Below are 57,671 nucleotides of genomic sequence, written 5' to 3' on the forward strand. Positions count from 1 at the left end.
ACCGGCCGCCGCCGGATCACCCGGGCCGAGGTGGTGGACCTGCCGGCCGTCATGTGGTCCCGCGACAACGGCCCCGGGATGTTCGACCGGACCATCGCCCAGGTCTGGCCGCGCGGCGGCTTCCGGCTGGTCCGGCAGGAGCCCGACGACGAGCAGTTGCTGCGCGCGGTGGCGCAGGGCGACGTGATCGCGGCCGTGCCCGCCGGTCGCGCGCGGGCGCTGAAGGTGCCGGGGGTACGGCTGCGCCGGTTCACCTCGCCGACCCCCACGGTGGACGTCGGCCTCGCCTGGCCCCGCGACACCACCAACCCGGCCGTCCACGCCCTCGTGGCGCTCCTGGGCTGACCGTGCCGCCCCTTGTCGCCCCCCGTTCGCCGGGACCTTGGACAGTTGTCGTCCGTTGTGGACGATGGTTGTCCACGATTCGGAGTGAGCGCCGGATCGGACGAGGGGGAGGCGTCGATGAGCGAGGACCTGGGCGGGTTCGTGATCGGGTACGTGCCGGCGGGGGTCGACGGGGAGGTGTCCGACTTCGCCAGCGAGTGGGAGGGGGTGCGCTTCCGCACCCGGGTGTGGGAACGGCAGGTCGCGGAGGGCTGGCGGGTCGACCTGCGGGTGCACGTCCTGCGCGGGAGCCGGCTGGGCACGCTCGACGCGCTGCGCGACTTCCTCGCCGACTACCACGAGCGGGACGCCGCGGCGTGGCCGCTCACCGAGTTCACCGAGGGCGACGTGACCGGCCTCGTCGGCGGCGGCGAGGCGTTCCGGCTGGTCGAGCCCGGGGTGGCCGTCGACGTGCGCGCCGAGCCGGAGCGGGTGCCCGAGTCGGAGCTGCGGGCCGTGGCGGCGGGGGTCCGACCCGTTGCCGCCGCCCCGAGCCCGCCGCAGCCTGACCACCGTCCGTGAGGTGGCCGGCGACGTGTGCGCGACGCCGGCCCGAGGTCACCCTTCGTGATGCCCCCGCGACCCCGCCAGACTTCCCGCTGTCCCTTTGCTCTGCACCCGTATCCGCATCACGATGTCCTGGCTCGACACATAGAGCCGGGCGAGTCGGTGCGGGCTGGGTCGGCGGGTTACCGTGCGTGGCTGTCGCGTATCCGGGCGCAGAGCAAAGGGGTTGGCGCGGGGGTGTGGCCGCCGGGTGGCCGCGGTAGCGCAGCGTGACGCCCTGAGGTCGTCCCGCCCCGACGTCGTCGGCGTGGGCCGCCGCTCGTGGGTCGGTGGCCGGCGCCGACGACGAGGGCGTCCCCGGTCGGGTGGTCGTCAGCCGGGCGGGCGGGGTCAGCCGGGCAGGTCGGCCAGGCAGGCCAGCCAGAGCTGGTAGCCCGCAGGCGCGCTCCCGGCGGCCTCCCGGGTCAGCCGCAGCTCCTCCAGCGCCCGGTCGGCGTCACCGCGTTCCGCCGCCGCGCGGGCCAGGTCGAACCGGTCGGTGACGAAGACCGACAGCCGCCGGAGGTGGTCCGCTGCGGACGCGACCAGGGCCCGCAGCTCGTCGGCCGAGCGCTCGTCCGCGTCGCCCTGCCCGGCGGCGACGGGTACTCCCTCGGTGGGCAGCGTGGGGATCGCGTGGACGCTGTCGTCGTCCCGTTGCGGGGGATGGCCGTGGCGGATCGCGCCGAGCCCGGCCAGGGCCGTCAGGTCGCTGAGCGCCTGGTCGCCCAGGAGCGCGGCGACCCGGTCGAGGGTGTGCCCGACCTGGTCGGGGCTGCCCTCGGCGAGCTGGTCGTCGAGCTCGGTGGTCAGGCAGGTGAGCTGTTCGGACACGCCGGCCAGGCCCTCCGCCAGGAAGGCGATCTCGTCTTCGAGCCGCTCCAACACCTCGTCGGCGGTGCTGAGAAGGCTGTCCCGCATGGCTCTCCCGGTCGTGTCGGTCCACAGTGATCGCGAAGAATCTTGACCCATCAACGGATGAAGATCGTCGATAGTATCTGTGAACTTCTGTCGGATACCCGATACGTCCAGGGTGGGTGGATGTGGGCACTCCCTCATATCCTGTCGTGTTCACCGTCGACAATGGACGTGGAGAGTCGTGGATCCTCGACAGGTACGCCGCTTGGCGGAGCAATCCGCCAACTTCGGGTTCTTGAAGGACCATCCGCTGCTGGTCTGGTATGGGGCCGGCGCGGAGCTGTTGGTCTACGTCGACGCGCAGTCGGCGATGTTCAAGGCCCGCGCGTTCGGGGACGTCCTCGCTCGTGACCTGGTACGGCGCACCCAGGTCGCCCCGGTCAAGGACAGCTTCTTCCACCAGGTGCAGGCCCTGCACACCGCAGGCGCCCTCACCACGAAGGTGTACGCCGCCTTCGATCGTCTGCGGGACACGGGGAACAGGGCCGTCCACGATCACCTGGGCGAGGTCCGCGAGGCGCTGGAGCTGCTGCGTACCTGCTTCGAGCTGGGCGTCTGGTATCACCGGGCGTTGACCGACGACCGTACGCCGTTCGGCTTCGTGCCGCCCACCCCGCCATCGGCCCAGGTCTCCGCGTCGGTCGCCGAGGGACTACGGGCCGAGATCGAGCGGTACAAGCGGGAACTCGCCGAGACGAAGCTGCTGCTGGACGGGCAGCCGTCGCTGGCCCTGGCGCAGGCCGCCGCGGCTTCCGCCGCCGAGCAGGCCGTGCGGGACGCCGACGCCCGTCGCCCGCAGGCTGCTGCGCTGCTGGAAAGCCTGGAGCCGGCTGTCGAGGCGGCGCAGCAGGCGTTCGACAGCGCGAAGCCGGCGAAGGTGTCCGCAGCCAAGCGGGAGGACTTCATCAGCCGCGCCCGCCGCGCCTCCCACGAGCCGCTCAACGAGGTGCAGACCCGCGCCGAGATCGACCGCCAGCTCGCCGCCGCCGGCTGGTCGGTGCAGAACGAGAACCACCTCAACCTGTACGAGGCCACGGGCGTCGCCGTACGGGAGGTGACCCTGGCCACCGGCCGGGCCGACTACCTGCTCTACGTCGACCAGCGCCTCGTCGGGGTGATCGAGGCCAAGCGGGAGGGCACCGCGCCGCGCGGCGTCGAGGCGCAACTCGACCGGTATCTCACCGGGCTGACCCCCGAGCAGCAGTTCAGCGCCTGGCGGCGCGACGCGCCCCTGCCGTTCGGCTACGTCGCCACCGGCACCGAGACCACCTTCGTCAACGGGCTCGACCCGTTCCCGCGTACCCGGGAGGTGTTCGCCTTCCACCGGCCCGAGCCGCGCGCGCGGTGGATGCGGGAGGCGGACGACGAGCCGGCCGCGCCCACCCTGCGGGCCCGGCTGCGCCGGATGCCGGCGCTGGACCGGCTCGGCCTGCGCCCGGCGCAGGTCGACGCCGTCGACGGCCTGGAACGCTCCCTCGCCGAGGACCGGCCGCGCGCCCTGATCCAGATGGCCACCGGGGCCGGGAAGACGTTCACCGCCGTCACGGCCAGCTACCGGCTGCTCAAGCACGCCCGCGCCCGCCGCATCCTGTTCCTGGTCGACCGCAACAACCTCGGCAAGCAGACCCTGCGCGAGTACGCCGCCTACCAGACCCCCGACGACGGCCGGAAGTTCACCGAGCTGTACGCCGTCGACCGGCTATCCGGCGCGGGGATGCTCGACTCGTCCAACGTGGTGATCTCCACGATCCAGCGGCTGTACGGGGCGCTGCGCGGCGACGAGCTGCCCGACGTCGACGTCGACGACCGCGCGTACGACAGCTACGACCTGGACGCCCCGGCCGAGGTCGGCTACAACCCGCACCTGCCGCCGGAGACGTTCGACCTGATCGTGGTCGACGAGTGCCACCGCTCCATCTACGGCAAGTGGCGCGCGGTCATCGAATACTTCGACGCGTTCGTGGTCGGGCTGACCGCCACCCCGGTCAAGCAGACCCTCGGCTTCTTCGGCCAGAACCTCGTCTCGGAGTACACCTACGAGCAGGCCGTCGCCGACGGCGTCAACGTCGACTTCGACGTCTACCGCATCAGGACCGAGATCACCGAGGGCGGAGGCGACATCCCCGCCGGCATCGTCGTGCCGCTGCGCGACCGCCGCACCCGCGCCGAGCGCTACCAGGAGCTGGAGGACGACTTCACCTACGACGGGCGGCAGGTCGGCCGGTCCGTCATCGCCAAGGGGCAGCTCAAGCTGGTGCTGGAGACCTTCCGGGACCGCCTGTTCACCGAGATCTTCCCCGGCCGCTCCACCGTGCCCAAGACGCTGATCTTCGCCCGCGACGACAACCACGCCGAGGAGATCGTCGCCATGGTGCGGGTCGTCTTCGGCCGGGGCAACGACTTCGCCAAGAAGATCACCTACTCGTCGCGCCGGGACGGCGACAACCCCGACGCCCTCATCCAGGCGTTCCGCAACAGCCCGGAGCTGCGCGTCGCCGTCACCGTCGACATGATCGCCACCGGCACCGACGTGAAGCCCCTCGAGTGCGTGTTCTTCCTGCGCCCGGTGCGCAGCGCCACCTACTTCGAGCAGATGAAGGGGCGCGGGGCGCGCACCATCGACCCCGCCGACTTCCAGTCCGTCACCCCCGACGCCGAGGTCAAGGACCGGTTCGTCATCGTCGACGCGGTCGGCGTCACCGAGGCCGACCTGGACGAGGCGGTGCCGCTGCACCGGCACACCGAGCAGCAGATCTCGCTGCGCGACCTGCTGCGCAAGGCCGGCACGCTCACCGCCAACCCCGACGAGGTGGCCACCCTCGCCGCCCGGCTGTCCCGGCTCGACCGGCAGCTCACCGACGACGAGCGCGCGGAGCTGGCCGAGCTGGGCGGCCAGCCCCTCACCGGCATCGTCGCCGGCCTGGTCGAGGCCGTGGCCCCCGAACAGCTCAACCCGGCGACCCAGGCCGGGCCGGCGGCCGTACGCGATCTGCTGGCCGGCGCGCTGCGCCCGCTCGCCGCGAACCCGCAGCTGCGCGAACGCATCCTGGAGATCCGCCAGGCGCACGACATCACCATCGACGAGGTCAACTCCGACCGGCTCGTCTCCGCCGCCGGGGTGCCCGCCGCCGAACGCGCCCGGGTGACCGTGCGGAGCTGGCACGACTACCTGGAGCAGCACCGCGACGAGATCACCGCGTTGCAGGTGTTCTACGAGGGCAAGGGCCGGATCAGCTACGGCCAGCTCAAGGAGCTGGCCACGCGCATCGCCCGGCCGCCGCAGGCGTGGACGCCGGAGTCGCTGTGGAAGGCGTACGTCCTGCTCGGACGCACCTCGGAGCAGCCCGGCCCGCGCGGCGTGACGGACCTGGTGGCCCTGATCCGGTACGAACTGGGGCTCGACCAGGAACTACGTCCATATCGGACGTCCATAGAGGAGCGCTTCCGTGGGTGGCTGCTGCGGCAGCAACAGGCGGGGGCTACGTTCACTGCCGACCAGGTGTGGTGGCTGGAGAGGATCAAGGACGTGATAGCGGTCAGCGTGGAGATCACCGCCGACGACCTGGAGGGCGCGCCGTTCACGGAACGCGGCGGCATCGACGGGTACGCGAACGCATTCGGCGACCGCGCCGAACCGCTACTGGACGAACTCAACGGGGAGCTGTCCGCGTGACCGACCGTCCCGAGATCCCTCCGTCCTGGGCATGGGGCACGCTTGGCGATCTGGTGACTCGTATCGAGGCCGGCAAGTCGTTCACGTGCCAGCCGCGACCCGCACGTGATGATGAGTGGGGCGTGATCAAGGTCAGCGCGATGACCTGGGGCGAGTTCCGTGAACAGGAGAACAAGGCGCTTCCTGCTGATCGGGAGTTCGACCCGAGGTTCGAGATTCGGCCAGGCGACATCCTGGTGAGCCGCGCGAATACCGAGCAGTACGTAGGTGCACCCGTCCTGGTCCGTAAGTGCCGTCCCAGGCTGCTGCTCAGTGACAAGAGCCTACGGCTGATCCCCTCCCGTGAGATCGATCCTGGCTGGCTGCTCCAGGTTTTGTCTTCGCCGTCGATCAGGCGTCAGATTTCGGCCCGCGCCAGCGGCCAACAGGACTCGATGCGGAACATCTCGCAGCAGGCCCTGCTTTCTCTGCAACTGCCGGTCCCGCCCTTGGTCGAACAACGCCGCGTCGTTATCGCCGTGGAAGAGCAGATCTCTCGGCTTGTCGTTGGGGACGATCTGCTTGTCAAACAGTTGCTGCGCCTGCGCGGGCTGAAGAAGAGGTTGTTGGTTGAGTCTGTCCCGCTGAGTGGAAACGCTGGATGGCGGATCGTGACGGTGGCGGAGGCCGGTCGCGTTGACCTCGGCCGACAGCGACACCCGGACTGGCACACCGGACCACACATGCGCCCCTATCTGCGGGTAGCCAACGTGTTCGAGGATCGCATCGACACCACTGACGTGATGGAGATGGACTTTCCGCCGGCTGTCTTCGAGAAGTTCAGGCTTGAGCGGGGCGACATCCTCCTCAACGAGGGCCAGAGTCCGGAACTGCTCGGCCGTCCGGCGCTCTATCGCGGCATTCCCGAAGAGGTCGCGTTCACCAATAGCCTGCTCCGTTTCCGGGCCGGCCCCGGGGTCGATCCGGAGTGGGCGCTCCTGGTCTTCCGGCGTCACATGCACGCCGGGCGCTTCTCCCGCGAGGTCCGCATTACCACCAACATCGCGCACCTTTCCGCGTCCAGGTTCAAGTCCGTCGAGTTTCCGATACCCCCTCTCGCCGAGCAGCGGGAGATCGTCGCTCGTGTCTCCGAGCAGCTTGCCGGGGTGGATCGGCTGATCGAGGCGATCGAGCGGGCCCGGCGACAATCGGTGGCGCTACGGGCGTCGTTGCTCGCTGAGGCGTTTGCGGGGCGGTTGGTGGCGCAGGACCCGGATGACGAGCCCGCCTCCGAACTGCTCGCCCGGATCAGGGCCGAGCGGGCGGCCAGCATCCCGAAGCAGCGGACGCGCTCTCGACGTACCGCCAAGGAGCTGCCGGCTCCGGCGACCAGGGTGACCGGCGACGACTACCAGCAGGAGGCCTTGCCACTGTGAGCACTGTGGATTCGCGCCGCCTGGTGCAGAAGCTCTGGAACTACTGCGACGTGCTGCGCGACGACGGCGTCTCGACGATCGACTACGTGGAGCAGTTGACCTACCTGCTGTTCCTCAAGATGGCCGACGAGCGCGCCAACCGGAAGCTACGGCCGGAGCAGATCGTGCCGAGCGAGCTGAGCTGGCAGACCCTGCTCGACGCCGAGGGCGACGCGCTGGAGGTGCAGTACCGGCACATCCTCACCGGGCTGGCCCGGGAGGGCGGCACGCTCGGCACGATCTTCCGCAAGGCGCAGAACAAGATCCAGGACCCGGCGAAGCTCAAGCGGCTGATCGTGGACCTGATCGACAAGGAGAAGTGGTCGGGCACCGGCGTCGACGTCAAGGGCGACGCGTACGAGGAGCTGCTGGCCAAGGGGGCCGAGGACGCGAAGTCGGGCGCGGGGCAGTACTTCACCCCGCGTGCGCTGACCGCCGCCATGGTCGACTGCATGCTGCCCACCCCCGACGACACGATCACCGACCCGGCGTGCGGCACGGGCGGCTTCCTGCTCGCCGCGTTCGACCACATCCAGCGCCACCACGGCAGCTCCCTCACCCCGGACCAGCGGCGGCGGCTCGCCAACGGGGCGATCACCGGCACCGAGCTGGTCGACGGCACCGCCCGCCTCGCGGCGATGAGCATGCTGCTGCACGGCATCGGCACCCCGAACGGCCCGTCGCTGATCACCGTGGCCGACGCGCTCGGCCGAGAGCCGAGCCAGCGGGTCAGCCTGGTGCTCGCCAACCCGCCGTTCGGCCGCAGCTCGTCGATCCGGATGGTGGGGGAGGGCGGCAAGGCCAGCCGCGAGGAACGTGAGATCGAACGCGCCGACTTCTGGGCCACCACCGCCAACAAGCAACTCAACTTCGTGCAGCACATCGCCTCGCTGCTGGAGATCGACGGGCGGGCGGCGGTCGTGCTGCCCGACAACGTGCTGTTCGAGGGCGGCGCGGGCGAGGTCATCCGCCGCCGGCTGCTCAACCAGTATGACCTGCACACCATGCTGCGCCTGCCCACCGGCATCTTCTATGCCGGCGGGGTGAAGGCCAACGTGCTGTTCTTCGAGCGCAAGCGCGCCCGCGAACAGCCGTGGACCGAAAAGCTCTGGGTGTACGACTTCCGCACCAACCAGCATTTCACGCTCAAGCAGAACCCGCTGCGCCGCGAACACCTCCAGGACTTCGTGGACTGCTACCTGCCCGGCAAGGACCGGTCGGAGCGCGTCGAGACCGAGCGGTTTAAGGCTTTCGGGTACGACGAGCTGATCGCCCGCGACAAGGTCAACCTCGACATCACGTGGTTGAAGGACGCGTCCCTGGAGGATGCCGACGCGCTGCTGCCGCCCGAGGTGATCGCGCAGGAGATCGTCGAGGACCTCCAGGCGGCGCTGCGGGAGTTCGCCGCCATCGCCGAAGCCTTGGGAGCCCAAACGTCAGGGGCCGGCGATGAATGACGATATCGAGCTGATCAGTGACGGCGATGGGCTGGCGGTCATCGGGAACCCGAGGGCTGTCGAACTCTTTCTCGTCTCCGAGGGGCTGCCGGCGAGGGACCTCAAACTGCAACGGCTCGGGCCTGCCCTCAGCGCCGGAGCTGCGGTCGCCCAGGCAGCCTCCGAGGTTGCCGCCAACTCAGGCCGTTGGGTGAAGCTGACCAAGGAGTCTGCGGAGAAGGTCCAGAAGTTCGGGCTGATGCCGAGCAAGACCCCCGGCGTCAGTCATGCGATGGTGGGGCAGCCGGGCTCGATCAAGTCGTGGCTCCAGATCCAGAAGGCGCCTAAAGCGATTGCGGGTAACCCGGCGGTTCTGGCTGGCGCTGCGGGCATCATGGCTCAGCTCGCGATGCAGCAGACAATGGAGGAGATCACTGACTATCTCGCCAGGATCGAGGAGAAGGTCGACGATGTGCTGCGCGCCCAGAAGGACGCGGTGCTGGCCCGGATGATCGGAGTGGGTCTCGTCATCGAGGAGGTCATGACCGTCCGCGAGGCGAAGAATGGACGGGTCGACGAGGTCACGTGGTCGAAGGTGCAGGGCGCGCCGGCCACGATCGCGGAGACCCAGGCGTACGCGTTGCGTCAACTCGACGCACTCGCGGAGAAGCTGGAGCGGAAGACTGCAATTGGTGATCTCGCCAAGGCGGCCAAGGAGGTAGAGTCCACGGCGCGCGAGTGGCTCGCCGTGCTGGCCCGCTGCTTCCAGTTGCAGGACGCGGTCGCCGTGCTCGAACTCGATCGGGTGCTGGACGCGTCCCCGGGGGAGTTGGACGGGCACCGCCTCGGCCTGAAGGCTGCTCGGGAGGATCGGCTGGCGCTCATCTCACGGTGTACCGAGCGCCTGATGGCCCGCCTGGACGCGGCCGCCGGCAGGGCCAACACGAAGGTGCTGATGCATCCGTTCGACGCTCCGGCTGTGGTGCAGTCGAGCAGCCACGTCTCGGTCGCCATCGTCGACTTCCATGGGCGGCTCGGAATCGAGGGCGACCGACGGTCGCCGGAGGCGAGACGATGGGCGGACGCGGCCATGGAGGTGACGGACAAGGCGCTCGAGACGGGAGCAGAGGGCGTCGATGCCGCCAAGCGCCTCGGCAACGCGACCTTCGACCTGGCCAGGACGGCGACGGGCAAGCTCTCCAGCCTGATCACCGATCGAGCGTCCGGCCAGAGCGGGGGCGACGAGGGCTGAGCTGGCCGACCGTCGGCCCTGTGAACCACCACCGCAACCGTCATCATTGAGCCTCTTCCAAGCTGACGACCACGAGCGACGGCTGCCGTAAGAACGTCCGTACAGTCAAATCGATGATGGACACAGCATCGCAATATACGTGGTTGTCGGATTATCATGTGGCGGACCGGCGATCCGGTCCCGCGACTTAGCAAACTCTGAAGGGGCTCGAATGACGGCAATAGCCAACCGCCTGGATGGGGCGGTAGCTGACGTGGAAAACGCCAACATCGCACGGATCTACGATTACTATCTGGGAGGGCTCTACAACTTCGCCATCGACCGGCAGAAGGCGGAGCGCATCAAGCTGACGCTACCCAGCGTCGACCTGCTGGCTCGCGGTAACCGGGACTGGCTGCGCCGATCCGTGCGATATCTGGTGGCGCAGGGGGTGGAGCAGTTCATCGATATCGCGGCGGGTCTGCCGACTGCCAACAATACGCACGAGGTGGCGCACGCCCTCAACCCCCGCGCGCGGGTAATATATGTGGACAACGACCCGTCGGCTGTCATCCACGGCGAGGAAATTCTTGCGAAGGAGCCGCTCGTCGCCATGGCGGAAGCCGACGGGAGGCATCCTGAACAGGTATGGGCACACCCAGCAATCCGCGATTTGATCGATCTGTCTCAGCCGGTGGGGATCATCCTGGGTGGGCTGCTCGTGTTCGTTCCCGACGAGGATGATCCGAAGGGGCTCGTCGCGGCATACCGGGACGCCCTGGCGCCTGGCAGTTACCTCGCGATCTCCCACCTCACCGCCGACACGGTGGACGCGGAAACAAGAGGGCAGGTAGACCGAATGGTCGCCGCCTACCAGGCCGGGGTCGGCGCGACCCTCCACGTGCGGGACAAGGCGACGTTCGCGTCCTGGTTCGAAGGTATGGAACTGGTTGACCCGGGGGTGACCCTGATGGCGGACTGGCGTCCGGACCCGGGTCTGGACCTGGATGCCCAAACGCCGTCGCGGCAGCTCGGCTACGGCGCGATGGGCCGGATCGCCGGCTGATCCGTGACAACGCGCCCGCGTTCGGCATGCTCACAGGCCGGGTAGGCGGCTTTGCGGGATGGACCGCGCCGCCTACCCGGTCGGCGTCTGGGCCGGGCGGCTCCACGTTGCCCGGGCGGCCAGGTCGTCGCGTTCCTCTGAGGTTGAATCTGCGGGCGGACCTGGCCTTCGCGGATCTGCGGTGTGCCCGGACCGATGCCCATCAGCGGTTGCCCGACGAGGTGGCCCGGCCTGCGACGTGTGGTTGACTCCTGCCGGCCCGACACCCGTCACGCCAAGGCTCACTCCGGGGTGTCGTCCTCGGTGGGGCGCGGCTGGCGGTACTTCCTGATCCACTCTTCGACGTCCTCGGCCAGCCACACCTTCATGCCGCGCAACTCCTGGTAGGGCTTCGGGAAGGTGGGATACCGGGTGAGCTGCTGGAACCGCTGCCGCGACACGCCCAGGCGCTCTGCGATCTCGTAGGGCCCCATCAGGAGCACTGAGCCACGACCCATGCGCCGACGGTAGGGCGGTCGTCGCTGTCCGATCGGCAATAGCCATTTGACCGGTTGGCCTGCCGCAATGGTGGCCCTATGCCACGACGAGTGTCCTACAAGGAATACCTGCTCGCCACCGCCCTGACCCTGGTCTGTCGGCACAAGCCCGTGTGGTCGTGGGTTCGGTGGCGGTACGTCTGCGCGTGCGGCAACGAGATGCCCTGCCGGCACCGCCACCGCCTGCCGATCAGCCACCGGCACTGGCCGCACGGGCCGGAGCCCGAGGAGGGGGCGGGGGACCGGGTGGCGGACCGGTCCGGGGACGACGGTGCGGGCGGCGGTGCGGGTGGGAAGCCGTGAGCGTCGCGCGTGATGTCGCCGATGACTCAGCTCCCTATGCGCCGACAGAAGCCCTGCTGCGGGCGGGGACGCTGCTGCACGTGACCCGGGCGGCGAGCCCGCAGTTCGTCCAGCCGATCTTCTTTCGGCTGATCCGGGTGCACGCCGACTGGATCACCTACCACGGCTGGACCTGGCTCGACGGGTATCAGATGGACGTGCGGGGCGACGCGGTCGCGCGCCGGTCGATCTTCGTGCAGCCGGCCGGGCTGCGGGTGCTGGCTAACGTGCCGGCTCCGGCCGGCGGCGGGCGAGCAGGGAGAACGCGTTCGGCAGCCGCCCGGACCACGCCGCCGCCGTGATTCCGCCCGGCCGCCAGAACGGTTCGGGGTGTTCGGCCAGGTGGAGCAGCTCCAGGCCGGCGGCGAGCACCACGTTGACGATTTCCCCCAGGGTCCACTGGAATTCCACCGCCCCGTTTCCCGGGAACGTGTCGTTGACGAAGCAATCACCGAAATAGCTGCGGTCGGCCCGGATCCGGGGCTCGTCGGCGTCCCAGCTCCACAGGGCGGCCGCCGGGTGCGCCTCGTACACGAACAGGTGACCCGCCGGCCGCAGCAGCCGGGCGACGTCGCGCGCCCAGGCGGCCAGGTCCCGCATCCAGATCAGCGCGCCCTTGCCCGTGTAGACCAGGTCCGCGCAGCCGTCGCGCAGCGGAGCGCCGGGAAGTTCGGCCACCACGTACCGGCAGGCCAGCCCCAGTTCGGCGGCGCGCCGGCGGGAACAGCGACGTGCTCTCCCGCGCCTCGCGCAGCAGGTCGTCGTGCTCCCGGACGTACTTCCCGGCGGCGGTTTCCCAGGCGGCCCGGTTGCGTCGTACGGCGTCGTCCACGATGGGGAGTGTCGATGCCTGCCTCGAAAATGGCGAGCGGTTTTCACTTCCTGTGAATTCCATTGCCGCCCACCCTGACTGGAGTCATGAGCCATTGTCGGAATTCCGCTGGCGAGATCCACTGTGGACGGGTAATGTGCTGCGTCGTCGTCGACTCCTGTGCATGGGATCGGTGGCATTCGTCGTACCTGCGCAATTCCTCCGACGGTCGGCCGAGCCGCCGTCCGAAACGCCGTGCCCTTATCCGTTCCCATTCGCCACCCTCTCCCGGTGGCGGTTGAGTCGAGGAGCCGCCGTGCGCGACCCGGACCCTGACCCGCAGGTCAGACCTGCCGCAGCCGACACACCGGCCGATTCCGCAACGCCCGCCGATCCCGCGTCTACCGGCGGGGGCGAGGGCGCGTCCCGCCTCGCGCAGCGCTTCGCCGCCCGGCCCCCCGGATATCCGAGCGTGCTGGTCTGGCTGCGCGCCGGGGTGGTGCGCGACTGGCGCGGGGTGCTGGGCGCGTTCCTGGCCACCTGGTTCTACGTGCCCGCCGCGTTGTTCCTCGGGGTGGGCGGCGCGATCGTGTTCGGCGTGGCCGGCATCGTCAACGGGGGCGGCAACCTCGGCGAGGTGTTGCCGGAGCCGGTGCGGGACGCCCCGCTGGTCGGCTCGCTGCTCGACGCCTTCCTCGACCGCTCCGGTGGGGTCCTCGGCGGCTTCTTCGGCGTCGCGGTCGGGTTCCTGGCCGGGTCCCTGCTCGTGCTGGCGCTGCCGTGGCGTGAGGCGATCGACGAGCCGGCGAGCATCCTCACCGGGCTGGCCGGGATGATGGTCGCCGCCGTGCTGATCGGCGTGCTCTACACCCTCTACCGGCTCATGTGGGAGCCGCGCCTGCTGGCCATCTCGGGCGCGCGCCGGCTCAGCCGCCGCGAGGCCGAACGGCTCCGACCCGTCCTGTACGACTGCGCGCGCGCCCTCGGCCTGCCCACCGTGCCCCGGCTGCTCATCGAGGACGACCCGTTACTCACCAACGCCCGCGCGTACGCCCGGCACGTGGTCGTCACCACCGGCCTGCTCGACGAACCCGACGAGAACGTCGCGGCGCTGCTCAGCCACGAACTGGTGCACTGGCGCACCGGCGACGAGGTGACCAGCGCGTTCGTCCGTGGCGTGGCGCTGCCCCTGGTGCTGGTGCACGCCGTGCCGACGTGGCTGATGCGGACCTTCCCGCACCCGGCGACCAACTTCGTGGTGTTCGTCTTCTTCTGGCCCGTGCTGCTCACCATGAAGTACGTGGTGCTGCCGCTGCACTCTCGCGACGTGCGGGCCGCCGAGTACCGGGCCGACGCGGGCGCCGTGCTCGCCGGCCACGCCCAGGGCCTGCGGGACATGCTGGAGCGGCGCAGGTCGTTCGAGACCGGGCGCAGCGGCTGGGACGAGGCGGTCTGCGCCACGCACCCGGCGTCCGAGCTGCGGCTGGACCGGCTGGAGGCCCTCACCCCGGCGGCTGCCGACGGCGTCGTCGCCGCCCCGGTGACCGCCGAGGGCCTGTTCGGGCGGCCGGGGGCGGTCGCCTCCCCACGGGCGATGCTGGTCGCCGGCGCGCTGGCCCTGGCCTGCGCCTTCGGCGGCATCCTGCTCGGGGTGACGCAGTGGGCCCTGTTCCGCCCGGCGCAGGCCGTCGACGGCTACTTCTCGGCGCTGGCCGACCACGACGCCCGGGCGGCCCTGGAGCTGCTGACCCCCGCCGCGCGGTCGGCGGCCGGCGACGTCGACCGGCTCGCCGCGCTGGTCGAGGCGAAGGGCTACCAGCCGCCCGACGACGTCGAGGTGCTCTCGGTCGACCGGGACGGCGACGAGGCCACGGCGAAGGTGGAGTTCAGCCTCGCCGGCCAGCGGGTGCCGGCCGAGCTGTCGCTGCGCCGGCAGGAGTCGGCGACCCTGGGCCTGTTCCACGAGTGGCGACTTGCCGGCGGGCCGGTCACGTTGGGCGTCCCCGGTGGGCAGGTGGGCCTGACGGTCAACGGGGTGCCCGTCGAGACGCCCCCCGAGGGCTACATCCTCGCCCTGCTGCCCGGCGTCTACACGGTCGGCGGGCAGAGCACGGTGCTCGCGGAGACCCCGGCGCAGGCCGTCGCCGTCGTCCCCGGGATGGACAGCGCGGGTCAGGTGCGGCTGGAGCCGGTGCTGGCCCCGGGCGCGCGGGAGGCGGCCGAGGCGGAGGTGCGCCGGCACCTGGACGCCTGCGCGGCGCAGAAGGTGGCCGCCCCGGCGGGCTGCCCCTTCCGCTACTACAACGGCAGCGCGGTGAAGAAGATCGCCTGGAAGATCACCGAGTACCCGCGGATCGCGGTGGAGCTCACCGGCCCCGCCACGGCCCGGGTGTCGACCCCGTACGACGCGCAGGGGTCGGTGCTGGCGACCGGCACCACCGACGGCTACTTCGGGGCGACCCCGTTCAGCGACGACGACTCGTTCGGCGTCGACGGCGTCCTGTCGGTGGTCGACGGCAAGATCACGTTCCTGCCCAGCGGCGAGTGAAGGAGAGCCACCACGTGACGCAGACCTCGACGGGGACGTCGGCGGGGGCGCGGCAGCCGGTGCGGCTGGTGCTGACGCCGCGCGCCGCCCGGCCGCCCCGGGTGCCGCTGCTGACCTGGATCCACCAGCGCCCGGAGTTCCGCGCCGGGGTGCGCGACGCCGGGGGCGGCCGGTCCGGCGGGCGGCCCGGGTTCAGCGACGCGGTGATCATCGCGGTGGTGGCGCAGGCGCTGCTGCCGGGGCTGTTCCACCTGTTGCAGAGCTGGGTCGACCAGCAGCGCACCGAGGTGAGCGTCCGGGTGCAGGCGGGGGAGTCCGAGGTGGAGATCCAGGTCAACGGCCGCACGGACGCCACGAAGCTGATCGACCAGGCCACCCGGGCGCTCCGTCAGGCGGCCGGTGAGGTAGGCGCTGCCGAGTAGCACGATCATGTCGGGGAGGTGGCGGTATCCGGCCGCCGTGGATACCGCCATCTCGCCGACATGGATTCGATCATGAGCCCGGGTCGCCGGAATTCGCGCTGGGCGCGACATCCTGTTACTCGCGCGTAACTTCTCATTGACGTCGCTGGATCGCCAGCCCCATCATCTTTCCACGATCGATCGGAACGCCCCTCGCCTCCGCCCGGCCCGGCCGGGACACCCCCACCAGGAGGTGCAGCCATGCTGCTCCGAAAGATCCTCGCCGTCCTCGCCGCGTCCACCGCCACCGCCGCCGCCGTGCTGGCCGGACCCTCCCCGGCCGCAGCCCAGGCCGCCACACCCGCCAGCGCCGCCGCCCGGGCCGCCGCTGCCGCCAACCCCGTCATCGTCGTCGCCGGGCTCAGCACCCCCGCCCTCGGCTACGAGCCGCTCGCCGCCCGGCTGCGCGCCGACGGCTTCCGGGTGTCGATCTTCCAGCTCCCCGGCCTCGGCTTCGGCGACATCGCCGACTCCGCCCGGGCCTTCTCCGCGTACGTCGACCAGGTGCGCGCCACCACCGGAGCGGCCCGCGTCGACCTCGTCGCCCACTCCGAGGGCGGGCTGGTCTCCCGCTACCTCATCCGCAACCTCGGCGGCGGCACCAAGGTGGGCCGGTACGTCAGCCTCGGCACCCCGCACTACGGCACCTACGTCGCCGACATCGCGAAGTTCCTCGGCCTCGGCAGCTGCCTCGGCATCGTCGCCTGCCAGCAGATGGCCATCGGGTCGAGCTTCCTCACCGCCCTCAACGACGGCGACGACACCCCGGGCGACGTGCGCTGGACGGCCGTGCGCACCCTCCAGGACGAGCTGGTCCGGCCCGTCGACAACGCGACCCTCGCCGACGGGGCCACCAACGTGCTCATCCAGTCGTGGTGCCCGCTGCGGCTCGTCGGGCACCTCGGCCTCGTCCTCGACGGCACCACGTACACCGTCGTCCGGGGCGCGCTCACCGACTCCCCGGTGCGCCCCGACTGCTACGCGCTCTGACCCGCCGGCGTCGGGGGGCGTCCGACCACGACGGTGGGCTCAGGCGGCCTTCGCGAGGGCCGCGTACTCGTCGTCGGTGAGCTGCACCTGCGCGGCGGCCACGTTCTCCTCCAGGTGCGCCACCGACGACGTACCCGGGATGGGGAGCACGACCGGCGAGCGCCGCAACAGCCAGGCGAGCGCGAGCTGCGCGGGCGTCGCGCCGTGGTCGGTGGAGATCGCGTCCAGCGGGCCGCCCGGCTTCGCCAGGTTGCCGGTGGCGATCGGGAACCACGGGATGAACGCCAGGTCGTTGCGCTCGCAGTGGTCGAGCACGTCCTCGGCGCTGCGGTCGGCCAGGTTGTAGAGGTTCTGCACCGACACGATCGGCGTGATCTGGCGGGCCTGCTCGATCTGCGCGACGGTCACCTCGGACAGCCCGATGTGCCGGATCTTGCCCTCCTGCTTGAGCAGCGCCAGCTCGCCGAGCTGGTCGGCCAGCGGCACCTTCGCGTCGATGCGGTGCAGCTGGTAGAGCCCGATGGACTCCAGGCCCAGGTGGCGCAGGCTCAGCTCGCACTGCTGGCGCAGGTATTCCGGCCGGCCCACCGGCCGCCAGTCGCCCGGCCCGGAGCGGGTCAGCCCGGCCTTGGTCGCGATGACCAGGTCGTCGGCGTACGGGTGCAGCGCCTGCCGGATCAGCAGCTCGGAGACGAACGGCCCGTACGAGTCGGCGGTGTCGATGAACGTCACGCCCAGCTCGTACGCCCGGCGCAGCACCCGCACCGCCTCCGCCGGGTCCCTCGGGTCGCCCCACACGCCCGGCCCGGTGAGCTGCATCGCCCCGTAGCCGAGCCGGTCGACCTGGAGGTCGCCGCCGATCCGGTAGGTGCCGGAGGCCTTCGCGGGCTGCCTGCCAGCGTCGTCACCCATGAGTCGAACCCCAATCCTGTGCGTGTCGTCCGGTCGATTGTGCTCCCGTACCCCGCCCGCCCGGAGTCAGTCGGCCAGGATCAGGTCGGCCGCCCGCCAGGCCAGCGCCATCACCGGCGCGTTGAGGTACCCGGACACCAGCACCGGCAGCACCGAGGCGTCCACCACCCGCAGCGCGTCGACGCCGCGTACCCGCAGCCGTGCGTCGACGACGTGCTCGTCGGAGGGGCCCATGCCGCAGGTGCCGACGGCGTGGTAGCCGCAGTAGCCCAGCGCCAGCGCCGCCTCGACGATCTCCCGGTCGCCGCGTACGGCCGGGCCGGGCACCGTCTCGGCGGCGATCCGCCCGGCGATCGGCGCGGTGGCGAACAGCTCCCGCATCCGGCGGAACGCGTCCACGAGGACCCGCCGGTCGTGCGAGGTGGCGAAGTAGTTGGCCACGATCCGCGGCGGCGTGCCCGGGTCGGCCGAGGAGATGGCGAGGCTGCCCTCGCTGTCCGGCCGGGTGACCGTGCACAGCCCCATCATCCCCGCCTCGGTCTCCAGCTCCAGCGCGTGGCCCGGCCGGGGCGGGGCCGCCGAGAACGGCGCGATCAGCAACTGGGCGTCCGGGTGGTCGACCTGCGGCGTGGACCGGATGTGCGCCCCCACGTCGTGCACCGGCAGGCTCAGCGGGCCCCGCCGGGTCAGCGCGTACCGCAGCGTGGCCAGGCCCTGCCCGAGCAGGCTGCCCAGCATGTGGTTGTAACCGCCGTCGCCGATCAGCCGGAACTGCGCCGGCACCGACCGGTGCTCGCGCAGCCCGAGGCCCACCCGGGGTCGGTCGAGCAGCACGTCGACGCCGGCCCGGCGCAGCGTGTCGGCGGGCCCGATGCCCGACACCTGCAACAGTTGCGGGCTGGCGACCGCCCCGGCGGCGAGGACCACCTCCGCCGAGGCCGCGTAGTCGACGGTGCGACCGCCGCTGCCGGCCCGTACGCCGATCGCCCGGCCGCCGCGCACGAGGATCCGCCGCACGGCCGTGCCCACCGCGACGGTCAGGTTCGGCCGGTCCCGCACCGGGTGCAGGAACGCGTCGGCGGCGCTGACCCGGCGCCCGTCGCGGATGGTCGCCGTGACGTACCCGATCCGCTCGTCCTCGGTGGCGTTGAGGTCGTCGGACCGGTGCCAGCCCAGCGCCTGGCCGGCGGCGATCACGTCCTCGCAGAGCGCGTCGGTGCCGGTCGCCGACGACAGCCGCAGCGGCCCGCCGGCCCCGCGCGTGGGCGACGCGCCCAGCGGATGGTCCTCCAGCCGCCGGAAGATCGGCAGCATGGTGTCCCACCCCCAGCCCGGGTTGCCGAGGCGCTCCAGGCCGTCCCAGTCGAGGCGGTCGCCCCGGCCGTAGACCATGCCGTTGACGGAGCTGGACCCGCCGACCAGCCGGCCGCGCTGCCACACCTCCCGCCGCCCCGGTGCCGCCTCGGCCGGGTAGTGCCAGGCGGTGCGCCGGTCGTCCATCAGCCGGCTGAACGCCTTGGGGATGCGCACGAACGGGCTGCGGTCCCACCCGCCGGCCTCGACCAGCAGCACCCGGGTCGCCGGGTCCGCGCTGAGCCGGTGGGCCAGCACGCATCCGGCCGCGCCCGCGCCCACCACGACGTAGTCGAACTCCTCCACGCGATCCCTCACTCACCACCGGTTACGAGAATCCCTCAGAAGGTAGTGGTCTGGTCACCGAGGGGGAAAGGGGGCAGTTGCGCCGAGCGGCCCCGGCGGTGGGCCGGCGCGTGCGAGGCTGGCCGGGGCGGGTCCGCGGGCGGGGCGTGGGCCGGCAGCGCGGGAGGGGACGCCGTGACCGGGATGCCGCAGGTCGACTTCGCGCTCGACACGTACGAGTGCATCGTGCTCTACCCGGGCCCGTCCGGGCGGGCCCTGCCCGCCGAGACGGTCCAGCGGTTGCAGGCCGAGCACACCGAGCACATGCGCGCGTTGCAGCGGCGGGGGATCGTCCTGGTCGCCGGGTCGATCGACGGACCCGGACGCGAGCCCGACCCGCCGATCGGCTTCGGCCTGGCCCGCACCGGCTCCGTGGACGACGTGCGCAGCGTCATGGAGGCCGACCCGGCGGTGCAGGCGGGGCTCTACGCCGTCGACGTGATGACGTTCCTCTGCCCGGCCGGCTCGGTGGAGTTCCCCCTCGCCCGGACGCAGAGCTGAGCTGCGCCCTGGGACCGGCGCTGTCGCGATCGTGACGGCGGTCACCTGCCGCGCGCTGCTAGCGTCGGCCACGGCGGCGGGGAGCGTGCCCATGGGAGGTGACACCGGGCGGTAGGATTCCCGGCGCGCGGTCGCCGATGCCCGCCGACACACGACGACTCCGGACGATGATTCCGGTGCGGTTCCGCTCGCCACCCGCGCGGGCGTGACGCGTCGTCGGAAACTGTTCCGCAGTCCGAAAGGGGTCGGCCCGCAGACCGACCCGGAGGAGAGACTAGCCTGATGGGCGTGACACGCCGCGCGAAGATCGTCTGCACCCTTGGTCCCGCCACCTCGTCACCGGAGCGCATCCGGGGGCTCGTCGAAGCGGGCATGAACGTGGCGAGACTCAACTTCAGCCACGGCAGCCACGCGGACCACGAGGCGGTCTACCGACTCGTCCGCGAGGCCGCCGACGCCGCCGGCCGGCCGGTGGCCGTGCTCGCCGACCTCCAGGGCCCGAAGATCCGGCTCGGCCGGTTCGCCGACGGCCCGCACGAGTGGCGCACCGGCGACTCGGTCGTGATCACCGGGGACGACATCCTCGGCACGAAGGAGCGGGTCTCCTGCACCTACCGCAAGCTGCCGCAGGAGGTGAAGGCCGGCGACCGGCTGCTCATCGACGACGGTCGGGTGGCCGTCGAGGTCAGCGAGGTCGTCGGCAACGACATCCGCTGCCTGGTCACCGAGGGTGGCCCGGTCTCCAACAACAAGGGCGTCTCGCTGCCGAACGTGGCGGTCAGCGTCCCGGCCCTGTCGGACAAGGACGCCGAGGACCTGCGCTTCGCCCTCGGCCTGGGCGTCGACATGATCGCGTTGTCCTTCGTCCGCTCGGCAGAGGACATCAAGCTCGTCCACAACATCATGGACGAGGAGGGCGTCCGCCGCCCGGTGCTGGCCAAGGTCGAGAAGCCGGAGGCGGTCGACCACCTGGAGGCGATCGTCCTGGCCTTCGACGGCGTCATGGTCGCCCGCGGCGACCTCGGCGTCGAGCTGCCGCTGGACCAGGTCCCCCTGGTGCAGAAGCGCGCCGTGCAGCTGTGCCGGGAGAACGCCAAGCCGGTCATCGTGGCCACCCAGATGCTCGACTCCATGATCGAGAATTCGCGGCCGACCCGCGCCGAGGCGTCCGACGTGGCCAACGCGGTGCTCGACGGCGCGGACGCGGTGATGCTCTCGGGCGAGACCAGCGTCGGCAAGTACCCGGTGCTCACGGTCAGCACCATGGCCAAGATCATCACGACGACCGAGGCCGGCTCGATCGGGGTGCCCCGGCTCCAGCACGACCCGCGCACCCACGGCGGGGCGCTCACCGTCGCGGCGTCCTCGATCGCCCGGGCCATCGGCGCGAAGGCCCTCGTCGCCTTCTCGCAGACCGGCGACACCGTCAAGCGGCTCAGCCGGCTGCACTGCGACCTCCCGCTGTGGGCGTTCACCCCGGTGCCCGAGGTGCGCAGCCAGCTCGCCCTCTGCTGGGGCGTCGAGACGTTCCTGATGCCGTTCGTCGAGCACACCGACGACATGTTCCGCCAGGTCGACCAGGCGCTGCTCGGCCTCGACCGGGCCAACCCCGGCGACTACGTGGTCATCGTCGCCGGCAGCCCGCCGGGCACCCCCGGCTCCACCAACACCCTGCGCGTGCACCAGCTCGGCTCGCTGGTCGACGCGGCCTCCGCGCGGGCGTTGCAGTGACCGACGGGGCGACCGTCGGCCAGGCGGCCGTCGACCAGCTGCTGGAGGTCCTCGACCTCGAACACACCGGCGCGATGGCCTTCCGGGGGATGAGCCCCCCGGTCGGCCCGCAACGGGTGTACGGGGGTCAGGTCGCCGGTCAGGCCCTGGTCGCCGCCGGCCGCACGGTCGCCCCCGAACGGTTCGTCCACTCCCTGCACGGCTACTTCGTCCGCCCCGGCGACCCGGCCGAGCCGATCGCATACCAGGTGGAGAACGTCCGCGACGGCCGGTCGTTCTCCGTGCGCCGGTCGGTGGCGCTCCAGCACGACAAGCCGATCTTCTTCATGTCGGCGTCGTTCCAGCGGCACGAGGAGGAGGGGCTCGACCACCACGCCCCCACCCCGCCCGACGTGCCGGCCCCCGACGACGTGCCCACCATGAGCGACCGCCTCGCCCGCTACCCCGAGCGGCTCGGCATCTGGGGGCAGATCCCCCGCCCCATCGACGTGCGCTATGTCGGCGAGCCCGGCTGGGTCCGCCCCGGCGACCGCCCCGCCGACCCCCACCAGCGGGTGTGGATGCGCATCGACGGCAAGCTCCCCGACGACCCGCTGCTGCACGCCTGCGCCCTGACGTACGCCTCCGACCTGACTCTGCTGGACTCGGTGCTGTCGGTGCACGGCGAGGTCTGGGGCCCCGGCGGCGTGGTCGGCGCGAGCCTCGACCACGCCCTGTGGTTCCACCGGCCGTTCCGGGCCGACGAGTGGTTCCTCTACGACTGCTGGAGCCCGTCGGCCTCCGGCGCCCGAGGGCTGGCCACCGGCCGGATGTTCACCACCGACGGCCGGCACATCGCCAGCGCCGTGCAGGAGGGCCTGCTGCGCCGCGTCGGCGGCTGAGCAGAGCCGGCGGCTGACCGGGGAGGCCCCCGGCCACCGGTCAGAAGCTGCTGACGAGCTTCACGAACGCCTCGTCGATCGTCGCCGGGTCGGTGGCGTCGAACGCCTTGCCGGCGCTGGCCCCGGCGATCCGGTCCAGCGCGGCCAGGTCGGACTCCCGGTCGAACGCCACGCAGAAGACCTTCACCGGCCGGTCCGGGTCCAGCTCGATGTCGGCGAGCAGCCGGTCGAGGTCGTTGTCCTTCGGATACTCGTTCTTGCCGTCGGTGAGCACCACCACCGCGTTGATCCGGTCGGGGTCGTAGTCGGCGAGCAGCCGGCGGTGCGCGGCGCGGACCGTCGCGTACAACGCGGTGTTGCCGCCCACCCGCAGCCCGGTGAGCCGGCGCGCGAACGCGGCCCGGTCGTACGGGCCCAGCCGGACCTCCTCGCTGTACGGCTTCCCCGGCCGCTGCGGCGTCTCCGACGAGAACGACCACAGCGCCACCCGGTCGGCGGAGTTGAGCAGGCCGACGCCCCGGTCGACGGCGGTGGTGGCCACCTGGAACCGGGTGCGGCTGCCCACCTTGGCGTTCATCGAGCCGGAGGTGTCCACGGCGAGCAGGATGTTCGCCTTCTTGCGCAGCGTGCCCCAGCCGCGCAGGATCGCGTCGACCACCTCGGGCGCCGGCGGGTCGAAGTAGGTCAGCTGCCCGTCCGCGCCGCCCCGGACGGCGGCGACCAGCGCGTCCGACGCCCGCCGCTCGTGGTCGCGGAAGCCGAGGTCGGCGAAGCTGCGCTGCTGCGGGCCGGCTTGGAGGAAGGCCAGGAAGTCCTGGGCCGCCGCCTGCTGCGCCGCATCGGCCGAGGGCAGCACGACGTACGGGTGGTCGAGGTTGAACGTGCCCTCGCTGGGGTGCACCGCCACCAGCGGCACCCGCGGCTTCTGCCCCGGGGTGGGGCTGAGCTGCCCCTCGTTGTACTGGTAGACCAGCTCCTCCTGGACCACGACCGCGCTCATGTCCCGGGCCCGCGCGTCGCCGGCCCCGCCCGCAGCCGCCCCGCCCAGGTCCGCCTCGGCGAGGTCGCGCAGCAGGTCCACCGAGTCGTCGCTGTAGTGCGAGACGTTCGCCTCGATCCGGCGCACGAACTGGGTCACCGCGGGCTTCGCCAGGTCGGCCTTCGTCAGGTCGCTGGACCGCCGCACCGCCGCGTAGTAGGTGGCGATGGTGGCCGCCAGCCCCGACGTGGACAGGTTCGGGTTGTCCTTGCCGAAGGTGAACCGGCCCCACTCGGGCCGCCCGAAGGCCGCCCAGCCGGCGTCGCCGGAGAGCCCGAGGACGTCCGCCCAGCCGAGCCTGCCGCGCTGGCGCACCAGCTCGCCCTTCTCCAGGGGCATCGCGATGACCAGCGGGCTGTTGGCGATCGACGGGTACCGGCCGGGGGTCTGCGCCGCCCGGCCCGCCTGCTCGTCGAGCAGCCGCAGCCGGCCCGTCCACAGCGACGACGTTGGCAGCCACACCTGCGGGGCCGGGACGCCCGGCTGCCGGCCGGACCAGTTCCCCGCCGCCAGGGCCTCCATCGCCTTGCCCGAGTTGAGCCCGTGCACGGTCACCTCGGCGCAGCGCCCGCCGAAGCGCCGGTCGGCGGCGTTGTACCGGGCGGCGAGCTGGGCGACCAGGTCGGCCTTCTCCGTCGAGGAGTTCACCTCCAGCGCCACGCACCCGGAGCGGTCCGGGCCGGGGGTGGGCCGCACGATCACGTACGCCGCGGCGATGACCGCGAGCCCGGCGACGACGGCCACGGTGTACGGCAGCCACGGCCGGGCGGAACGCTGGCCGGCGGTCATCGGCTCCTCCAGGGGTGCGGGTCGGGCGGGGACATCGGCGTCGCGCCGGTGCCCTCCCGGGGCGGGGCGGCCGGCGGCAGCGCCGTGGCGAGCAGCAGGCGCACGCCGTAGACCACGACGAACGTGACCGCCCCGACGCCGGCGGCGGTGCCCACGGCGGTGGACGCGACGTACCCCACGGCGGCGCCGACCGCGCCGAGGAAGATCGCCGTCGAGACGCCCCACGCGTCGGTGGCCTCCCGGCGCAGCCGCCGCGGCCAGCGCTCGGGCCGCGCCCCGTGCGCCACCGGCGGGTACGTCGCCGCGGGCCCACCCGGCGGCTGGACCGGCTGCCACGCCGTCGGGGGCGGTGGTTGCCAGGCCGTCGGGGGTGGTGGCTGCCAGTCCGTCGGGGTGTGCGCCGCCGGCTGGCGGGGGACCGGCTGGGTGGCCGCCGCGTCGGTGCCCTGTTGCAGGGCCGCCCGGATCGGCACCGGCGCGCCGCCGCGCGGGCCGTGCCCCAGCAGCCGCAGCAGGACCTGGTCGGCCGGCGGCCGGGCCCGGTGGTCCTTGTCCAGGCACCGTTCGACCAGCTCCGCCAGCGGGCCGGAGAAGCCGGTCAGGTCCGGCGGGTCGTGCAGCACCCGGTGCATCACCGCCGCGACCGCCCCGGTGCCGAACGGCGGGTGGCCCGTGGCGGCGTACGCGATGGTGGCCGCCCAGGCGAACACGTCGCTGGCGGGGCCCACCTCGTCGTCGCGGAACCGCTCCGGCGCCATGTACGCGGCGGTGCCCATGACCCCGCCGGTCACCGTGCCGGTGACGTCGAGTGCCCGCGCGATGCCGAAGTCGATCACCCGGGGGCCGTCCGCGCCGAGGACCACGTTGTCCGGCTTGAGGTCGCAGTGCACCACGCCGGCCTGGTGGATCGCGGTGAGCGCGGTGGCGGTGCCCACGGCCAGCCGGTGCAGCACGTTGTCGGCGACCGGGCCCCGCTCGTGGACGTACCGGTGCAGGGTCGGGCCCTCGATGTACTCGCTCACCACGTACGGCGGGTCGTCGTCGACGTCGGCGAAGAGGATCTGCGCGGTGCAGAACGGCGCGACCCGGCGGGCGGCGTCGATCTCCTTGGCGAACCGGGCCCTGGCGCGCGGGTCGGGTGGCGCGGAGAGGGCGAGCATCTTGACGGCGACCAGCCGGCCCTGCCGGTCGCGGCCCAGGTAGACCACTCCCTGGCCGCCCGAGCCGAGCCGGCCGAGCAGCTCGTAGGGGCCGGCCCGGTCCGGGTCCCGTGGGCCGAGCGGAGTCGTCTCCGGCATCGCTGTGGCTGCCCCCATCGCCCCTGGCGGTTCCGACCGCGTGGTGCCTGGGCGGTCGGCGTCGATCCGTCGACACCGGTATGGTGCCACGCCCGCGCCAGCGTCGAGCCCGGCCGGTCGGTGGGCGGCCCGGCCCGTGGGACGGCCCCGGCGGGCCCGGTTCCCCCGTTCGGCTGAGGGCCGGCAGCCCGGCCGGTCGGGCGGGCGACTAACCTGACCGGCATGCGTCTCTCCGCCCGGGTCGACTACGCCCTCCGCGCGGCTGCCGAGCTGGCGGCGGTCGCCGACGGTGCGGGAGCCGCGCGGTCCCGCCCGGTGACCGCCGAGCAGATCGCCAAGTCCCAGGAGATCCCGCCCAAGTTCCTGGAGAGCATCCTGTTGCAGCTGCGCCGGGGCGGCATCGTGCACGCCCAGCGTGGCCCCGAGGGCGGCTACTGGCTGGCCCGGCCCGCCGCCGAGATCTCGCTCGCCGAGGTGATCCGGGTGATCGACGGGCCGCTGGCGCACGTGCGCGGGCAGCGCCCGGAGCAGCTCGGCTACCGGGGGGCCGCCCGCGCGTTGCAGGACGTGTGGATCGCCCTGCGGGCCAGCGAGCGGGAGATCCTCGAACTGGTCACCGTCGCCGACGTGGCCAACGGCACCCTGCCCGAGCGGGTCAGCGAACTGGCCGCCGACCCGGGCGCCTGGAGCTGACCGCAACCCCACCCGCCGCAAGCGTCCCGACATTTAACCGATAGGGACTTGACCCGAGGCCGTCTCGTGCCGCATTGTCGACCAAGTCGATAGGAGATGCCGAAAAGTCAGGGGGCGCTCGTGCGCAAGCTGTTGGTCCTCGCCCTGGTCGGGCTCGTCGCGCAACTGGTCGACGGCTCGCTCGGCATGGCCTACGGGCTGACCTCGTCGACCCTGCTGCTGGTGGCCGGGGTCGCCCCGGCCGCCGCGTCGGCGTCGGTGCACCTCGCCGAGATCGGCACCACGCTCGCCGCCGGGGTGGCCCACTGGCGGTTCGGCAACGTCGACTGGCGGGTGGTCGCCCGCATCGCGCTGCCCGGCGCGGTGGGCGCGTTCGCCGGCGCCACCTTCCTCAGCTCGATCTCCACCGAGGCCGCGGCGCCCTGGATGGCCGCGATCCTGTTCACCCTCGGCGCGTACCTGCTGGTGCGCTTCTCCCGGCCGCTGCGCGCCAGCCGCGCCGCCGGGCCGCTGCGCGCCCGCTTCCTCGGCCCGCTCGGCCTGGTCGCCGGCTTCGTCGACGCCACCGGCGGCGGCGGGTGGGGCCCGGTCGCCACCCCGGCGCTGCTGGTCTCCGGCCGGATGGAACCCCGCAAGGTCATCGGCTCGGTCGACACCTCCGAGTTCGTCGTCGCGGGCGCGGCCAGCGCCGGCTTCCTGATCGGCCTCGGCACCGAGGGCTTCCTGCTGCCGACCGTCGCCGCGCTGCTCATCGGCGGCCTCATCGCCGCACCGATCGCCGCCTGGCTGGTCCGCATCGTCCCCGCCCAGCTGCTCGGCGCCGTCATCGGCGGCGTCATCGTGCTCACCAACGCCCGCACCCTGGTGCGCGCCGGCGGGCTGCCCGGCGGCGCCCAGTGGACGGTCTACGCGTTGCTGGCCGCCGGCTGGGTCGCCGCCGTCGTGCTGGCCGTCCGCGCGCTGCGCCGCACCCGCCGCGCCCGCGCCACGGTCGAGGCGGCCCTCGCCGACCAGCCCGCCACGGCCCAGGTCGCCGGCTGACCGTACGCCGTGCCGGCGCGCGGCCGGTTGATCGACGCGATGTCGGCGACATGGCGGTGTCCGGCCCATCGGATGCCCCCATGTCGCCGACATCGCCGCGCCTGGCGTGAGCCGCGCCTGGCGTGAGCCGGGCGGGCGTGGGCCGGGGCAGGGGGGTCAGCGGCCGGCGGCCTCGCTGAGCAGCTCCCAGGCGTCGTCCACGTGGGCCTGCGTGGTCAGCGGCGAGCCGATCGCCAGGCGCAGGGTGAACCGGCCGGCGACCCGGGTGTGGGTGAGGAACACCCGGCCGGTGGCGTTGACCCGCTCCAGCAGCCCGGCGCTCGCCTCGTCGCCGGCGGCGAGGCGGAAACAGACCAGCGAGAACGGGTGCGGCGCGGCGAGGACGAACCGGTCGTCGGCGCGGACCCGGGCGGCGAACCGGTCGGCGAGCGCCACGTGCGAGCGGACGTGCGCCCGTAGCCCCTCCACCCCGTACCAGCGCAGCACGAACCACAGCTTCAGGGCGCGGAACCGGCGGCCCAGCGGCACCTGCCAGTCCCGGTAGTCGACGACCGCCCCGGAGTCACTCGCCGCGTTGCGCAGGAACTCCGGCAGCACCGTCAACGCCTCCACCAGCTCCGCCGAGTCGGCCACCCAGAACGCGTCGCAGTCGAAGCCGGTGAGCAGCCACTTGTGTGGGTCGAAGCAGTACGAGTCGGCGTACTCCAGGCCGGCGTGCGACCAGCGCAGCTCCGGGCAGACCGCCGCCGCGCCCGCGTACGCGGCGTCGACGTGCAGCCAGACGCCGTACTCCGCGCAGACCGCGCCGATCTGCGGCACGGGGTCGACGGCGGTGGTGGAGGTGGTGCCGATCGTGGCCACCACGATCGCCGGCACGTCGCCGGCCGCGAGGTCGGCCCGGATCGCCGCCCGCAGCGCGTCGGGGTCCATGGCGAGGGTCTGCGGGTCGGCGGCGACCACCCGCACCCCGTCGCCGCCCAGCCCGGCGATGCGGGCCGCCTTCTCGATCGACGAGTGCCCCTCGGTGGACGTGTACGCCCGGTAGCGGCGGTCGACGCCCACCTGTCGCCAGCGGCCCCCGCTGGCCCGGTGCAGCGCGGCGAGGGTGGCCACCAGCGTCGCCGACGACGCCGAGTCCTGGATCACCCCGCCGCCGGGACCGGTGGAGCGGAACCGCTCGGGCAGGCCGAGCAGCCCCGCCAGCCAGTCCAGCATCACCGTCTCCAGCTCGGTGCAGGCCGGCGCGGAGGCCCAGAGCATGCCCTGCACCCCGAGCCCCGAGCTGACCAGGTCGCCCAGGACGCTGGGGCCGGAGGTGTTGGCGGGGAAGTAGCCGAAGAAGCCCGGGTGCTGCCAGTGGGTCAACCGGGGCGTGACCAGCGCGTCCAGGTCGGCCAGCAGCGCGGCGACCGGCTCCCCGTGCGCGGTCGGCCCGGCCGGCAGCGCGGCGGCCAGCGCGCCGGGCGGGTCCTGCGAGGTCACCGGGCGCTGCCCGAGGGTGGCCCAGTAGTCCGCGATCCAGTCGACCACCGCGTGCCCGGCGCGGCGGAACTCCTCGGGGTCCATGTGCTCAGCCATCCGACGAGTCGACCAACTCAGCCGGGTGGGCGCAAGGGACCGGGACGTTGTTGCGGCGGGGAAAGCGGTGTCCTAGCATCCCAGGGGCGCGGAGCCGAACTATGGACGTCGATGCGATGTCCGATCACCGCCGCCAGCGCGGCGGACGCAACCCGGCGGCCAAGGGCAGGCCACCGGGGCCGACGCGTCGCCGCGCCCGCCCGACCTCCCCCGGAGGCATCCCCGTGCACCTGACCGCATCCCGCCGCACCCTCCTGGCCGCCGCCGTCGCGGCCACCACCCTCGCCGCCGGCGCCCTCGGCACCGTGGCCGCCTCGGCGGCCGCCGCCGGCTGCCGCGTCGACTACAAGATCAGCAGCCAGTGGGGCGGCGGCTTCGGCGCCGACGTCACCGTCACCAACCTCGGCGACCCGATCAACGGCTGGGCCCTCACCTGGTCCTACACCGCCGGCCAGCAGGTCACCCAGGCGTGGAACGCCACCGTCACCCAGTCCGGCGCCCAGGTCACCGCCCGCGACGCCGGCTACAACGCCGCGCTCGGCACCAACGGCACCGCGAACTTCGGCTTCAACGCCTCCTGGAACGACAGCAGCAACCCCGTACCGGCGAGCTTCGCCCTCAACGGCACGACCTGCACCGGCGGCACCACCCCCACCACCGCGCCCCCGACGAGCGCCCCGCCGACGACCCCGCCCCCGACGACGCCGCCACCCACCACCCCGCCGCCGACCACCCCGCCGCCCACGGACCCGCCCGCCGGGGCCAAGCAGCTGGAGAACCTCGACCGGGGGCTGATCAGCGTCCGCTCCGGCAGCGGCAACCTCGTCTCCTGGCGGCTGCTGGGCACCGAGACCTCCGGGGTGTCGTTCAACCTCTACCGCGGCTCCACCAAGGTCAACGCCAGCCCGATCACCGGCGCCACCAACTACCTCGACGCCGGGGCGGCGGCCGGCTCCGCGTACACCGTGCGGGCCGTCGTCGGCGGCACCGAGCAGGCGGCGTCCGCGCCGGCGCTCCAGTTCGCCAACGGCTACCTCGACGTGCCGTTGCAGGTCCCGCCGGGCGGCACCACCCCCACCGGGGAGGCGTACACCTACTCGGCCAACGACGCCAGCGTCGGCGACCTCGACGGCGACGGCGACTACGAGATCGTCCTCAAGTGGGACCCGTCCAACAGCAAGGACAACTCGCAGTCCGGCTACACCGGCAACGTCTACGTCGACGCGTACACCCTCACCGGCACCCGGCTGTGGCGCGTCGACCTCGGCCGCAACATCCGCGCCGGCGCCCACTACACCCAGTTCCAGGTGTACGACTACGACGGCGACGGCGACGCCGAGGTGGCCATGAAGACCGCCGACGGCACCCGCTCCGGCACCGGCCAGGTCATCGGCTCGTCGTCGGCCGACTACCGCAACTCCAGCGGCTACGTCCTGTCCGGCCCCGAGTTCCTCACCATGTTCGACGGCCGCACCGGCGCCGCGGTGTCCACCGTCAACTACGACCCGCCGCGCGGCACCGTCTCCTCCTGGGGCGACAGTTACGGCAACCGCGTCGACCGGTTCCTCGCCGCGACCGCGTACCTCGACGGCCAGCGCCCCTCGCTGATCATGGCCCGGGGCTACTACACCCGCGCCGTCATCGCCGCCTGGGACTTCCGCAACGGCGCCCTCACCAAGCGGTGGACGTTCGACTCCAACGCCTCCGGCAACTCCGCCGCCGCCGGGCAGGGCAACCACAACCTGTCCGTCGCCGACGTCGACGCCGACGGCCGGCAGGAGATCGTCTACGGGGCCGCCACCATCGACGACAACGGCCGCCTGCTGCACTCCACCAACAACGGCCACGGCGACGCCCTGCACGTCGGCGACCTCGACCCGAGCCGCTCCGGCCTGGAGGTCTTCAAGGTCGACGAGGACGGCAGCAAGCCCAGCTCCTACTTCGCCGACGCCCGCACCGGCCAGGTCATCTGGTCCACCCCCGCCTCCGGCGACAACGGCCGCGGCGTCTCCGGCGACATCTGGGCCGGCAGCCCCGGCGCCGAATCCTGGTCGTCGGCGGTGAGCTACCTGGCCAACACCAGGGGCCAGAACGTCGGCCGCAAGCCGTCCTCGGCGAACTTCCTCGCCTGGTGGGACGCCGACCCGGTGCGCGAGCTCCTCGACGGCACGAAGATCGACAAGTACGGCACCTCCGGCGACACCCGGCTGCTCACCGGCAGCGACGTCGCCTCCAACAACGGCACCAAGTCCACCCCGGCGCTCTCCGGCGACATCCTCGGCGACTGGCGGGAAGAGGTGATCTGGCGCACCGGCGACAGCCGCGCCCTGCGCATCTACAGCACCCCGACCCAGACCAGCACCCGGATCTACACCCTCATGCACGACCCGCAGTACCGCGCCGCGATCGCCTGGCAGAACACGGCCTACAACCAGCCGCCGCACCCGGGCTTCTTCATCGGAGACGGCATGGGGACCCCGCCCACGCCCAACATCTACCTGCGCTGACCGCGCCTAGGTAAGGTGGCAGGCACCGGGCCGCAGCCGCGGAATCCGCACAGCTCCGGCCCGGTGCACCACACCGCAGCACCCCCGACCCGTCCCGACCGGGGAGTGCCGTACCACCACCGGAACCAAAGTTACGCGGCGACCGCAACGCACCGGTGACGCCGGTATGAAGATCGTGTTTCGGGCGTTTCCAACCGGGTTCACCCCCGCCGGTCCACCGGGTTCACCCCTGCCGGCGCAACCCGCCCGCCACCTTCTCGGCGACCAGTTCGAACGAGCGCACCCGGTCCGCGCCGTCGTACACCATCGACGTCAGCATCAACTCGTCCGCGCCGGTCCGCGCCAGCAACTCCGTCAACTGCCGGCCCACCGTCTCCGGCGAGCCCATCGCCTGCCCCTCCCGCCGCTGCACGACGAACTCCCGCTCCGCCGCCGTGTACGGGTACGCCGCCGCCTCCTCCGGCGACGCCAGCGGCTGCGGCCGCCCCGAGCGCAGCTTCAGGAACGCCAGCGCCGACGGCCCCGCCAGCCACTGCGCCCGCTCGTCGGTCTCCGCGCAGATCGCGTTCACCGCCACCATCGCGTACGGCTCCGACAGCCACCGCGACGGCCGGAAATGCTGCCGGTACAACGCCAACGCCGGCAGCGTGTGCTGCGCGCTGAAGTGGTGCGCGAACGAGAACGGCAACCCCAGCAGCCCCGCGAGCTGCGCGCTGAACCCGCTGGAACCCAGCAGCCACACCTGCGGCTGCTCGCCCCGCCCCGGCGTCGCCACGATCGGCCCCGCGTGCTCGCCGGTGAAGTAGCCCATCAGGTCCGCCAGCTCCCGGGGGAACCCCTCGGCCGACAGCCCCTCCATCGTCCGGCGCAACGCCAGCGCCGTCACCTGGTCGGTCCCCGGCGCCCGGCCGATGCCCAGGTCGATCCGCCCCGGGTGCAGCGCCTCCAGCGTGCCGAACTGCTCGGCCACCACCAGCGGCGCGTGGTTGGGCAGCATCACCCCGCCCGAGCCCAGCCGGATCGTGCTCGTGTGCGCGGCCAGGTGCGCGATCAGCACCGCCGGCGCGGAACTCGCGATCGCCGGCATGTTGTGGTGCTCGGCCACCCAGAACCGCCGGTAGCCCAGCTCCTCGGCCCGCCGGGCCAGGTCGGTGGTGTGCCGCAGGGCCTCGCCGGCCGTGGAGCCGGCCGCGACCGGGGCAACGTCAAGGACTGACAGGGGTACGTCGATCACGCGAGGAACCAACCCCGGCGTCACCCGGTTTGTTCCCGCCACCCCCGTCGCCCGGTAGGTCCCCGCCCGCCCCGGCGCCCGGAACCCGCCCACCCGCCCCGGCCCGCAGCAGCCCGAGCACGAGCAGGCCCGCGCCGATCCCCACCCCGGCCGCCACCGCGAAGCTCGCCCGCACCCCGCCCACCGCCGCCGCCCGCGTCGCCCCCGCCAGCAGCTCCCGCCCCTCCGGCGGCACCGCCCCCAGCAGGCCCGACACGCGCCCGCCGGCGACGGCGTGCGCGACTCCCGCCGCGTCGGCGACCCCCCGCGCCTGCAGGACGCCCCGCGCCCCCGCCGCGAAGACGCTGCCCAGCGCGGCGATGCCGAAGGCGAACCCGAGCTGCCGGCAGGTGTTCACCGCGCCGGCCGCCATCCCGCCCCGCGCCGCCGGCACCAGCGACATCGCCACCGCGCCCAGCGCCGGCGTCGCCAGCCCCACCCCCACGCCGATCACCGCCCCGCCCGGCACCAGCGCCGGCCAGCCCGCAGCCCCGCGCACCAGCACCGCCGTCACCGCGCTGCCCACCCCCACGCACAACAGCCCGCCACCGATCACCAGGCCCGGACGCCGGCCGTGCAGCGCCCGCCCCGACACCGCCGACACCACGAACGCCACCACCGACATCGGCAGCCCGGTCAGGCCCGCGCCGACCGGCCCCAGCCCCAGCACCGACTGCAACCAGATCATCGAGTACGCCAACGGCGCGAACGCCGCGAACGTCAACAGCAGCCCCGCCAGCAGCACCGCCACGAACGCCCGGTCCCGCAGCAACGCCAGGTCGAACATCGGCTGCCGGACCCGCCACTCCACCACGGCAAACCCCGCCAGCAGCACCGCCGCCGCGCCCGCCGCCGCCCACACCACGGCATCCGACCAGCCCGCCTCGGCCGCGCGGATCAGCGCGTACGTCGCGCAGCCCGCCGCCACGGCGAACACCACCACCCCGCCGACGTCCACCCGCCCACCCACCGCCGGACGGCCCGCCGGGAGCGTCCGCGCCCCCAGCCCGAGCGCCACCGCGCTGACCGGCAGGTTCACGAAGAAGATCCAGTGCCACGACACGCCCTCGGTGAGCAGCCCGCCCAGCACCGGCCCCACCGCCGCCGACGCCCCCGACACCGCCCCCCACACCCCGTACGCGGCACCCCGGTCCCGGCCCGCGTACGCCCCGTCCAACAGCGCGAACGTCGTGGCGAACATGGCCGCCGCGCCGAGGCCCTGCGCCGCCCGCGCCGCGACCAGCCCCTGCGCGCCGGGCGCGAGCCCGCACGCCAGCGACGACAGCGCGAAGACCACCACCCCCGCCAGGTACGTCACCCGGTGCCCCACCCGGTCGGCCACCGCCCCCGCCCCGAGCACCAGCGCGGCGAGGGCCAGCGCGTACGCGTCGACCACCCACTGCACCGCACCGAACGACGCGTCCAGGTCCCGCACCATGTCCGGCAGCGCGACCGTCACCACCGTCACGTCGACCAGCAGCATGAACGTGCCCAGGCAGACCGCCGTCAGGGGAAACCATCTGCGCATGCCGACACCCGCGTCTCTCCCGGCCCCGCGCGACCGCCGGTGGGCCGGTGCGCCTCACCCCGTACAACGCGGCTGGCCCGGTGGCGTCACCGGCCCGCCGGCCTGTTGCCGCATCGACGTGCCCGACTGTTGCCGCGCCGGTTCGCCGGCCCGCCCCGGCCGGTCCCGTCCTCAGCCCGTGCCGCGCACCTGCTCGAAGATCAGGCTCGTCTGGGTGTGCTGCACCGCCGGATCCACCGCCAGATGATCGAGCACGAAGTCCCGCAACGCGTCCCCGGACGCGGCCCGCACGTGCAGCACGTAGTCCTCCGCGCCCGCCACGTGGAACACTGACACCACCCCCGGCAGCCGCACCGAGCGGGCCCGGAACGCGTCCACCGCCGCCCGCTCGTGCGCCGTCAACCGCACCGACACCAGCGCCTGCAACGGCAGGCCCACCGCCGCCGGATCCACCTCCGCGTGGAACCCCCGGATCGCCCCGCACTCCCGCAACGCCCTCGTGCGCGTCAGGCAGGTCGACGCCGCCACCCCCACCCGCTCGGCGAGGGCGTTGTTCGGCAGCCGGCCGTCCGCCGCCAGCTCGGTCAGGATCGCGCGGTCGACGTCGTCCAGGGCGGCGAAGGGCCGCACATCATTCGGTGCAAGGGGCATCCACCCATCCTGCTCCGAATCTCCGCGTAACTGAAGCCTCACTCGCAGAATCTTCTGCGGTTCTCTTGCCCGACATCACTGCGATGTTCGACGCTTCCCGCCATGAGCAGCACCGTGGACACCAGATCCGTCGACACCGCCGCCGTGCACGCCGGCCGCGCCGACCTCACCGCCCTCGGCGTCCACGCCCCACCCATCGACCTGTCCACCACCAACCCCCTGCCGTCGGTCACCGACGGCGGCGAAGCCTACGAAACCCTCGCCACCGGCGGCACCCTCCCGCCCGGCGGCAGCGCCGTCTACCAGCGGCTCTGGAACCCCACCGTCGCCCGCTTCGAAACCGCCCTCGCCGAACTCGAAGACACCCCCGCCGCCGTCGCCTTCGCCAGCGGCATGGCCGCCCTCACCGCCACCCTGCTCGCCGCCACCGGCGACGGCAACCGCCACGTCGTCGCGGTCCGCCCCCTCTACGGCGGCACCGACCACGTCCTCGCCACCGGCCTGCTCGGCACCGACGTCACCTGGGCCCGCCCCGACCAGGTCGCCGCCGCGATCCGCCCCGACACCGCCCTCGTCGTCGTCGAGACCCCCGCCAACCCCACCCTCGACCTCGTCGACATCGCCGCCCTCGCCGCCGCAGCCGGCGGCACCCCGCTGCTCGTCGACAACACCGTCGCCACCCCCGTGCTCCAGCGACCCGCCCGGCACGGCGCCGCCCTCGTCCTGCACAGCGCCACCAAGAGCATCGGCGGCCACGGCGACGTCCTCGCCGGCGTCGTCGCCTGCGACGAGGACTGGGCCGTCCGGCTGCGCCAGGTCCGCGCCCTCACCGGCGCGATCCTGCACCCCCTCGGCGCGTACCTGCTGCACCGCGGCCTGCAGACCCTGCCCCTGCGCGTCCGCGCCCAGTCCGCCGGGGCCGAGAAACTCGCCGCCTGGCTCGCCCGCCACCCCGCCGTCGACCGCGTGCACCACCCCGGCCTCGACGACCCCGCCGGGCTCGTCGGCCGGCAGATGACCGGCACCGGCAGCCTGCTCGCCTTCGAGGTACGCGGCGGCGCGCCCGCCGCCGCCACCGTCGCCGCCGCCTGCCGGCTGATCACCCACGCCGTCTCCCTCGGCGGCGTCGACACCCTCGTTCAGCACCCCGCCTCGCTCACCCACCGGCCCGTCACCGGCGACGCCCGACCCGCCGGCGGGCTGCTGCGCCTCTCCGTCGGCCTAGAGGACCCGGAGGACCTGCGGGCAGACCTGGAACAGGCGCTCGCCGCGCTCGGCTGACCGTCGCCCGCCGCCCTCGCCCGCACGCCCGCCCCGGCCGCCCGTCCCCGCACGCCCGCCCCGGCCGCCCGTCCCCGCACGCCCGCCCCGGCCGGCCGTGGACCGGCCCCGTCGTCCCGCCCCGGCGGCCCGACCGTCGTCCCGCCCCGTCAGGACTTCGGGCCGACGTGCCGGTCCAGCACCGCGACCGCGTCGCGGCGGGCCACCGACAGCGAGTTGGGGCGGTTCATCCGCCAGGCGACGCCGAGCAGGCCCAGCGCCCACTGGCAGAGCCCCATGATGTCGGCCGACTCGTTGCTGAACAGGTAGCGCGGGTAGACGTAGCCCCTGCCGCGCACGGTCACCCGGTTGGCCACCCGGCAGCCGTCGGAGTGGAACAGGCCGCGCGCGAAGTCGCCGGGGCGGGCGGCGACGATCTCGCGTTGCCAGCCGGCCAGGACGATCGGCCGCTCGTGTTTCTTGCCCGGCCCGTGCTGCGGTAGCAGACAGGGCCAGTGCAGGCCGTAGCTCTGGACCGCGACGCAGCCCTGCTTCCGGACCCGCTGCACGCTGTTGGCAAGGACCGCCCTCATGGCGGTCTCGCAGGCGTCGATCAGCCCGGGCCAGGATGTCGTGCAGTAGACGCGCAGCACCGGGATCCGTGCGGTGGTGACGAGGTGGCCGTCGCCGAGATAGAGGCCGAGGAGGTAGGCGTAGGCACCCGGATCTGTCGGATTGTCGACGCCGGGGCGGCAGCGGAAACATCGCAGTGCACTGGCCTGCTGCCTGCTCTCGGGTCGGTCCCTGCACCAGTGGCGGACCGTCGTGTACGGCAGCCCGACACTGCGGGCGGCCTCGGCGATGCTCCAGCCGGACAGGTGGAGCGCGCGAACGCGGGCGCGGATCTCAGGCGGATACACCCGCCCATCTTCGAACGCCTGTACGACAGATTCTGTGCCCTCGGTGGGATTCGAACCCACACTGTATGCAGTTTGAGTGCATTGCCTGCTGCCGGTTGGGCTACGAGGGCCTTCCATGATTCGGCCCTGACAGACTACCCACTACGCTAGGGACGGCGACACCCGGCACGGCGGGTGTCGGGCGCAGACTGGTGGGAGTGGCTCGTGGCCGAGACGCAGACGGATGCCGAGCGCAGGCGGGTGTTGATCGCCGAGGACGAGGCGCTCATCCGGCTCGACCTGGCCGAGATGCTCGTCGAGGAGGGCTACGAGGTCGTCGGGGAGGCCGGCGACGGCGAGACGGCCGTCCGGCTCGCCGAGGAGCTGAAGCCCGATCTGGTGATCCTCGACATCAAGATGCCGATCATGGACGGGCTGGCCGCCGCCGAGCGGATCGCCGGCGCCCGGATCGCCCCGGTGATCATCCTGACCGCGTTCAGCCAGCGGGACCTCGTGGAGCGGGCGCGGGCGGCCGGCGCGATGGCGTACCTCGTGAAGCCCTTCCAGAAGAGCGACCTGGTGCCGGCCGTGGAGATCGCCCTGTCGCGCTACTCGGAGATCGCCGCGCTGGAGGCCGAGGTTGCGGGCCTGACCGACCGACTGGAGATCCGCAAGACGGTGGAGCGCGCCAAGGGTGCGCTGATGACGACGTACGGCATGACGGAGCCGCAGGCGTTCAAGTGGATCCAGCGCACGGCGATGGACCACCGGATGACCATGAAGGAGGTCGCCGAGCGGATCCTCGCCGAGACGGCCGGCGGCGAGGTGGCACAGCCGGCCTCCTGAGGCCCCTGATTCTTGGACGGTTGCCGCTCGCCGAGAGCGGCAACCGTCCAAGATCGCGGCCCGCGCGGGCGTTCCCCTGCGGCGCGGGGTCCCCGGCGCTCCGGTTGATCGATACGATCGGATGCATGCCTCGTCACCGCCCGCGTCGGGCGTCGGGACCGTTGCGGGCGCTGCGCGGTGTGCTCGGCGTGGTCGCCGGCCTCGCGGTGCTGCTGGCGGGCTGCCGGTCGTCCGAGCGTGCCGCGCCCGAGCCGGGGGGTGCCACGCCGGCCCCGGGGAGTGCCGCGCCCGACCCGAGTTCCCTGCGCCCCGACTGGCGGGCGCTGACCCTGCCGACGCCGCTGGGGGCCCCGGGCCGGCTGCTGTTGCGGGACGCGGCGGCGTGCGGCGGGCGCTGGTTCGTGGTGGGGGCGGTCGCCGACGCGGCGGGCGTGACCCGGCCGGCGGCGTGGTCCAGCCCGGCGCCGGCGTCGTCCCCGGCGGCACCGCCCTCGGCTGCGTCGACCGCGCCGGGCGGCGCCGGGTTCGCGTGGTCGCCGCTGCGGCTGACGCCGCGCACGGCGTACGGCGCGGAGAACGTGCTCACGGCGGTCGGCTGCCGCGACGGCCGGCTCGCGGCGGTGGGTGCGAAGAGCGGCGGGGTGCACGGCAATCCCCGGATCAGCACGTGGCGGCAGCTCACCGACGGCTCTGTGGTGGAGGTGCCGGCCGAGTTCGAGGTGTTCGGCGGACCCGACGCGGTGAACGTGGGGCGGATCGCGGGCGGCCCGGCGGGGTGGGTGATCGCCGGCAACCGGGGCACCGGCGCGGCGGCCTGGTCGTCGGCCGACGCGGGGGAGTTCCGCCTGGTCAGCGGCGTGCCCGAGTTGGCGTCGGACGCGGCGGGGCGCACGTGGGCGGCGGACGTGACGGCGACGGCGTCGGGGTGGGTGCTGGTGGGGTCGGTGCGTGCCCCGGGGCGGCCGGGCGGTGACCCGGCGGTGTGGACCTCGCCGGACGGTCTCGGCTGGCGGCGGCAGGTCTTCCCGGCCGGGGACGCGCCGGGCGATCTCCAGCGGGTGGTCCGGGCGGGGGAGCGGCTGGTCGCGGTGGGCCGACGCGGCGATGCCCTGGCGGCGTGGGTGCGGGACGCGGCGGCCGTCGGCGACCCGTCCGGTGCGGCGGCCGGCGGTGGGCAGCCGGTCGGGCCGAGCGGCGCGGGAAGCGCCACGGCGGGCCCGGGTGCGGCGGGGCCGAACGCGGCGGGGTGGCGACCGGGCGGGGCGTTGGGGCCGGCGGCGGCGGGCGGGTCGGTGCAGGTGGCGGGCCTGGCGGCGGTCGACGGCGGGGTGCTGGCGGTGGCGGTGGCCGCCGCGGGCTCCTCGGCGTGGTTCTCCGCGGACGGTGGCGGTTGGGCGCCGGTGCGGCTGCCGGTGGCGCTGGCGGCGGCGCCGGACCGGTCGGTCGCGGTGGCCGGGGCGGGTGGGGAGGTGTTGCTGCTGGTGGACGGCGGTGCCGAGGGGGCCCGGTTGTGGTCGGCGCGGCTGCCGGGCGGGCCCGGCTGAGCGTGCCACCGGTGTGTTACCGCCCGGTGTCGGATGTCCGATTTCGCCCCTGCCCCGCGGTGTGTGTTACAGCACTCCGGCGGATCTGGCCACTCAACGTAACGGTTAGGTCAACCCCGCTTTCTAGGTCTTACGGCGTGCCCTGCCTGTGGGATAACGTCCCGGCCCAGACCGGGTACGCGGTCGGTTCGTCCACCCCCCGCAAGGTCCAATTTCCAAGTCGCGGCGGGTGGTTCGGGCCTTCGGACTGAGGAGGGTACGAGCCGTGAGGCAGAAGCTCGCACGGGTGCTGGGTGGCGTGGCCATCAGCGCGCTCGTTATCAGTGGCGCGGCCGCGTGTAAGGCCGACAGTGGCACGGAGGGTGGCAGCGGCGACAAGGCGGCCTGCGACCTCAAGATCGGCTTCTTCGGCCCGCTGACCGGCGACGCCGCGGGTCTCGGTATCCACATGCGCAATGGCACGAAGCTGGCGATCGACCAGTACAACAAGGACAACGCGGACTGCAAGGTCAACCTCGCGGAGTACGACTCGCAGGGCGACCCGGCCAAGGCCCCGGCGCTGGCCCAGCAGGCGGTGGGCGACACCAAGGTCGTCGGCATCGTCGGCCCGGCGTTCTCCGGCGAGTCCGAGGTGGCCGACCCGATCTTCGACGAGGCCGGTCTGCCGATCATCACCCCGTCGGCGACCCGCCCGAGCCTGAGCACCAAGAACTGGAAGATCTTCCACCGGGGCGTCGGCAACGACACCTCGCAGGGCCCGGCCGCCGGCCGCTACATCAAGAACGTGCTGAAGGCCGAGAAGGTCTACGTCGTCGACGACCAGTCGGCGTACGGCGCGGGCCTGGTGGACGAGGTCAAGAAGGTCCTCGGCACGGTCGCGGGCGAGGACAAGGTCCAGGTCAAGCAGACCAACTTCTCCGCGGTCGTCACCAAGATCGTCGGCAGCGGCGCGACGGTGCTGTTCTTCGGTGGCTACTACACCGAGGCGGGTCTGCTGCTCAAGCAGCTCAAGGGCGCCGGCTGGAAGGGCACGATGGTCGCCGGCGACGGCGTCAACGACGCCAACTTCATCAAGGTCGCCGGCCAGCAGGTCGCCGAGGGCACCGTCCTGACCTGCCCCTGCGCCCCGGCCACCGCGGCCAAGGGCAGCTTCGTGGCCGACTACAAGGCGGCCTTCGAGAACGCCGAGCCGGGCACCTACGCCGACGTGTCGTACGACATCACGAAGATCTTCCTTGAGGGCATCAAGGCCGGTAAGTCCACCCGCGCCGACCTGCTCGCCTTCGTGAAGTCCTACAACAAGGCGGGCACCGCCACCGGTGTGACGTACAAGTTCGAGTCCAACGGCGAGTTGGACCCGGCCCAGGTGCTGGTCTGGGCGTTCAAGGTCAACGCGGGCCAGGTCGTCCCGGACATCGAGATCCCGAAGGCCTGACCGGTTCGCCGGTCCCGCCAGGGACACAGACGATGCGGCCGGGAGTGGTTCCTCCCGGCCGCATCGTTTGACCGCACAGTTGGAGCCCCCACTTGAACTTCGATGAACTGTTCGGGAACTTCCCGGCCCTGACCATCACCGGGCTGGAACAGGGCGCGATCTACGCGCTCGTCGCCCTCGGGTACACCCTCGTCTACGGCGTTCTCCGCCTGATCAACTTTGCCCACTCCGAGGTCTTCATGGTCGGTACGTTCACCGCCCTGTGGACCTGGGAGGCTCTCGGCTACGACCAGAACTCCCCCTCGCCCGCCCTCGGCCCGCTGATTCTCGCGCTGGTGGCCGGCCTGGTCGTGGCTGCGGTCGCCTCGGCGGCGACCGCGGTGACCGTGGAACTGGTCGCCTACCGGCCGCTGCGCCGGCGCAACGCGCCGCCGCTGGCCTTCCTCATCACCGCGATCGGCGCCTCGTTCGTGCTCGCCGAGTCCTTCGGCATCGGCACCTCCCGGGCGCCGTTCGGCATGCCCGTGCTGATCCCCTCGGAGACGGCCTTCACCGTGTTCGGCGCGGCCGTCACCAACATCCAGCTGCTCATCCTCGGCGTCACGCTGGTGATGATGGTCGGCCTGGACCAGTTCGTGAACCGCAGCCGGCTGGGCCGCGGCATCCGGGCCGTGGCCCAGGACGCGGACACGGCCGCCCTGATGGGCGTGAACAAGAACCGGGTGATCCTGCTGGTCTTCGTGCTCGGCGGCCTGATGGCCGGCGTCGCGGCGCTGCTGTGGAACGTCCGCTACGGCTACACGAAGTTCAACGTGGGCTTCCTGATCGGGCTCAAGGCGTTCGCGGCGGCGGTGCTCGGCGGCATCGGCAACCTGCGCGGCGCGCTGCTCGGCGGCCTGCTGCTCGGGGTGGCGGAGAACTACGCCGCCGGCCTGTTCGGTGGAGACTGGAAGGACTTCACCGGCTTCGTGCTGCTGATCGTGCTGCTGATGTTCCGGCCCACCGGCCTGCTCGGCGAATCTCTCGGGAGGGCGCGCGCATGACCGCCACCGTGGACAAGGGCCGCGCCCCGGCCCTCAAGGGCCGCTGGGCGGCGATGCCGAAGCAGGTCCGCTGGGCCGCGATCGCGGCGCTGATCGTCCTGCTCTACATCCTGCCGAACCGGTGGTTCTACGAGTACCTCGGCTTCCCCATCGGCAGCGAGTACTTCGCCTTCTACACCACCCGCTCGGACTTCGCGGGCGTGCTGTTCGACACCGCCGTGTTCGTGCTGCTGGCCGTCGGGCTCAACGTGGTGGTCGGCTTCGCCGGCCTGCTCGACCTGGGCTACTTCGGCTTCTACGCGCTCGGCGCGTACACGGTGGCGTTGCTGACCTCGCCGGAGAGCCGGCTGGGGACGAACTGGCCGTGGTTGGCGGCGGTGCCGGTCGCGGTCATGGTCGCGATGGTCTCCGGCGTCATCCTCGGCGGCCCGACGCTGCGGCTGCGCGGCGACTACCTGGCCATCGTGACCCTCGGCTTCGCCGAGATGATCCGGCTCTACGCCGCCCGCAACGAGGGCGTGCTGCAGGGCCAGCGGGGCATCCCGGCGATCCCGCACCCGCCGGGCACCGGCTCGGACGGCAAGCCGCTGTTCGGGGTGGTCGACGCGCGCCCCTACTACTGGCTGCTGCTGACGCTGATCCTGCTGGTGATCGTGCTGGTGCGGAACCTGGCCAACAGCCGGGTCGGCCGGGCCTGGGTGGCCACCCGCGAGGACGAGGATGCCGCCGAGGTCATGGGCGTGCCGACGTTCAAGTACAAGCTGTGGGCGTTCGCGATCGGGGCGGCGGTGGCCGGTCTCACCGGCGCGGTCTTCGCCGGCAAGCAGACGTTCATCAACTCGGACCAGTTCGTGCTGGAGAGTTCCATCCTGGTGCTCGCGGCGGTCATCCTGGGCGGCGCGGGCAACATCAAGGGCGCGATCGTCGGCGGCGCGGTCACCTGGTACCTGCCGGAGTGGCTGCGCGGCGTCGGCGACCTGGTCGGGGTGGAGTTCGACGCGGCCGAATACCGCATCCTCGTGTTCGGGGTGGTCATCATCGTCATGATGATCTTCCGTCCGCAGGGCATCGTGCCCAACCGACGGCGGGCGGCGGAGTTCGCCGACCGGCGGCAGGAGGCGGTTCCGCAGGAGAAGGTGCCCAGTGAGTGATCCGCAGATGAAGAGCGACCGCGACGCGAGCAGCGACCGCGACATCACCGCCGACGGCCGCAGCACGGTCGGCGTGCCACCGGAGCCCGGCTCCGGCGCGCCGACGGCGGCCACCCCGGCCGGGCCCGACGCGGCGGGGCGGGAACCGCTGCTGGAGGTCGACGACGTCACGCTGCGCTTCGGCGGCGTCGTCGCCCTCGACAAGGTCAACTTCACCCTCTACAAGGGGGAGATCCTCGGCCTGATCGGCCCGAACGGCGCCGGCAAGACGACCTGTTTCAACGCGATGACGGGCGTCTACCGGCCCACCGAGGGCGAGATCCGGTTCAAGGGGCAGCGCACCAACGGCAAGCGGCGGTCGTGGATCACCAAGGCCGGCATCGCCCGGACGTTCCAGAACATCCGGCTCTTCCCCGAGATGACGGCGCTGGAGAACGTGATGGTGGGCGCGGACGTCCACCACAAGACCAGCGTCATCTCGGCCATGCTGCGGCTGCCGCGGCACTTCCGGGAGGAGCGGGAGGGCCGGGAGAAGGCGCGCGAGCTGCTGCGGTTCGTCGGCATCGAGCGACGCGCGAACGACCTGGCCCGCAACCTGTCGTACGGCGAGCAGCGCCGCCTGGAGATCGCCCGCGCGCTGGCCACCGACCCCGCCCTGCTCTGCCTGGACGAGCCGGCCGCCGGCTTCACCCCGGCGGAGAAGGAGGAGCTGCTCGGCCTGATCCGCGAGATCCGGGACAAGGGCACGACCGTGCTGCTGATCGAGCACGACATGCGGCTGGTGATGGGCGTGACCGACCGGATCGTCGTGCTGGAGTTCGGCAAGAAGATCGCCGAGGGGCTGCCGGCCGAGGTCCGGGACGACCCGAAGGTGATCGCCGCGTACCTGGGGGTGCCGACCGATGCTGCTTGAGATCAAGGACCTGACCCTGCTCTACGGGCGCATCCAGGCCCTGCACGGGATCAGCCTGGTGGTCAACGAGGGCGAGGTGGTCGCGCTCATCGGCGCCAACGGGGCGGGCAAGACCACCACGATGCGGGCGATCTCCGGGCTGCGCCCGGTGGCCCAGGGCTCGATCGTCTTCGACGGCACCGACGTCACCCGGATGCGGGCCGACCTGCGGGTGACCCGGGGCATCGGGCAGGCGCCGGAGGGCCGGGGCGTGTTCCCGGGCATGACGGTGCTGGAGAACCTGGAGATGGGGGCGTACACCCGCCGGGACAAGGCGGAGATCGCCAAGGACATGGCCATGGTGCTGGACCTGTTCCCCCGGCTGGCCGAGCGGCGCAAGCAGGCCGGCGGCACCCTCTCCGGCGGCGAACAGCAGATGCTCGCCGTGGGGCGGGCGCTGATGGCCCGGCCCCGGCTGCTGTTGCTCGACGAGCCGTCGATGGGTCTCGCGCCGAAGCTGATCCAGCAGATCTTCGAGATCATCACCCGGATCAACGAGCAGGGCACCACGATCCTGCTGGTGGAGCAGAACGCCCAGCAGGCGCTGTCCCGCGCCCACCGGGGCTACGTGCTGGAGACCGGCCGGATCGTCAAGGAGGGCACCGGCCAGGAGCTGCTGCACGACCCGGCGGTCAAGGAGGCGTACCTCGGCGTGGCCTGAGCCCGCGACGTCAGACGGCGACCGGCCGGCGGTGCTCCCGCCGGCCGGTCGCCGTGCCCTCCGGGCTAGCTGATGTAGAGCCGGAGGATGTAGCCGCGCTCACCGCACCGGTCGTAGGCCACGACCTTGGGCAGGCTGGTCGCCGTGTCGCCGGCCTCGGCGCTGGCGCACGACCAGACGCCGAGGTAGCAGTAGTAGCTGTCGTAGATGCCGGCGACGTAGCTGGCGCCCGCGGCCTTGCACGCGGCCTCGCTGCTGTAGAGGCCCTCGGTGATCCAGCCGCCGGCCTGGGCCGGCGTGGCCGCCGCAGCGATCCCGCCGGCGGCCACGAGCGCCGGCACGGCGACGCGCGTGATCAACTTGTGCATGGTCGAACCCCCGTTCAAGACATGGATGTCGATACCCTAGCCAAGGAGTCCCGATCCCGATGCCCCGGCCGGCGGCCGTGGCGGGCGTGGGTTGTCAGCCGTACGGGCTAGAGTCGCTGCCGTGACAGCTACGACGCCGCGCCTGCTCCTCGTCGACGGACACTCCATGGCATACCGGGCGTTCTTCGCCCTGCCGGTGGAGAACTTCTCCACCACGACGGGGCAGCCGACAAACGCCGTCTACGGCTTCACCTCGATGCTGATCAACGTGCTGCGCGACGAGCAGCCCACCCACATCGTCGTGGCCTTCGACGTCTCCCGCCAGTCCTTCCGCACGGAGAAGTACGCGGAGTACAAGGCGGGCCGCAGCGAGACCCCGGCCGACTTCAAGGGCCAGGTCAGCCTCGTCAAGGAGGTCCTCGCGGCGCTGCGCATCCCGGTGGTGGAGAAGGAGGGCTACGAGGCCGACGACGTCATCGCCACCCTCGCCTGCCAGGCCCGCGACCAGGGCATGTCGGTGCTGATCTCCAGCGGCGACCGGGACGCCTTCCAGCTCGTCGACGACCACATCACCGTGCTCTACCCGCGCAAGGGCGTCTCCGACCTGGCCCGGATGGACGCCGCCGCCATCGAGGCGAAGTACGGCGTGGGCCCGCAGCGCTACCGCGACCTGGCGGCGCTGGTCGGCGAGACCAGCGACAACCTGCCCGGCGTGCCGGGGGTCGGCCCGAAGACCGCCGCCAAGTGGATCAACCTCTACGGCGGTCTCGACGGTGTGGTGGCCCGCGCCGACGAGATCAAGGGCAAGGCCGGCGACAGCCTGCGCGAGCGGCTCGCCGACGTGATCCGCAACTACGAGATCAACTGCCTGGTCTCCGACCTGGAGCTGCCGGTCCGCCCCGAGGACGCCCGCTGGGCCGGCTGGGACCGCGAGGCCGTGCACCAGGTCTTCGACACCCTGGAGTTCCGCATCCTGCGCGACCGCCTCTACCAGTACCTGGAGGCCGTCGAGCCGGAGGCCGAGGCAGGGTTTGACCTGGCCGCCGAGCGGCTCACCGAGCCCGGGGCGGTGGTCGCCTGGCTGGACGCGCACGCCCCCGCCGGCACCCAGGTCGGCGTGGCGGTGAAGACCCCGGCCAAGCCGACCGCCCCCCGCGAGCGCTACGAGCCGCAGCTCGACGCCCTGGCCCTCGCGCTGGCCACCGGCCCGGCGGCGTGGCTCGACCCGACGGCGCTGGCCGAGGCCGACGAGCGGGCCCTCGCGGCCTGGCTGGCCGACCCGGCCCGGCCGAAGGTGCTGCACGACAGCAAGCACGCCCGGCTGGCGTTCGCCGCCCGGGGCTGGTCCCTGGCCGGCGTCGCCCGGGACACCGAGCTGGCCGCCTACCTGGCCCGCCCCGACCAGCGCTCCTACGACCTGACCGACCTGGCGCTGCGCTACCTGCACCGCGAGCTGCGGGTCGACGCCCCCGAGACCGGGCAGCTCACCTTCGAGGGCCTCGGCGACGACGGCGAGGCCGAGCAGAACCTGATGCTCCAGGCCCGGGCCACCCTCGACCTGGCCGACGCGATCGACGCCGAGCTGTCCCGCGACGGCGAGCAGTCCGCCCGGCTGATGGCGGAGGTGGAGCTGCCGCTGTCGGACGTGCTCGCCGCGATGCAGCGGGTCGGCATCGCCGCCGACCTGGACTACCTGCACGAGCTGGAGGCCCACTTCGCGGGCGAGGTGAAGTCCGCCGCGCAGGGCGCGTACGCCGCCGTCGGGCGGGAGTTCAACCTGGGCTCGCCCAAGCAGCTCCAGGAGCTGCTCTTCGGCGAGCTGGGGCTGCCCAAGACCAAGAAGATCAAGACCGGCTACACCACCGACGCCGACGCCCTGCAGTGGCTCTACGCGCAGAACCCGCTGCCCGTGCTGGAGCACCTGCTGCGCCACCGGGACGTGGCGAAGCTGAAGACGACCGTCGACGGCCTGCTCAAGTCGGTCTCCGAGGACGGCCGCATCCACACCACGTTCAAGCAGACCGTGGCGGCCACCGGCCGGCTCTCCTCCACCGACCCCAACCTGCAGAACATCCCGATCCGCACCGAGGAGGGCCGGCGGATCCGCCGCGCGTTCGTCGTGGGGGAGGGCTTCGAGTGCCTGCTCACCGCCGACTACAGCCAGATCGAGATGCGGATCATGGCGCACCTGTCGTCGGATGCCAAGCTGATCGAGGCGTTCAACTCGGGCCACGACTTCCACGCCGCCACCGCCTCGTCGGTGTTCGGGGTGCCCGTCGGCGAGGTCACCGCCGACCAGCGGCGTAAGATCAAGGCGATGAACTACGGCCTGGCGTACGGGCTGAGCGCGTTCGGCCTGTCCCAGCAGCTCGGCATCACGGCCGAGGAGGCGCGCGGGCTGATGGACAACTACTTCGCCGGGTTCGGCGGGGTCCGCGACTACCTCCAGGAGGTGGTGGCCCGGGCCCGGCACGACGGCTACACCTCCACCATCCTGGGCCGCCGCCGCTACCTTCCCGACCTGGTCAGCGACAACCGGCAGCGGCGGGACATGGCCGAGCGGATGGCCCTCAACGCCCCCATCCAGGGCTCGGCGGCCGACATCATCAAGGTCGCCATGCTGCGCGTCGACGCCGGCCTGCGGGAGGCCGGCCTGCGCTCGCGGATGCTGCTCCAGGTGCACGACGAGCTGGTCTTCGAGGTCGCCCCCGGCGAACGCGACGCCCTCGAGGCGCTGGTGCGCGGCCAGATGGGCGGGGCGTACCCGCTGTCGGTGCCGCTGGAGGTCTCCGTCGGCGAGGGCCGGGACTGGAACAGCGCCGACCACTGACCGGCGTCGGGTCCGGTCGGCGCCGCCTACCGAGGCGGTCGGGCGCGGGCCCGCACCTGCGGGCGGGTCGTGGCGGCCGTGGGCGCGGCCCGCTCACCGGAGCGGGTCGTGACCCCAGTTCATCAGCGACCAGCGCCACTTCGTGTCCCGCACGTCGCCTGCGGGGCGCTGCGCCAGGTGCCGGTGCACGTAGCCGACGACCTTGCGCATGTGCCGGTAGTCGGCCTCCGTCAGCTCGGCGCGCTTGCGGCGCAGCAGCTCGACGATCCGCCGGCCGGACGAGTGTCCCACCGACTCGCCGCCGGCCGTGCCCTTCTTCCGCCAGCCGACGTGCTTCGACTCGTCGCTCTCCAGCCACGCCGACAGCTCGCCGGGCCGCATGTTGACCGCCTCGGTGAACTCCCGGTACGTCTCCCCGTGCCGGTCCCCCTCAGTCCCGCTCACGGCGCAGCACCTCCGGCCGGTGGGCGACGTCCCGCCCCGAGTCGTCGTTGCGGATGCGGTACTGCGGCTGCTCGGGGGACGCGTTCACGGCGCGCCCCCGCACGTGCGTGCGTTCGGTGAGCTTCTCCCGGACGACCCCGTACGCCCGGCCGCTGTGGCTGGCCCAGGACACGTGGTCGCCCGCGCGGAATTCCCTCTGCTCGGCCATGCTGCCTGGCTACCCGGGGCGGGTGCGGCGAAACGGGCCGGGTCAGCCGGTGAGCTCGGCGACCGGCAGCTTGATCTCGAACGGCTCGGCCAGCGCGATCAGCTCCGCGCTGTCGGCGACCAGCTCGTACTGCCGCTCGCCGCCGAGGCTGAGCCGGTCGCTGAGCCGGTACGCGTACACGTGCACCGGGTCCTGCTCGATGCGCCAGTAGAACGGGATGCCGGCGGCGGCGTACTCGGCGGGCTTGGCGAAGCGGTCGATCCGCCGGGTGCCGGGGGACACCACCTCCACCGCGAGCACCACGTCCTCGGGCTGGAGCAGGGACCGGTCGGCGCGCACGTCGGCGCGGCGCAGCAGCACGTCCGGCTGCCGGGTGTTCTTCGCGTCGAGCGCGACCCCGACGGCCTGCGTGACCCGTAGGTGCTCGGGGGCGTGCTGCAGGAACCATCGGGCGAGGAACAGGGAGATGTCCTGGTGGCCCAGAGTGGGGGAGGGTGTCACTCGGAGGACTCCGTCGACGAGCTCGACGCGAGGGGCGTCGTCCGGCAGGTGGGGCAGGTCTTCCAGCGTGTAGTCGGCACGCTGTTGCCGGATCGGGTCCGGGCACCAGGGGCCAGGTGGTGTCAGGATCGGCTCGGCGCTCACCCGGTCAGCGTAACGCCGCCCACCGGCCGGGACGTCGCACCGACGGTGCGATCCGCCGGCCGGTGGGCGGCTCGACGCGTCGGCTGCCCCGGGCTCAGCCCGCCGGCTTCTCGGCGACGAAGATGGCGGTGCCGGGGAAGAGCCGGCCGCGCAGCGGGCTCCACTGGCCCCAGATCCCCTCGTGCCCCTCGGGCCACTCCGGCTCCACCAGGTCCACCAGCCGGAACCCCGCACCGACCAGCTCCCGGATCCGGTCGCCGAGGGTGCGGTGCTGCTCCACGTACGTCGCCGCGCCCGTGCCGTCCTGCTCCACGTACGGGGAACGGTCGAAGTACGAGTGCACCGCGGTGAGCCCGCCCTGCCCCGGGTCGTCCAGGAAGATCCACCGCATCGGGTGGGTCACCGAGAACACCCAGCGCCCCCCGGGGCGCAGCACCCGGAACACCTCGCGCATCACCGCCGCCGAGTCGGCCACGAACGGGATCGCCCCGAAGGCCGTGAACGCGGTCTCGAACGCCGCGTCGGCGAAGGGCAATGCGAGCGCGTCGGCCTGCACCAGCGGGACCCGTACGCCGCTGCGCCCGGCGGCATCCGTCGCGTGCCGCAGCATGCCGGCGGAGAGGTCCAGGGCGACCGGGTGGGCCCCCTGGGTGGCCAGCCACCGGGCGGCGGCGGCCGCCCCCGCGCCCACCTCCAGCACCCGGCGCCCGGCGAGGTCGCCGAGCAGCCGCGCGTCGGCCTCGCGCAGCCCCTCGGGGCACCAGACGAAGTCCACGTCGCCGAGGAACGCGCCGTGCTCGGCCTGGTAGTCGTCGGCGTCGGAGTCCCACCAGCCGCGGCTGGCCCGCCGGGCGTCGGCGTCGGTCACCGGCCGCCGCAGCACCCCCGGCACCGCGTCGGGCTCCGCGCTCACGGGGAGATTGGCCAGGTCGTCGGTCACCGCGGCAGTCTAGTGGCGACCCCGGCCGTCGGCCCGGCCCGGCGTTTGGCGCGGCGTGGGGCGGGCCCGGCGCGGTGCCCGGTGGGGCGGGGCAGACGGCGGAGAGGCGAGGTCCCTCGCCCGTAAACCGCCGTTTCGGGCACGAAAGGTGCAGTCCGTCGCGAAAGCGGGCTGGATCACTTCTCCCGGGGCTTGCACGCTGTGGTAATGCGCACGGTAGGCTAGACGATGCGCTCGCGGGTCGCGTGCCTCGGCAGGGAGAAGGCGCGCGGTCGCGGAGTTCCAGACGGAGCCACATCAGGACCTCACTAGTGATCTTCGGTGTGCCCGGCGACGGATCCGCTGGCGCGAACAGGTCACCGCGACACCAGCCTGCTGTGACAACCCATCCGACCGGAGCAACCGCCCACATGACGAGCAGCATCGAGGCCCCCTCGAGCGCCACCCGGGTCACCCACGACGATCTCGGTTCCGAGGAGGCTTTCCTCGCCGCGATCGACGAGACCATCAAGTACTTCAACGACGGCGACATTGTCGAAGGCACCGTCGTCAAGGTCGATCGGGACGAGGTCCTGCTCGACATCGGCTACAAGACCGAGGGTGTCATCCCCTCTCGGGAGTTGTCGATCAAGCACGACGTGGACCCCGCCGAGGTCGTCTCGGTCGGTGACCACATCGAGGCCCTGGTCCTCCAGAAGGAGGACAAGGAGGGTCGTCTGATCCTCTCCAAGAAGCGGGCGCAGTACGAGCGGGCCTGGGGCACGATCGAGAAGATCAAGGACGAGGACGGCGTCGTCCGCGGCTCGGTCATCGAGGTGGTCAAGGGTGGTCTCATCCTCGACATCGGGCTGCGGGGCTTCCTGCCCGCGTCCCTGGTCGAGATGCGGCGGGTGCGTGACCTGCAGCCGTACGTCGGCCGCGAGCTCGAGGCCAAGATCATCGAGCTGGACAAGAACCGCAACAACGTGGTCCTGTCCCGCCGGGCCTGGCTGGAGCAGACGCAGTCCGAGGTGCGCACCGAGTTCCTCAACAAGCTGCAGAAGGGCCAGGTCCGCAAGGGCGTCGTGTCCTCGATCGTCAACTTCGGCGCGTTCGTCGACCTGGGTGGCGTGGACGGCCTGGTGCACGTCTCCGAGCTGTCCTGGAAGCACATCGACCACCCGTCCGAGGTCGTCGAGGTCGGCCAGGAGGTCGAGGTCGAGGTCCTGGACGTCGACCTGGACCGCGAGCGGGTCTCGCTGTCGCTGAAGGCGACCCAGGAAGACCCGTGGCGGCAGTTCGCCCGCACCCACGCGATCCAGCAGATCGTGCCGGGTAAGGTCACCAAGCTGGTGCCGTTCGGCGCCTTCGTCCGGGTGGACGACGGCATCGAGGGCCTGGTCCACATCTCCGAGCTGGCCGAGCGCCACGTGGAGATCCCGGAGCAGGTCGTCCAGGTCGGCTCCGAGGTCATGGTCAAGGTCATCGACATCGACCTGGAGCGCCGCCGGATCTCGCTGTCGCTCAAGCAGGCCAACGAGGGCTTCGTCGAGGGCGAGGAGCACTTCGACCCGACCCTCTACGGCATGGCCGCGACGTACGACGCCGAGGGCAACTACATCTACCCGGAGGGCTTCGACCCGGAGACGGGCGAGTGGCTCGAGGGGTACGACAAGCAGCGCGAGACCTGGGAGAACCAGTACGCCGAGGCCCGTCAGCGCTGGGAGGCCCACACCAAGCAGGTGCAGACCTCCCGGGCCGCCGACGCCGAGGCCGCTGCCAACCCGGCTCCGGCCGTGTCGACCGGCGGCACCACCACCTCGACCAGCACGGCCCCGAGCCGGCAGGCCGAGGAGCCGGCCGGCACCCTGGCCACCGACGAGGCGCTCGCCGCGCTGCGGGAGAAGCTCGCCGGCGGCAAGTGACCCCGTGACGACTCCCCGCCGGGTGCGTGCGACGACGCATCCGAGCCGGAGCCGCCGCTGACGACGACGGGCCCTGTCCCCGCGATCCGGTTTCCACCGGGCCGCAGGGGCGGGGCCCGTCGTCGTTCCGGCCCGCACTTCCCGCGCCCCGTCTTCCGCCCTCCCTTCGCCGCGCGACCCTCCGCCCTTCGCGCCCTCCCCTCTCCGCCTTCCGCCTACCCGCCCGCCTGCCCGCCTTGTCTGGCTGGCCGGCTCTTGGCCGCCCGCGCCCTCTGCCACCCTGCCACCCAGCCCAGCCCTGCCGCCCGGCAAGATCGTGCTCGATCATGGATCGAGTGGCCTCGTTCCCGGCCGGAGCCCACTCGATCCACGATCGAGTGCTGACGCCGACCAGAAGAGAAGCTGACGAGAAGCGACGCCGACCAGAGGCGGCGCTGTTCGGAGGCGGCGATGGCCGGCCAGCGTCCGAGCGCGCCAATGCCCGCTCGGTCCAGGGTCCGCCCGGCCGGCCCAGCGTCCGGGCGGGCGGTCCAGGGTCCGACCGACCGGCTTAGCGCCCGGGCGGGCGGTCCAGGGTCCGAGCGGGGCGGGAGTCGGCCCCGTTGGTCCGTCGCCGGCCGGTTTGGCGGTGCGGGTGCCGATCCGGTTGACTGTTGCGGTGCTGATGGTGGGACTGACCGGCGGGATCGGCTCCGGCAAGAGCGCCGTCGCGGCGAGGCTGGCCGCGCTCGGCGCGGTGGTGATCGACTCCGACCGGATCGCCCGCGAGGTGGTCGCCCCGGGCAGCGAGGGGCTCAGGGAGATCGTTGCCGCCTTCGGCGACCGCGTCGTCGGCCCCGACGGGGCCCTGGACCGGGCCGCGTTGGGTGGGCTGGTCTTCGCCGACCAGGCGGCCCGCCGCCGGCTGGAGGCGATCACCCACCCCCGGGTCCGCGCGCGGACCGCCGAGCTGGCCGCCGCGGCGGCACCCGACGCCGTCGTGGTCAACGACGTGCCGCTCCTGGTCGAGGTCGGGCTCGCACCGACGTACCACCTGGTGGCCGTGGTGCAGACGGAGGTCGCCGTCCGGTTGGGCCGGTTGGCACGGGACCGGGGGATGAGCCGGGCGGAGGCCGAGCGGCGGATCGCCGCGCAGGCCGACGACGCCCGCCGGGATGCGGTCGCGGACGTGGTGCTGCACAACGACGGCACCCTCGACGAGCTGCACGCCGAGGTGGACGGGCTGTGGCGGGACCGGCTGCTGCCCTACGAGGAGAACGTCCGGCTCCGCCGGGTGGCCGAACCCGACGAGACCGCCCTGACCGGCCCCGATCCGACCTGGCCCCAGCAGTATGCCCGGCTGGCCGCCCGGCTGCGGCACGTGCTCGCCCCGGCCGATCCGCGGCTCGACCACGTCGGCTCGACGGCCGTCGCCGGCATCGCCGCCCGGGACGTCATCGACATCCAGGTGACCGTGCCGAGCCTCGCGGAGGCGGACGGCGTCCTCGCCGAGCGCCTCGCCGCGGCCGGCTTCCCGCGCATGCCCGGCCAGTGGTGGGACAGCCCCCGCCCGGCGGGCAGCGACCGGTGGGAGAAGCGGCTGCACGGCAGCGCCGACCCCGGCCGCCCGGTGCGCCTGCACCTGCGGCCGGAGGGCTCGCCCGGCTGGCGGTACGCGCTGCTGATGCGCGACCACCTGCGCGCCGACCCTGACCGGCGGGCCGCGTACCTGACGCTCAAGGGTGACCTGGCGGCCAGCGCGCCGGACGGCGGCTCCCCCAACACCACGGCCCGGGATCCGTGGTTCGACGAGGAGCACCACCGCGCCGAGGAGTGGGCCGCCCGCACCGGCTGGCGGCCCTGAGCCGGCTGCCGGCGTCGCCGCTCCGCCCGGCCTGGCCGGTCCGGCGGCGTCAGCGCGGGGCGCGCGGTTTCGCCGACGGCGTGGCCACCGGCGGCAGCGCCGGCACCGGGCCCGGCGCCAGGTCGAGCTGGGCGTACGTGCCGAGCCTGGTGCGCAGCTCCAGCCGGCGCAGCAGCCCGGACCGGTCGATCCAGCAGCGCAGCGTGCCGCGCTCCGCGTCCACCTCGATCACGTCGACCGCCCGGTCGGCGAGGCGGTCCCCGCGGATCCGGGTCGCCGGGCGGGCGGTCGGCTCCGTCGCCGCGCCGACGCGCAGCGCGGCGGCCAGCAGCAGGTCGACGTCGTCCGCGTCGGGTGGGCGGTGGTGCCAGGCGTACCCGGTGCGCGGCGGTGGCAGCGGCGGCGGGGCGGCCGGGTCGCCGGTCGCCGGGGCCGACCAGACCCCGGCGGCGTCGTAGCGGCGTAGCGTCCGGCCGGGCCACGCGCCGGTGCCGCCGACCGACAGGTACGCCGCCTGCGCCGTCCAGCTGAGCCAGCCGGTGCCGGCCACGGCCCGGCCCGGGGCGACGGGCGCGGTGAGCGTGGCGGCGGCACCGCCCTGGGCCCGCATCCGGGTCGCCAACCGGGCCAGCCGGTCCTCCTCGGGGCCGGTGAGCGCCCGGGGCAGCCCCGCGCGGCCACCGAGCGCGGCCACCGGCCACAGCACCGGCCGGTTGGCCCGCTGCAACTCCAGCGTCACCGGTGCGCCGTCCCGCAGGCGTCCCTCCAGCCGGTGCAGCCGGGCGTCCCGGTCGACCCACCAGCGGGCGGCCCCGTCGAGCAGCGGCCCGGCTGGCGGGACCGCGGTCGGCAGGCTGATCGTGGGCGCGGACCAGGTGCCGGCCGGCGCCGCCGTGCCCGGGGCCGACGCGCTCGCCCCCGACCTGGCCGGCCTCGGCGCCGCCGGCGCACCCGGTGCCGCCCCCTCCGGCGTCGACCTGCGCGGCCCCGGTTCGCGCGGCGTCGACCCGGGCGGCCCGGCGGGATCTTCCGGGCCTGCCGCGGCGGGCCGGCCGGTCGGGGTGCTCCGGCTCGCCGTGCCGCCGGGGCGGGCCCCGCCGCTCGGCCCCGCAGGGGCCGGAAGCGCTCTGCCGACGGCGTCGCCGGGCAGGCGGGACCGGAACACGTCCACCGGCAGCCCGCCGGCCTCGGCCGGGGCCAGCCACCGGGCGTCGTCGGCCGGGAAGTGCCCGGCCCGCTCGGGTCGGGGCGCGGCGAGCGCGAAGAGCAGGGCGACCGCGGGACGCAGGGACCGGGCGGCGGCCGCGTCGCCCACCCGCCAGCCGTCGGTCGGCGGCACCAGCGGCGGATACGCAGGGGCGGGCACCGCGGTCGGGTCGGGCCGGGTCAGCAGCAGCTCGGGGGTCGCCTGGAGGAGCCCCCGGTCCGGGCCGGCGCCGGGCCCGCCCACGTCCAGGTAGGCCAGCGGGCGGGACCAGTCGACCCAGCCCACGACGTCGGTGCGGGCGCCGGCCTCGCCGAGGGTCAGGCGCACGCCGGCGCGTACGTCCCGGTGGTTGGTGACCCGCACGGCCGCGAGGCGCTCCGCCTCCGCCGGCGTCAGCGGCCGGGACGGCTCCGGTGCCGCCGGCACCCAGGTGAGCAGTCCGACGACCAGGCCCGCCGCCGCAGCGGCGGCGACCACGCCCAGCGCGACCACGGCGGCGCGCCGGCGCCCGCCCCCGCTGCCGCCTCCGTCCCGGCCCGCGCCGCCGCGTCCGCCGCCCGGCCGGGCGCGGTGCGCTGCGGGCCCCCGGTCGCCGCGCCGACCACGGGCGGGGGCGACCACGAGGGGGAGCGTCGCCGTGGGCCGGGCCGGGCCCTCGGCAAGCGGGTGCGTCGGCCGGATCGGCCGGGCGGGGCGGGGTGTCGGCCCGGGGGAGTTCTCCACGCGAGGATGAACGTGTGGCGTGCGGGACAGGTGACGCGCGCCTCGGGCGGCTGGGGGCGCTCGCGGCGGCCGGTCTGCGCCTGTGCGCGACCACGTCGGGTGCGCACGCCGGTGATGTCCGGGTGCTGCGACCCCTGTGCCGGGGGCGTGTCGACCGTCGAGGGCCGAGCCGCCGGCCCGGACGGCCGCCGCGAGCGGCCTACGGCCATACCCTAGCGCGGTGAAATCCGCCACACAATGCGAATATCGAAGCCGATCACGGACCGACGGTAGTCGTCCCGCCTTGTCGGACCCCGGGCGTACGGTGGGGTCATGGCGCTCGACATTCCCCGGCTCGACGGCCGTTTCCAGGTCGTCAGCGAGTTCCAGCCGGCCGGCGACCAGCCGGCCGCCATCGACGACCTGGAGCGCCGGGTGCGGCGCGGCGACCGCAACACCGTGCTGCTCGGCGCGACCGGCACGGGCAAGAGCGCCACCACGGCCTGGCTCGTCGAGCGGTTGCAGCGGCCCACCCTGGTGCTGGCGCCCAACAAGACGCTCTGCGCGCAGCTGGCGAAGGAGTTCGGCGAGCTGCTGCCGCACAACGCGGTGGAATACTTCGTCTCCTACTACGACTACTACCAGCCCGAGGCCTACATCCCGCAGACCGACACCTACATCGAAAAGGACTCCTCGATCAACGAGGAGGTCGAGCGGCTGCGGCACTCGGCGACCATGTCGCTGCTGACCCGCCGGGACGTGGTGGTGGTGGCCACCGTCTCGGCGATCTACGGTCTGGGCACCCCGGAGGAATACCTCGACCGCGCCGTCCGGGTCGCCGTCGGGCAGGAGCTCGACCGCGACCAGTTGCTGCGCCGCCTCGTCGACATCCAGTACACCCGCAACGACATGGCGTTCCAGCGGGGCACGTTCCGGGTCCGCGGCGACACGCTGGAGATCATCCCGGCGTACGAGGAGCTCGCCGTGCGGGTGGAGCTGTTCGGCGACGAGGTGGAGAAGCTCTACTACCTCAACCCGCTCACCGGCGACGTGGTCCGCGAGGTCGACAGCCTGATGATCTTCCCGGCCACCCACTACGCCGCCGGGCCGGAGCGGATGGAGCGGGCCACCCGCGACATCGAGGCGGAGCTGGCCGAGCGCCTCGCCGAGCTGGAGCGGCAGGGCAAGCTGCTGGAGGCCCAGCGGCTGCGGATGCGCACCACCTACGACCTGGAGATGATGCGGCAGGTCGGGTTCTGCTCCGGCATCGAGAACTACTCGATGCACATCGACGGCCGGCTGCCCGGCAGCCCGCCGCACTGCCTGCTCGACTACTTCCCCGACGACTTCCTCACCGTCATCGACGAGTCGCACGTGACGATCCCGCAAATCGGCGGCATGTACGAGGGCGACGCCTCCCGCAAGCGGATGCTCATCGACCACGGCTTCCGGCTGCCCAGCGCCGCCGACAACCGGCCGCTGCGGTTCGACGAGTTCCTGGAGCGGGTGGGCCAGCTGGTCTTCCTCTCCGCCACCCCCGGCTCCTGGGAGCTGGAGCAGGCCCAGGGCGAGTTCGTCGAGCAGGTGATCCGCCCCACGGGCCTGATCGACCCCGAGGTGGTGGTGAAGCCCACCAAGGGGCAGATCGACGACCTGATGCACGAGATCAAGCTGCGCACCGAGCGCGACGAGCGGGTCCTGGTCACCACGCTGACCAAGAAGATGGCCGAGGACCTCTCCGACTACCTGCTCGAGAACGGCATCCGGGTGCGGTATCTGCACTCCGAGGTCGACACGCTGCGCCGGGTCGAGCTGCTGCGCGAGCTGCGCAAGGGCGAGTACGACGTGCTGGTGGGCATCAACCTGCTCCGCGAGGGTCTGGACCTGCCCGAGGTGTCCCTCGTGGCGATCCTGGACGCCGACAAGGAGGGCTTCCTGCGCAGCGGCCGGTCGCTGATCCAGACCATCGGCCGGGCGGCCCGCAACGTCTCCGGTCAGGTGCACATGTATGCCGACAAGATCACCCCGTCGATGGCGGAGGCGATCGACGAGACCAACCGGCGCCGGGCCAAGCAGGTGGCCCACAACGAGGCGCACGGGATCAGCCCCGAGCCGCTGCGCAAGAAGATCCACGACATTCTCGACGACATCTACCGGGAGGCGGAGGACACCGAGAGTTCCCGGGTCGGTGGCGCGGCGCGGCAGCTGTCGCGGGGCAAGGCACCGGTCAAGGAGACCCGCAGCCGCAGCCGGGCCGGCGCGGCCGGTCCGTC

48 protein-coding genes and 1 tRNA gene (2 of these 49 cut by a window edge) are annotated in these 57,671 nt (G+C 73.0%); 30 read left to right on the top strand and 19 right to left on the bottom strand.

Features of this window, described 5'->3' with window-relative positions; genetic code table 11:
- Together TK50_RS24195 and TK50_RS24200 are read left to right on the top strand one after the other, a co-directional pair.
- Nucleotides 1-345, top strand: the 3' end of a protein-coding gene (locus tag TK50_RS24195; protein ID WP_043967402.1) for a LysR family transcriptional regulator. The gene continues 540 nt to the left of window position 1, outside the view; 345 of the gene's 885 nt are visible here — the last part of the coding sequence; its start codon lies beyond the left edge, outside the window; the stop codon is at nucleotides 343-345.
- 117 nt (nucleotides 346-462) lie between these two features.
- Nucleotides 463-906, top strand: a complete 444-nt coding sequence (locus tag TK50_RS24200; protein ID WP_052504049.1) for a hypothetical protein — start codon at nucleotides 463-465, stop codon at nucleotides 904-906.
- A 375-nt stretch (nucleotides 907-1,281) separates the two neighbouring features.
- Here TK50_RS24200 and TK50_RS24205 read toward each other — a convergent pair whose 3' ends face one another.
- Entirely contained in the window at nucleotides 1,282-1,851 is a 570-nt protein-coding gene (locus TK50_RS24205; protein WP_043967407.1) for a hypothetical protein, read from the bottom strand.
- A 202-nt stretch (nucleotides 1,852-2,053) separates the two neighbouring features.
- On the opposite strand from TK50_RS24205, the gene TK50_RS24210 reads away from it, so the two are divergent.
- From TK50_RS24210 to TK50_RS24230, 5 genes are all read left to right on the top strand, one after another.
- Nucleotides 2,054-5,521 carry a DEAD/DEAH box helicase family protein gene (locus tag TK50_RS24210; RefSeq protein ID WP_241774106.1) on the top strand — a complete coding sequence of 1,156 codons (3,468 nt, stop codon included), beginning with the start codon at nucleotides 2,054-2,056 and terminating at the stop codon, nucleotides 5,519-5,521.
- Nucleotides 5,518-6,936 carry a restriction endonuclease subunit S gene (locus tag TK50_RS32335; RefSeq protein WP_063838621.1) on the top strand — a complete coding sequence of 473 codons (1,419 nt, stop codon included), beginning with the start codon at nucleotides 5,518-5,520 and terminating at the stop codon, nucleotides 6,934-6,936. Before TK50_RS24210 ends, TK50_RS32335 begins: the two co-directional genes overlap by 4 nt.
- On the top strand, nucleotides 6,933-8,432 hold the full coding sequence (locus TK50_RS24220; RefSeq protein WP_043967409.1) for a type I restriction-modification system subunit M: 1,500 nt from the start codon (nucleotides 6,933-6,935) through the stop codon (nucleotides 8,430-8,432). Before TK50_RS32335 ends, TK50_RS24220 begins: the two co-directional genes overlap by 4 nt.
- Entirely contained in the window at nucleotides 8,425-9,663 is a 1,239-nt protein-coding gene (locus tag TK50_RS24225; protein ID WP_043967411.1) for a hypothetical protein, read from the top strand. Before TK50_RS24220 ends, TK50_RS24225 begins: the two co-directional genes overlap by 8 nt.
- Before the next feature lie 253 nt (nucleotides 9,664-9,916).
- Nucleotides 9,917-10,708, top strand: a complete 792-nt coding sequence (locus TK50_RS24230) for an SAM-dependent methyltransferase (protein ID WP_158499191.1) — start codon at nucleotides 9,917-9,919, stop codon at nucleotides 10,706-10,708.
- A 281-nt stretch (nucleotides 10,709-10,989) separates the two neighbouring features.
- On the opposite strand, the gene TK50_RS24235 is transcribed toward TK50_RS24230, so the two are convergent.
- Nucleotides 10,990-11,205 (bottom strand): helix-turn-helix transcriptional regulator, encoded by a 216-nt coding sequence (locus tag TK50_RS24235; RefSeq protein ID WP_043967415.1) that lies wholly within the window; start codon nucleotides 11,203-11,205, stop codon nucleotides 10,990-10,992.
- 78 nt (nucleotides 11,206-11,283) lie between these two features.
- Here TK50_RS24235 and TK50_RS24240 point away from each other — a divergent pair, with 78 nt between their 5' ends.
- Both TK50_RS24240 and TK50_RS33130 read left to right on the top strand, forming a co-directional pair.
- Nucleotides 11,284-11,547, top strand: coding sequence for a hypothetical protein (locus TK50_RS24240; RefSeq protein ID WP_241774107.1), 264 nt, complete (start codon nucleotides 11,284-11,286; stop codon nucleotides 11,545-11,547).
- Nucleotides 11,544-11,888, top strand: coding sequence for a hypothetical protein (locus tag TK50_RS33130; protein WP_422119956.1), 345 nt, complete (start codon nucleotides 11,544-11,546; stop codon nucleotides 11,886-11,888). The genes TK50_RS24240 and TK50_RS33130 overlap by 4 nt, the downstream gene beginning before the upstream one ends.
- Here TK50_RS33130 and TK50_RS24250 read toward each other — a convergent pair.
- Entirely contained in the window at nucleotides 11,809-12,672 is an 864-nt protein-coding gene (locus TK50_RS24250; protein WP_338390910.1) for a methyltransferase domain-containing protein, read from the bottom strand. The two genes, TK50_RS33130 and TK50_RS24250, sit on opposite strands and share 80 nt — an antisense overlap.
- Before the next feature lie 197 nt (nucleotides 12,673-12,869).
- Here TK50_RS24250 and TK50_RS32340 point away from each other — a divergent pair, with 197 nt between their 5' ends.
- From TK50_RS32340 to TK50_RS24265, 3 genes are all read left to right on the top strand, one after another.
- Nucleotides 12,870-14,945 carry a M48 family metalloprotease gene (locus TK50_RS32340; RefSeq protein WP_052503896.1) on the top strand — a complete coding sequence of 692 codons (2,076 nt, stop codon included), beginning with the start codon at nucleotides 12,870-12,872 and terminating at the stop codon, nucleotides 14,943-14,945.
- A 14-nt stretch (nucleotides 14,946-14,959) separates the two neighbouring features.
- On the top strand, nucleotides 14,960-15,367 hold the full coding sequence (locus TK50_RS24260; RefSeq protein ID WP_144420376.1) for an effector-associated constant component EACC1: 408 nt from the start codon (nucleotides 14,960-14,962) through the stop codon (nucleotides 15,365-15,367).
- A gap of 240 nt (nucleotides 15,368-15,607) precedes the next feature.
- Complete coding sequence (locus TK50_RS24265) at nucleotides 15,608-16,396, top strand: esterase/lipase family protein (protein WP_043967419.1); 789 nt, start codon at nucleotides 15,608-15,610, stop codon at nucleotides 16,394-16,396.
- A gap of 39 nt (nucleotides 16,397-16,435) precedes the next feature.
- Here TK50_RS24265 and TK50_RS24270 read toward each other — a convergent pair whose 3' ends face one another.
- Nucleotides 16,436-17,308, bottom strand: coding sequence for an aldo/keto reductase (locus TK50_RS24270; RefSeq protein WP_043967420.1), 873 nt, complete (start codon nucleotides 17,306-17,308; stop codon nucleotides 16,436-16,438).
- Nucleotides 17,309-17,374: 66 nt separating this feature from the next.
- The gene (locus tag TK50_RS24275; RefSeq protein WP_043967421.1) at nucleotides 17,375-18,967 is read right to left on the bottom strand and encodes a GMC family oxidoreductase; all 1,593 of its coding nucleotides are present in this window, start codon (nucleotides 18,965-18,967) and stop codon (nucleotides 17,375-17,377) included.
- Between the two features lie 183 nt (nucleotides 18,968-19,150).
- On the opposite strand from TK50_RS24275, the gene TK50_RS24280 reads away from it, so the two are divergent.
- From TK50_RS24280 to TK50_RS24290, 3 genes are all read left to right on the top strand, one after another.
- Nucleotides 19,151-19,507: a YciI family protein gene (locus TK50_RS24280; protein WP_043969319.1), complete on the top strand. Its 357-nt coding sequence runs from the start codon at nucleotides 19,151-19,153 to the stop codon at nucleotides 19,505-19,507.
- 282 nt (nucleotides 19,508-19,789) lie between these two features.
- Nucleotides 19,790-21,238, top strand: a complete 1,449-nt coding sequence (pyk, locus tag TK50_RS24285; RefSeq protein ID WP_043967422.1) for a pyruvate kinase — start codon at nucleotides 19,790-19,792, stop codon at nucleotides 21,236-21,238.
- Nucleotides 21,235-22,119, top strand: coding sequence for an acyl-CoA thioesterase (locus TK50_RS24290; protein ID WP_043967423.1), 885 nt, complete (start codon nucleotides 21,235-21,237; stop codon nucleotides 22,117-22,119). Before pyk ends, TK50_RS24290 begins: the two co-directional genes overlap by 4 nt.
- Before the next feature lie 40 nt (nucleotides 22,120-22,159).
- Here the strand turns inward: TK50_RS24290 and TK50_RS24295 are convergent, their stop codons facing one another.
- Together TK50_RS24295 and TK50_RS35115 are read right to left on the bottom strand one after the other, a co-directional pair.
- Entirely contained in the window at nucleotides 22,160-23,947 is a 1,788-nt protein-coding gene (locus TK50_RS24295) for a vWA domain-containing protein (protein WP_043967424.1), read from the bottom strand.
- A complete protein-coding gene (locus TK50_RS35115; protein WP_063838623.1) occupies nucleotides 23,944-25,245 on the bottom strand; it encodes a serine/threonine-protein kinase in 1,302 nt (433 codons plus the stop codon). Before TK50_RS35115 ends, TK50_RS24295 begins: the two co-directional genes overlap by 4 nt.
- A 222-nt stretch (nucleotides 25,246-25,467) precedes the next feature.
- Between TK50_RS35115 and TK50_RS24305 the strand changes: the two genes are divergently transcribed.
- Together TK50_RS24305 and TK50_RS24310 are read left to right on the top strand one after the other, a co-directional pair.
- Entirely contained in the window at nucleotides 25,468-25,938 is a 471-nt protein-coding gene (locus TK50_RS24305; protein WP_043967425.1) for an RrF2 family transcriptional regulator, read from the top strand.
- A gap of 120 nt (nucleotides 25,939-26,058) precedes the next feature.
- Complete coding sequence (locus tag TK50_RS24310) at nucleotides 26,059-26,979, top strand: sulfite exporter TauE/SafE family protein (protein ID WP_043967426.1); 921 nt, start codon at nucleotides 26,059-26,061, stop codon at nucleotides 26,977-26,979.
- Between the two features lie 156 nt (nucleotides 26,980-27,135).
- Here TK50_RS24310 and TK50_RS24315 read toward each other — a convergent pair whose 3' ends face one another.
- A complete protein-coding gene (locus TK50_RS24315; protein ID WP_241774109.1) occupies nucleotides 27,136-28,557 on the bottom strand; it encodes a pyridoxal-dependent decarboxylase in 1,422 nt (473 codons plus the stop codon).
- Between the two features lie 224 nt (nucleotides 28,558-28,781).
- On the opposite strand from TK50_RS24315, the gene TK50_RS24320 reads away from it, so the two are divergent.
- A complete protein-coding gene (locus TK50_RS24320) occupies nucleotides 28,782-31,064 on the top strand; it encodes a rhamnogalacturonan lyase family protein (protein WP_043967428.1) in 2,283 nt (760 codons plus the stop codon).
- 223 nt (nucleotides 31,065-31,287) lie between these two features.
- Here the strand turns inward: TK50_RS24320 and TK50_RS24325 are convergent, their stop codons facing one another.
- The 3 genes from TK50_RS24325 to TK50_RS24335 form a co-directional block, all read right to left on the bottom strand.
- Complete coding sequence (locus tag TK50_RS24325; protein ID WP_043967429.1) at nucleotides 31,288-32,298, bottom strand: LLM class flavin-dependent oxidoreductase; 1,011 nt, start codon at nucleotides 32,296-32,298, stop codon at nucleotides 31,288-31,290.
- Complete coding sequence (locus TK50_RS24330; protein WP_043967431.1) at nucleotides 32,270-33,865, bottom strand: MFS transporter; 1,596 nt, start codon at nucleotides 33,863-33,865, stop codon at nucleotides 32,270-32,272. Before TK50_RS24330 ends, TK50_RS24325 begins: the two co-directional genes overlap by 29 nt.
- A 171-nt stretch (nucleotides 33,866-34,036) precedes the next feature.
- A complete protein-coding gene (locus TK50_RS24335; RefSeq protein ID WP_043967433.1) occupies nucleotides 34,037-34,516 on the bottom strand; it encodes an Lrp/AsnC family transcriptional regulator in 480 nt (159 codons plus the stop codon).
- 102 nt (nucleotides 34,517-34,618) lie between these two features.
- Here TK50_RS24335 and TK50_RS24340 point away from each other — a divergent pair, with 102 nt between their 5' ends.
- On the top strand, nucleotides 34,619-35,797 hold the full coding sequence (locus tag TK50_RS24340; protein ID WP_043967435.1) for a trans-sulfuration enzyme family protein: 1,179 nt from the start codon (nucleotides 34,619-34,621) through the stop codon (nucleotides 35,795-35,797).
- A 149-nt stretch (nucleotides 35,798-35,946) separates the two neighbouring features.
- Here TK50_RS24340 and TK50_RS24345 read toward each other — a convergent pair whose 3' ends face one another.
- A complete protein-coding gene (locus tag TK50_RS24345) occupies nucleotides 35,947-36,696 on the bottom strand; it encodes a hypothetical protein (protein ID WP_043967436.1) in 750 nt (249 codons plus the stop codon).
- Nucleotides 36,697-36,731: 35 nt separating this feature from the next.
- Nucleotides 36,732-36,806 (bottom strand) — tRNA-Leu (locus TK50_RS24350).
- A gap of 94 nt (nucleotides 36,807-36,900) precedes the next feature.
- Here TK50_RS24350 and TK50_RS24355 point away from each other — a divergent pair.
- The 7 genes from TK50_RS24355 to TK50_RS24385 all read left to right on the top strand — a co-directional run bounded on the left by TK50_RS24355 (nucleotide 36,901) and on the right by TK50_RS24385 (nucleotide 44,307).
- Nucleotides 36,901-37,521 (top strand): ANTAR domain-containing response regulator, encoded by a 621-nt coding sequence (locus tag TK50_RS24355; protein ID WP_043969321.1) that lies wholly within the window; start codon nucleotides 36,901-36,903, stop codon nucleotides 37,519-37,521.
- A gap of 125 nt (nucleotides 37,522-37,646) precedes the next feature.
- Entirely contained in the window at nucleotides 37,647-39,065 is a 1,419-nt protein-coding gene (locus tag TK50_RS24360) for a hypothetical protein (protein WP_144420377.1), read from the top strand.
- A gap of 265 nt (nucleotides 39,066-39,330) precedes the next feature.
- A complete protein-coding gene (locus tag TK50_RS24365; RefSeq protein ID WP_043967439.1) occupies nucleotides 39,331-40,500 on the top strand; it encodes a branched-chain amino acid ABC transporter substrate-binding protein in 1,170 nt (389 codons plus the stop codon).
- A gap of 92 nt (nucleotides 40,501-40,592) precedes the next feature.
- Entirely contained in the window at nucleotides 40,593-41,543 is a 951-nt protein-coding gene (locus tag TK50_RS24370) for a branched-chain amino acid ABC transporter permease (RefSeq protein ID WP_043967441.1), read from the top strand.
- Nucleotides 41,540-42,694 (top strand): branched-chain amino acid ABC transporter permease, encoded by a 1,155-nt coding sequence (locus tag TK50_RS24375; RefSeq protein ID WP_043967444.1) that lies wholly within the window; start codon nucleotides 41,540-41,542, stop codon nucleotides 42,692-42,694. The genes TK50_RS24370 and TK50_RS24375 overlap by 4 nt, the downstream gene beginning before the upstream one ends.
- Before the next feature lie 7 nt (nucleotides 42,695-42,701).
- Nucleotides 42,702-43,607, top strand: coding sequence for an ABC transporter ATP-binding protein (locus TK50_RS24380; protein ID WP_374199675.1), 906 nt, complete (start codon nucleotides 42,702-42,704; stop codon nucleotides 43,605-43,607).
- Nucleotides 43,597-44,307: an ABC transporter ATP-binding protein gene (locus TK50_RS24385; protein ID WP_043967447.1), complete on the top strand. Its 711-nt coding sequence runs from the start codon at nucleotides 43,597-43,599 to the stop codon at nucleotides 44,305-44,307. Before TK50_RS24380 ends, TK50_RS24385 begins: the two co-directional genes overlap by 11 nt.
- Nucleotides 44,308-44,372: 65 nt before the next feature.
- Here TK50_RS24385 and TK50_RS24390 read toward each other — a convergent pair whose 3' ends face one another.
- A complete protein-coding gene (locus tag TK50_RS24390; protein ID WP_043967449.1) occupies nucleotides 44,373-44,675 on the bottom strand; it encodes a hypothetical protein in 303 nt (100 codons plus the stop codon).
- Between the two features lie 121 nt (nucleotides 44,676-44,796).
- Here TK50_RS24390 and polA point away from each other — a divergent pair, with 121 nt between their 5' ends.
- Complete coding sequence (gene polA / locus TK50_RS24395) at nucleotides 44,797-47,505, top strand: DNA polymerase I (protein WP_043967451.1); 2,709 nt, start codon at nucleotides 44,797-44,799, stop codon at nucleotides 47,503-47,505.
- Nucleotides 47,506-47,598: 93 nt separating this feature from the next.
- Here the strand turns inward: polA and TK50_RS24400 are convergent, their stop codons facing one another.
- From TK50_RS24400 to TK50_RS24415, 4 genes are all read right to left on the bottom strand, one after another.
- Complete coding sequence (locus TK50_RS24400; protein WP_043969323.1) at nucleotides 47,599-47,886, bottom strand: DUF3140 domain-containing protein; 288 nt, start codon at nucleotides 47,884-47,886, stop codon at nucleotides 47,599-47,601.
- A 49-nt stretch (nucleotides 47,887-47,935) separates the two neighbouring features.
- Nucleotides 47,936-48,157 (bottom strand): hypervirulence associated TUDOR domain-containing protein, encoded by a 222-nt coding sequence (locus TK50_RS24405; RefSeq protein WP_043967453.1) that lies wholly within the window; start codon nucleotides 48,155-48,157, stop codon nucleotides 47,936-47,938.
- A 42-nt stretch (nucleotides 48,158-48,199) separates the two neighbouring features.
- The gene (locus TK50_RS24410) at nucleotides 48,200-48,802 is read right to left on the bottom strand and encodes a Uma2 family endonuclease (RefSeq protein WP_241774110.1); all 603 of its coding nucleotides are present in this window, start codon (nucleotides 48,800-48,802) and stop codon (nucleotides 48,200-48,202) included.
- Nucleotides 48,803-48,896: 94 nt separating this feature from the next.
- Nucleotides 48,897-49,694: a class I SAM-dependent methyltransferase gene (locus tag TK50_RS24415; protein ID WP_063838643.1), complete on the bottom strand. Its 798-nt coding sequence runs from the start codon at nucleotides 49,692-49,694 to the stop codon at nucleotides 48,897-48,899.
- Between the two features lie 458 nt (nucleotides 49,695-50,152).
- Here TK50_RS24415 and rpsA point away from each other — a divergent pair, with 458 nt between their 5' ends.
- Both rpsA and coaE read left to right on the top strand, forming a co-directional pair.
- A complete protein-coding gene (rpsA, locus tag TK50_RS24420; protein ID WP_043967455.1) occupies nucleotides 50,153-51,646 on the top strand; it encodes a 30S ribosomal protein S1 in 1,494 nt (497 codons plus the stop codon).
- Between the two features lie 658 nt (nucleotides 51,647-52,304).
- Nucleotides 52,305-53,489, top strand: a complete 1,185-nt coding sequence (gene coaE, locus TK50_RS24425) for a dephospho-CoA kinase (RefSeq protein WP_043967457.1) — start codon at nucleotides 52,305-52,307, stop codon at nucleotides 53,487-53,489.
- A 49-nt stretch (nucleotides 53,490-53,538) separates the two neighbouring features.
- Here the strand turns inward: coaE and TK50_RS24430 are convergent, their stop codons facing one another.
- A complete protein-coding gene (locus tag TK50_RS24430; protein ID WP_144420378.1) occupies nucleotides 53,539-55,317 on the bottom strand; it encodes a hypothetical protein in 1,779 nt (592 codons plus the stop codon).
- Between the two features lie 414 nt (nucleotides 55,318-55,731).
- Between TK50_RS24430 and uvrB the strand changes: the two genes are divergently transcribed.
- Nucleotides 55,732-57,671, top strand: partial view of an excinuclease ABC subunit UvrB gene (gene uvrB / locus TK50_RS24435; RefSeq protein ID WP_043967459.1) — the 5' portion only. The gene runs 169 nt beyond the window's last position; the window shows 1,940 of its 2,109 coding nt (coding positions 1-1,940); its start codon is at nucleotides 55,732-55,734; its stop codon lies beyond the right edge, outside the window.

The organism is Micromonospora haikouensis (assembly GCF_000876225.1).
GTDB classification, from domain to species: domain Bacteria; phylum Actinomycetota; class Actinomycetes; order Mycobacteriales; family Micromonosporaceae; genus Micromonospora; species Micromonospora haikouensis.

Bases quoted from the DNA above. Each gene is read 5' to 3' on its own strand.
- TK50_RS24200 (WP_052504049.1), top strand. From the start codon at position 463: ATGAGCGAGGACCTGGGCGGGTTCGTGATCGGGTACGTGCCGGCGGGG.
- TK50_RS24205 (WP_043967407.1), bottom strand. From the start codon at position 1,851: ATGCGGGACAGCCTTCTCAGCACCGCCGACGAGGTGTTGGAGCGGCTC.
- TK50_RS24225 (WP_043967411.1), top strand. From the start codon at position 8,425: ATGAATGACGATATCGAGCTGATCAGTGACGGCGATGGGCTGGCGGTC.
- TK50_RS24235 (WP_043967415.1), bottom strand. From the start codon at position 11,205: ATGGGTCGTGGCTCAGTGCTCCTGATGGGGCCCTACGAGATCGCAGAG.
- TK50_RS24240 (WP_241774107.1), top strand. From the start codon at position 11,284: ATGCCACGACGAGTGTCCTACAAGGAATACCTGCTCGCCACCGCCCTG.
- TK50_RS24250 (WP_338390910.1), bottom strand. From the start codon at position 12,672: ATGGGAACGGATAAGGGCACGGCGTTTCGGACGGCGGCTCGGCCGACC.
- TK50_RS24265 (WP_043967419.1), top strand. From the start codon at position 15,608: ATGCTGCTCCGAAAGATCCTCGCCGTCCTCGCCGCGTCCACCGCCACC.
- TK50_RS24270 (WP_043967420.1), bottom strand. From the start codon at position 17,308: ATGGGTGACGACGCTGGCAGGCAGCCCGCGAAGGCCTCCGGCACCTAC.
- TK50_RS24280 (WP_043969319.1), top strand. From the start codon at position 19,151: ATGCCGCAGGTCGACTTCGCGCTCGACACGTACGAGTGCATCGTGCTC.
- pyk (WP_043967422.1), top strand. From the start codon at position 19,790: ATGGGCGTGACACGCCGCGCGAAGATCGTCTGCACCCTTGGTCCCGCC.
- TK50_RS24295 (WP_043967424.1), bottom strand. From the start codon at position 23,947: ATGACCGCCGGCCAGCGTTCCGCCCGGCCGTGGCTGCCGTACACCGTG.
- TK50_RS35115 (WP_063838623.1), bottom strand. From the start codon at position 25,245: ATGCCGGAGACGACTCCGCTCGGCCCACGGGACCCGGACCGGGCCGGC.
- TK50_RS24305 (WP_043967425.1), top strand. From the start codon at position 25,468: ATGCGTCTCTCCGCCCGGGTCGACTACGCCCTCCGCGCGGCTGCCGAG.
- TK50_RS24315 (WP_241774109.1), bottom strand. From the start codon at position 28,557: ATGGCTGAGCACATGGACCCCGAGGAGTTCCGCCGCGCCGGGCACGCG.
- TK50_RS24330 (WP_043967431.1), bottom strand. From the start codon at position 33,865: ATGCGCAGATGGTTTCCCCTGACGGCGGTCTGCCTGGGCACGTTCATG.
- TK50_RS24335 (WP_043967433.1), bottom strand. From the start codon at position 34,516: ATGCCCCTTGCACCGAATGATGTGCGGCCCTTCGCCGCCCTGGACGAC.
- TK50_RS24340 (WP_043967435.1), top strand. From the start codon at position 34,619: ATGAGCAGCACCGTGGACACCAGATCCGTCGACACCGCCGCCGTGCAC.
- TK50_RS24360 (WP_144420377.1), top strand. From the start codon at position 37,647: ATGCCTCGTCACCGCCCGCGTCGGGCGTCGGGACCGTTGCGGGCGCTG.
- TK50_RS24375 (WP_043967444.1), top strand. From the start codon at position 41,540: ATGACCGCCACCGTGGACAAGGGCCGCGCCCCGGCCCTCAAGGGCCGC.
- TK50_RS24380 (WP_374199675.1), top strand. From the start codon at position 42,702: ATGAAGAGCGACCGCGACGCGAGCAGCGACCGCGACATCACCGCCGAC.
- TK50_RS24385 (WP_043967447.1), top strand. From the start codon at position 43,597: ATGCTGCTTGAGATCAAGGACCTGACCCTGCTCTACGGGCGCATCCAG.
- TK50_RS24390 (WP_043967449.1), bottom strand. From the start codon at position 44,675: ATGCACAAGTTGATCACGCGCGTCGCCGTGCCGGCGCTCGTGGCCGCC.
- TK50_RS24400 (WP_043969323.1), bottom strand. From the start codon at position 47,886: ATGCGGCCCGGCGAGCTGTCGGCGTGGCTGGAGAGCGACGAGTCGAAG.
- TK50_RS24405 (WP_043967453.1), bottom strand. From the start codon at position 48,157: ATGGCCGAGCAGAGGGAATTCCGCGCGGGCGACCACGTGTCCTGGGCC.
- rpsA (WP_043967455.1), top strand. From the start codon at position 50,153: ATGACGAGCAGCATCGAGGCCCCCTCGAGCGCCACCCGGGTCACCCAC.